The sequence below is a fragment of the Niabella sp. genome (assembly GCF_030150205.1).
Lineage (GTDB): Bacteria > Bacteroidota > Bacteroidia > Chitinophagales > Chitinophagaceae > Niabella.
This window is the reverse complement of sequence record NZ_JASLGT010000015.1, coordinates 57,672-115,342: the sequence shown is the minus strand read 5'-3', so window position 1 is coordinate 115,342 and position 57,671 is coordinate 57,672. Positions and strand designations below refer to the sequence as shown.

Annotated in this window: 46 protein-coding genes (1 of these 46 only partly in view); 30 read left to right on the top strand and 16 right to left on the bottom strand. The window is 47.0% G+C overall.

What is annotated here, in order from left to right; all coding sequences use genetic code 11:
* The 3 genes from Q1V85_RS13050 to Q1V85_RS13040 all read right to left on the bottom strand — a co-directional run.
* On the bottom strand, positions 1–637 hold the 5' portion of the coding sequence (locus Q1V85_RS13050; protein WP_300600605.1) for a dihydrodipicolinate synthase family protein. The gene continues 419 nt to the left of window position 1, outside the view; the window shows 637 of its 1,056 coding nt (coding positions 1–637); its start codon is at positions 635–637; its stop codon lies off the left edge, out of view.
* A gap of 12 nt (positions 638–649) precedes the next feature.
* Positions 650–1,666 carry an NAD(P)-dependent oxidoreductase gene (locus tag Q1V85_RS13045; RefSeq protein ID WP_300600604.1) on the bottom strand — a complete coding sequence of 339 codons (1,017 nt, stop codon included), beginning with the start codon at positions 1,664–1,666 and terminating at the stop codon, positions 650–652.
* A gap of 111 nt (positions 1,667–1,777) precedes the next feature.
* Positions 1,778–3,004: an Nramp family divalent metal transporter gene (locus tag Q1V85_RS13040; protein ID WP_300600602.1), complete on the bottom strand. Its 1,227-nt coding sequence runs from the start codon at positions 3,002–3,004 to the stop codon at positions 1,778–1,780.
* Positions 3,005–3,190: 186 nt separating this feature from the next.
* Between Q1V85_RS13040 and Q1V85_RS13035 the strand changes: the two genes are divergently transcribed.
* From Q1V85_RS13035 to Q1V85_RS12945, 19 genes are all read left to right on the top strand, one after another.
* Positions 3,191–5,071 carry a family 20 glycosylhydrolase gene (locus Q1V85_RS13035; RefSeq protein WP_300600600.1) on the top strand — a complete coding sequence of 627 codons (1,881 nt, stop codon included), beginning with the start codon at positions 3,191–3,193 and terminating at the stop codon, positions 5,069–5,071.
* Between the two features lie 109 nt (positions 5,072–5,180).
* The gene (locus tag Q1V85_RS13030) at positions 5,181–6,008 is read left to right on the top strand and encodes an N-acetylmuramic acid 6-phosphate etherase (RefSeq protein WP_300600598.1); all 828 of its coding nucleotides are present in this window, start codon (positions 5,181–5,183) and stop codon (positions 6,006–6,008) included.
* A 120-nt stretch (positions 6,009–6,128) separates the two neighbouring features.
* Positions 6,129–7,385 carry a sugar MFS transporter gene (locus Q1V85_RS13025; protein ID WP_300600596.1) on the top strand — a complete coding sequence of 419 codons (1,257 nt, stop codon included), beginning with the start codon at positions 6,129–6,131 and terminating at the stop codon, positions 7,383–7,385.
* A gap of 18 nt (positions 7,386–7,403) precedes the next feature.
* A complete protein-coding gene (locus tag Q1V85_RS13020; RefSeq protein WP_300600594.1) occupies positions 7,404–8,756 on the top strand; it encodes a DegT/DnrJ/EryC1/StrS family aminotransferase in 1,353 nt (450 codons plus the stop codon).
* Between the two features lie 20 nt (positions 8,757–8,776).
* Positions 8,777–9,757: an amidohydrolase family protein gene (locus tag Q1V85_RS13015; RefSeq protein WP_300600592.1), complete on the top strand. Its 981-nt coding sequence runs from the start codon at positions 8,777–8,779 to the stop codon at positions 9,755–9,757.
* A 144-nt stretch (positions 9,758–9,901) separates the two neighbouring features.
* Positions 9,902–11,749 (top strand): carbohydrate-binding protein, encoded by a 1,848-nt coding sequence (locus Q1V85_RS13010; protein ID WP_300600591.1) that lies wholly within the window; start codon positions 9,902–9,904, stop codon positions 11,747–11,749.
* Between the two features lie 277 nt (positions 11,750–12,026).
* Positions 12,027–13,568: a hypothetical protein gene (locus Q1V85_RS13005; RefSeq protein WP_300600589.1), complete on the top strand. Its 1,542-nt coding sequence runs from the start codon at positions 12,027–12,029 to the stop codon at positions 13,566–13,568.
* 28 nt (positions 13,569–13,596) lie between these two features.
* The gene (locus Q1V85_RS13000) at positions 13,597–14,520 is read left to right on the top strand and encodes an amidohydrolase family protein (RefSeq protein WP_300600587.1); all 924 of its coding nucleotides are present in this window, start codon (positions 13,597–13,599) and stop codon (positions 14,518–14,520) included.
* Positions 14,510–15,295 carry an amidohydrolase gene (locus Q1V85_RS12995; RefSeq protein ID WP_300600585.1) on the top strand — a complete coding sequence of 262 codons (786 nt, stop codon included), beginning with the start codon at positions 14,510–14,512 and terminating at the stop codon, positions 15,293–15,295. The genes Q1V85_RS13000 and Q1V85_RS12995 overlap by 11 nt, the downstream gene beginning before the upstream one ends.
* A 128-nt stretch (positions 15,296–15,423) precedes the next feature.
* The gene (locus Q1V85_RS12990; RefSeq protein ID WP_300600583.1) at positions 15,424–16,368 is read left to right on the top strand and encodes an amidohydrolase family protein; all 945 of its coding nucleotides are present in this window, start codon (positions 15,424–15,426) and stop codon (positions 16,366–16,368) included.
* Positions 16,358–17,164: an amidohydrolase family protein gene (locus Q1V85_RS12985; protein ID WP_300600582.1), complete on the top strand. Its 807-nt coding sequence runs from the start codon at positions 16,358–16,360 to the stop codon at positions 17,162–17,164. Before Q1V85_RS12990 ends, Q1V85_RS12985 begins: the two co-directional genes overlap by 11 nt.
* Positions 17,165–17,321: 157 nt before the next feature.
* Positions 17,322–20,381, top strand: a complete 3,060-nt coding sequence (locus Q1V85_RS12980) for a heparinase II/III family protein (protein WP_300600580.1) — start codon at positions 17,322–17,324, stop codon at positions 20,379–20,381.
* 224 nt (positions 20,382–20,605) lie between these two features.
* Positions 20,606–20,974, top strand: a complete 369-nt coding sequence (locus Q1V85_RS12975; protein WP_300600578.1) for a transmembrane 220 family protein — start codon at positions 20,606–20,608, stop codon at positions 20,972–20,974.
* Between the two features lie 10 nt (positions 20,975–20,984).
* The gene (locus tag Q1V85_RS12970) at positions 20,985–21,725 is read left to right on the top strand and encodes an EboA domain-containing protein (protein ID WP_300600576.1); all 741 of its coding nucleotides are present in this window, start codon (positions 20,985–20,987) and stop codon (positions 21,723–21,725) included.
* Positions 21,709–22,689 (top strand): TatD family hydrolase, encoded by a 981-nt coding sequence (locus Q1V85_RS12965; RefSeq protein ID WP_300600574.1) that lies wholly within the window; start codon positions 21,709–21,711, stop codon positions 22,687–22,689. Before Q1V85_RS12970 ends, Q1V85_RS12965 begins: the two co-directional genes overlap by 17 nt.
* Before the next feature lie 11 nt (positions 22,690–22,700).
* The gene (gene eboC / locus Q1V85_RS12960) at positions 22,701–23,588 is read left to right on the top strand and encodes a UbiA-like protein EboC (RefSeq protein ID WP_300600572.1); all 888 of its coding nucleotides are present in this window, start codon (positions 22,701–22,703) and stop codon (positions 23,586–23,588) included.
* A gap of 8 nt (positions 23,589–23,596) precedes the next feature.
* Positions 23,597–24,751, top strand: a complete 1,155-nt coding sequence (locus tag Q1V85_RS12955) for a 3-dehydroquinate synthase (RefSeq protein WP_300600570.1) — start codon at positions 23,597–23,599, stop codon at positions 24,749–24,751.
* 6 nt (positions 24,752–24,757) lie between these two features.
* Positions 24,758–25,966 carry a metabolite traffic protein EboE gene (eboE, locus tag Q1V85_RS12950; RefSeq protein WP_300600568.1) on the top strand — a complete coding sequence of 403 codons (1,209 nt, stop codon included), beginning with the start codon at positions 24,758–24,760 and terminating at the stop codon, positions 25,964–25,966.
* Entirely contained in the window at positions 25,939–27,318 is a 1,380-nt protein-coding gene (locus Q1V85_RS12945) for a nucleotide pyrophosphatase/phosphodiesterase family protein (RefSeq protein WP_366914009.1), read from the top strand. Before eboE ends, Q1V85_RS12945 begins: the two co-directional genes overlap by 28 nt.
* Positions 27,319–27,320: 2 nt before the next feature.
* On the opposite strand, the gene Q1V85_RS12940 is transcribed toward Q1V85_RS12945, so the two are convergent.
* The 3 genes from Q1V85_RS12940 to Q1V85_RS12930 all read right to left on the bottom strand — a co-directional run bounded on the left by Q1V85_RS12940 (position 27,321) and on the right by Q1V85_RS12930 (position 31,848).
* Entirely contained in the window at positions 27,321–27,707 is a 387-nt protein-coding gene (locus Q1V85_RS12940; RefSeq protein ID WP_300600564.1) for a high-potential iron-sulfur protein, read from the bottom strand.
* Positions 27,708–27,714: 7 nt separating this feature from the next.
* On the bottom strand, positions 27,715–29,607 hold the full coding sequence (locus tag Q1V85_RS12935) for a hypothetical protein (protein WP_300600563.1): 1,893 nt from the start codon (positions 29,605–29,607) through the stop codon (positions 27,715–27,717).
* 75 nt (positions 29,608–29,682) lie between these two features.
* Entirely contained in the window at positions 29,683–31,848 is a 2,166-nt protein-coding gene (locus Q1V85_RS12930; protein ID WP_300600561.1) for a PVC-type heme-binding CxxCH protein, read from the bottom strand.
* Positions 31,849–32,460: 612 nt separating this feature from the next.
* On the opposite strand from Q1V85_RS12930, the gene Q1V85_RS12925 reads away from it, so the two are divergent.
* Positions 32,461–33,315 (top strand): N-acetylglucosamine kinase, encoded by an 855-nt coding sequence (locus tag Q1V85_RS12925; RefSeq protein ID WP_300600559.1) that lies wholly within the window; start codon positions 32,461–32,463, stop codon positions 33,313–33,315.
* Between the two features lie 196 nt (positions 33,316–33,511).
* Here Q1V85_RS12925 and Q1V85_RS12920 read toward each other — a convergent pair whose 3' ends face one another.
* From Q1V85_RS12920 to Q1V85_RS12905, 4 genes are all read right to left on the bottom strand, one after another.
* A complete protein-coding gene (locus Q1V85_RS12920; RefSeq protein WP_300600558.1) occupies positions 33,512–34,363 on the bottom strand; it encodes a DUF5602 domain-containing protein in 852 nt (283 codons plus the stop codon).
* A gap of 45 nt (positions 34,364–34,408) precedes the next feature.
* Positions 34,409–35,389, bottom strand: a complete 981-nt coding sequence (locus tag Q1V85_RS12915) for a c-type cytochrome (RefSeq protein ID WP_300600556.1) — start codon at positions 35,387–35,389, stop codon at positions 34,409–34,411.
* A gap of 89 nt (positions 35,390–35,478) precedes the next feature.
* On the bottom strand, positions 35,479–36,003 hold the full coding sequence (locus Q1V85_RS12910; protein ID WP_300600554.1) for a hypothetical protein: 525 nt from the start codon (positions 36,001–36,003) through the stop codon (positions 35,479–35,481).
* A gap of 106 nt (positions 36,004–36,109) precedes the next feature.
* Entirely contained in the window at positions 36,110–40,093 is a 3,984-nt protein-coding gene (locus Q1V85_RS12905) for an ATP-binding protein (protein ID WP_300600552.1), read from the bottom strand.
* Between the two features lie 287 nt (positions 40,094–40,380).
* Here Q1V85_RS12905 and Q1V85_RS12900 point away from each other — a divergent pair, with 287 nt between their 5' ends.
* On the top strand, positions 40,381–40,788 hold the full coding sequence (locus Q1V85_RS12900) for a hypothetical protein (protein WP_300600550.1): 408 nt from the start codon (positions 40,381–40,383) through the stop codon (positions 40,786–40,788).
* A gap of 131 nt (positions 40,789–40,919) precedes the next feature.
* On the opposite strand, the gene Q1V85_RS12895 is transcribed toward Q1V85_RS12900, so the two are convergent.
* Positions 40,920–42,218: a spondin domain-containing protein gene (locus Q1V85_RS12895; RefSeq protein WP_300600548.1), complete on the bottom strand. Its 1,299-nt coding sequence runs from the start codon at positions 42,216–42,218 to the stop codon at positions 40,920–40,922.
* A gap of 269 nt (positions 42,219–42,487) precedes the next feature.
* Here Q1V85_RS12895 and Q1V85_RS12890 point away from each other — a divergent pair, with 269 nt between their 5' ends.
* The 6 genes from Q1V85_RS12890 to Q1V85_RS12865 all read left to right on the top strand — a co-directional run bounded on the left by Q1V85_RS12890 (position 42,488) and on the right by Q1V85_RS12865 (position 50,135).
* Complete coding sequence (locus tag Q1V85_RS12890) at positions 42,488–43,192, top strand: response regulator transcription factor (RefSeq protein WP_300600546.1); 705 nt, start codon at positions 42,488–42,490, stop codon at positions 43,190–43,192.
* Positions 43,192–44,661: a HAMP domain-containing sensor histidine kinase gene (locus tag Q1V85_RS12885; RefSeq protein ID WP_300600544.1), complete on the top strand. Its 1,470-nt coding sequence runs from the start codon at positions 43,192–43,194 to the stop codon at positions 44,659–44,661. Before Q1V85_RS12890 ends, Q1V85_RS12885 begins: the two co-directional genes overlap by 1 nt.
* A 119-nt stretch (positions 44,662–44,780) precedes the next feature.
* Positions 44,781–46,625, top strand: coding sequence for a chloride channel protein (locus tag Q1V85_RS12880; RefSeq protein WP_300600542.1), 1,845 nt, complete (start codon positions 44,781–44,783; stop codon positions 46,623–46,625).
* A gap of 98 nt (positions 46,626–46,723) precedes the next feature.
* Positions 46,724–47,086, top strand: coding sequence for a DUF6660 family protein (locus tag Q1V85_RS12875; protein WP_300600540.1), 363 nt, complete (start codon positions 46,724–46,726; stop codon positions 47,084–47,086).
* A gap of 88 nt (positions 47,087–47,174) precedes the next feature.
* Positions 47,175–49,640 (top strand): heavy metal translocating P-type ATPase, encoded by a 2,466-nt coding sequence (locus Q1V85_RS12870; RefSeq protein WP_300600538.1) that lies wholly within the window; start codon positions 47,175–47,177, stop codon positions 49,638–49,640.
* Between the two features lie 174 nt (positions 49,641–49,814).
* Positions 49,815–50,135, top strand: a complete 321-nt coding sequence (locus tag Q1V85_RS12865) for a DUF6122 family protein (RefSeq protein ID WP_300600536.1) — start codon at positions 49,815–49,817, stop codon at positions 50,133–50,135.
* Between the two features lie 81 nt (positions 50,136–50,216).
* On the opposite strand, the gene Q1V85_RS12860 is transcribed toward Q1V85_RS12865, so the two are convergent.
* Positions 50,217–51,758 carry a sulfatase gene (locus Q1V85_RS12860; RefSeq protein WP_300600535.1) on the bottom strand — a complete coding sequence of 514 codons (1,542 nt, stop codon included), beginning with the start codon at positions 51,756–51,758 and terminating at the stop codon, positions 50,217–50,219.
* A 485-nt stretch (positions 51,759–52,243) separates the two neighbouring features.
* Complete coding sequence (locus tag Q1V85_RS12855) at positions 52,244–52,411, bottom strand: hypothetical protein (RefSeq protein WP_300600534.1); 168 nt, start codon at positions 52,409–52,411, stop codon at positions 52,244–52,246.
* 198 nt (positions 52,412–52,609) lie between these two features.
* Between Q1V85_RS12855 and Q1V85_RS12850 the strand changes: the two genes are divergently transcribed.
* The 3 genes from Q1V85_RS12850 (at position 52,610) to Q1V85_RS12840 (ending at position 55,837) form a co-directional block, all read left to right on the top strand.
* Positions 52,610–53,104 carry a DUF6496 domain-containing protein gene (locus Q1V85_RS12850; protein ID WP_300600532.1) on the top strand — a complete coding sequence of 165 codons (495 nt, stop codon included), beginning with the start codon at positions 52,610–52,612 and terminating at the stop codon, positions 53,102–53,104.
* A 255-nt stretch (positions 53,105–53,359) separates the two neighbouring features.
* Entirely contained in the window at positions 53,360–55,147 is a 1,788-nt protein-coding gene (locus Q1V85_RS12845; protein WP_300600530.1) for a cbb3-type cytochrome c oxidase subunit I, read from the top strand.
* A 444-nt stretch (positions 55,148–55,591) separates the two neighbouring features.
* Positions 55,592–55,837, top strand: coding sequence for a hypothetical protein (locus tag Q1V85_RS12840; protein ID WP_300600528.1), 246 nt, complete (start codon positions 55,592–55,594; stop codon positions 55,835–55,837).
* Positions 55,838–55,985: 148 nt separating this feature from the next.
* Here the strand turns inward: Q1V85_RS12840 and Q1V85_RS12835 are convergent, their stop codons facing one another.
* The 3 genes from Q1V85_RS12835 to Q1V85_RS12825 form a co-directional block, all read right to left on the bottom strand.
* Positions 55,986–56,249 carry an Ada metal-binding domain-containing protein gene (locus tag Q1V85_RS12835; RefSeq protein WP_300600526.1) on the bottom strand — a complete coding sequence of 88 codons (264 nt, stop codon included), beginning with the start codon at positions 56,247–56,249 and terminating at the stop codon, positions 55,986–55,988.
* Positions 56,250–56,273: 24 nt separating this feature from the next.
* Positions 56,274–56,435, bottom strand: coding sequence for a 2OG-Fe(II) oxygenase (locus tag Q1V85_RS12830; RefSeq protein ID WP_300600524.1), 162 nt, complete (start codon positions 56,433–56,435; stop codon positions 56,274–56,276).
* Positions 56,436–56,892: 457 nt separating this feature from the next.
* On the bottom strand, positions 56,893–57,342 hold the full coding sequence (locus Q1V85_RS12825) for a hypothetical protein (protein ID WP_300600522.1): 450 nt from the start codon (positions 57,340–57,342) through the stop codon (positions 56,893–56,895).
* Positions 57,343–57,671: the final 329 nt, after the last annotated feature.

Below are 57,671 nucleotides of genomic sequence, written 5' to 3'. Positions count from 1 at the left end.
CGATAATATTATCATCATTTCCGGTGTACAGCGCAATATCATCCGCTCTTTCGGAACTGCAAACAGCCCGCACCGCATCCAGTGTCTGGTAACGGTTAAAGGCAGCAATTTTGATGGCATGAACATTGGGTATGGCTGCAAATTTTTTCCAGAACTCAAAGCTCAGGATCCGGCCACCCACTGCGGGTTGTAAATAAAATCCAAACACCGGAATAATGTCAGCAACGGCCTTTGTACGCTCGATCAATTCGTCTTCCGTCAGTGTATTCAATCCCCCCATACTTAACAACCCCAGATGATACCCGTACTTTTTTGCCAGTTGTGCTTCCCGAACCGCCTGATCCGTTGGGCCGCATATACCGGCAATTCTTACAAAGTGTTCTTTACCGCTCCGTTCAATTTCATCAGCAGTGGTGTACAGCACTTTTTCTAATAAATCAATGTGCGGATCCCGTATTTCAAATTGGGTAGAATGTACCGCTATGGCAATACCGCCCGCGCCACTGGCCAGATAATAGCGGGTTAACCGGCGTTGCGTCCTTTCATCAAAATCTCTTTCTGCTGTAAGTGCCAGCGGGTGCGCCGGTATAGCGATACCCTCCTGCAAAATATTTTTTATGGTAACCGATAAACTCATAACTGATATACATTAAAATTGACCTTGTCTTTCCTGAAAATGGGTGGGTTTGTCTATTTGTTTTCCTTCTAAACTGATCCAATCTGCCACCAGCCGGATCATTTTTCTCAGGCTGACGCGCGGATAGCCAAAAAGGCGATGCGCCTCCGATGCATTGCTCAACAAAGCCGTGTTCTGTACCTGCCCGGTAAAAACAGGCGGCTTTCCAAAGATCGTCCCGAACTGTGTTGCCAGCCAGGTTAAGCTGATCGTTTCCGGCCCGGTTACATTTAAAACTTTTGCCGGGGTGCTGCAATGTAAAAAACTCCGCAACGCGATCTCATTCGCGTCACCCTGCCAGATTACGTTTACAGCTCCGGTTGAAATATTGATGGGCGATCCATTGTAAACAGCTTTGCCTACTTCCAGTAAAACCCCGTAGCGCAGGTCGATGGCATAGTTCAGCCTATAGATCAACACCGGGGTTCCGTGCACATTAGAAAAGTATTGAAAGATGCGTTCACGTCCTAAACAAGACTGTCCATATTCACCCACCGGATCCGGTTTCGTTTCTTCGGAAAAACCGCCCTGATCCAACGTTGAAAAGGGATATACATTGCCGGTAGAAAATGCTACGATCCTTGAATTTTTATACTTCTCTGCAACACGCCCGGGCAAATAAGCATTCATAGCCCATGTAAACGGCTCATTCCCTTTTGTACCAAACTTCGTTCCGGCCAGGTACATCACATTCTTAGCATCGGGCAGGGCCTGCAGCTGCGCTTCATCCAGGAGGTCTGCGGCAATCACCTCCACCCCCAGATCCTCCAGCTCTTTCCGGGCATCGGCATCACTAAATCTTGAAACCGCGATCAGCCGTTTAGAGATATTTGCCTCACGTAATGCGATACTGGCCAGCTTGATCATACCGGGGCCCATCTTACCGCCGGCTCCTAAAAAAATAATATCGCCCTCCAATGCCCGCAGATCATCCAGCAATGCAGCCGATGGCTGATACAATTCGTCTTCTATTAACTGCAATTCATTCATGTGTTTATTTTTTATGGGTTTAGGTCATATCATTCCGGTGGTTACCGGGATACGCATAAGAAATGTTCCGGGTAGGAAAAGGATGGTTTCTGTATGCGGTATTTCATATACTTATTTAAAAAATAATTCTTTAATATTGATTATTGCCAGTACCAGCAACAGCAGGAGGCCGATACCCGCAATCACTTTTGTCAGCGGGGAGTTCACATAACGCCCCATGATCTTACGATCATTGGATATGCTAAACATCGCAATTCCGATAAAGGGTACCACCAATATGGTAACACTTTGTGCCAGCACAATCAGTTCCAGCGGAGCTCCGTTAAACCGTAATGCCACAAAAGCACCAATGATCATTACCATTGCAATCAACAGCCGTACCATATTGGAGCTCAGCTGCCCTTTGTATCCCAATGCATCTCCCAGAAGTGTACCTCCAACAGATGCATTCCCGATAAGCGAAGAAAAGGAGGCACCAAACAAACCAACCAGGAAAAGGTGCGCAGCATAATCACCAAATAAAGGTGCCAATGTTTTGGACATGTCCGTTGCCTTGGTTACCACTACCCCGGCGGGATGCAACACGGAAGCAGCACAGATCAATACGATACTGGCCATAATTCCCAGGATTAAAATACCCGGCAGACTGTCTGAAGGTTTTTGCTGCAGGTTGGGTGATAACCGCCGGCGTTCCTGAACCATGTATGACTGATACAAAGCGCCAACGATCGAAAAAGCAGAAGCAAATAAAGCGATCACCAAACTCAGGGAGCCTTCTGGTAACACCGGAACCAGCCCGTTAATAATGCCGGAGGCAGACGGCTTTGCCAGAAAAAAAGTCACAATAAACGATCCCAGCATAATTACAATTAACAGGATCATTATTTTTTCCAGGATCTTGTAGAACCCTTTAAAGAATAATAATGTAATACCTACCGCATTAGCAAGTAGGATCCATACTTTGGCGCTAATCCCCGTTGTTTCGGCTAATGAGATCCCAACACCGGTCGAATTTCCCGCCTGGAAAGAAGCGGTAACAAAAAAAACGCCAATACCTACCAGTATGGCCACCGGTTTACCCCAGCGCTGTTTGATCAGGGATAAAAAAGACTGATCGGTAGCTAATGCAATCCTGGAAGACATACTGGTAAATACTGCCATAAAAAAAATAGCTGCAACAACGGCCCAAAGCAAATCATAACCATACGCCGCGCCCAGTTTTGAAGTAATCGTCATTTTGCTGGGTCCAAAAACCAATGCAGCAGTAATGATCCCCGGACCTAATACCTGCAACCACCGGCTCCATCTCCCGTGATTTCCTTTTTCAATATTTCCCATAACTTAAATAGATTTCAGCTGTGCTTTACACTTTGCAATCATTAAATACCCTTTCAAAAACGAATATAAAAAATAATTTGACATTATGAGTACTTTTTGCGTATTTTTATTTCACAAAACCGCATACAAAACGCAAATTCGCGCTGCCGTATATAAAATTTGAAAATCTTGAACCTCAAATGGATTATGAACAAGCTATTTTCTGTTGTCCTGCTCTTAGTTTTAGCAATTACCACAAAATCGCAAACCAGCCAATTTTCAGCTATTATTCCTTACCCGGCTTCGGTAACGGCTACTGAGGGACATTTTTCAGTAAATAGTCAAACGGCTCTTATCTATGATTCGGAAGAAGCCAAACGGATGGCGGAGCTTTATCATGCATTCCTCATCCAGGCAAAAGGCCTTAACCTGCCCGTGAAAAAGGGAGGTAATCCGGATCGTGCGCTTCAGAACAGCAATGCCATTATTATTAATAGTCAAACGGAGCCATCAGAAAGTTATGAAATAGCGATCAGCGCCAAAAACATCGTATTAAAGGGCAATGGCGCCGGAATCTTTTATGCCTTACAGAGCCTGATACAGCTATCGAAATTTACCGGCAGTAACGACATCGATATCCCCGCGGGCATTGTTAAAGACACGCCAAGATTCGGATACCGGGGCATGCATATCGACGTAGCCCTGCATATGTTTCCTTTCGAGTTTCTTAAGAAATTTATTGACCTGATGGCGCAATACAAATTGAATACGTTTCACTGGCATTTAACGGAAGACCAGGGCTGGCGTCTTGAAATAAAAAAATATCCCAAACTCACCAAAGAGGGCGCATGGCGTGCACAAACGCTGCTGGGGAGTGCCCAGGATGTTCCGATGGGATACGACAGTATACCGCATGGTGGTTTTTACAGCCAGCAGCAGGTGAAAGCATTGATTCAGTATGCGGCAGACCGGTATATCACCATTATTCCGGAGATAGAGATGCCCGGTCACTGTATATCAGCGCTGGTAGCATATCCTGAACTGGCCTGCGGAGACCATCCCGGTCCGTTTAAAACAATCGAAAGCTGGGGGATTTATGAGGACGTATTTTGTGCCGGCAAGGAATCAACATTCACCTTTCTTGAAAATGTGCTGACCGAAGTCATGGCGCTTTTCCCCTCAAAATACATTCATATTGGTGGTGATGAAGTGCCCAAAACCCGCTGGAAAACCTGCAAATATTGTCAGCAGCGCATTAAAGACCATCATCTCAAAGACGAGCACGAATTGCAAAGCTATTTTATACAGCGCATCGAAAAATTTGTAAACAGCAAGGGGCGCTCCATCATCGGCTGGGATGAGATCCTGGAAGGTGGGCTGGCACCCAATGCCATCGTAATGAGCTGGCGGGGTGAAAAAGGAGGCATTGCCGCAGCACAGCAAAATCACCAGGTGATTATGGCTCCTAATGACTATATTTATTTTGATCATTACCAGGCAAAGCCGGAACAGGAACCGCTTGGGTTTCCGGGCTTTAATCCCTTAAGCAAGGTATACAACTACAACCCCGCTTCCGATGCATTAACTGCTGAACAGAAAAAATACATCATGGGTGCTGAAGCCTGCGTATGGACCGAGTACATGCCCACACCGGCAAAAGTAGAATATATGATCCTGCCCAGGATGCTGGCGTTTGCAGAGGGCTGCTGGACTCCCATGGCTCAAAAACAATACAAACCATTCCTTGAAGACCGCCTGCCGCTGCATTTATGGGCCATTGACCAAAAAAATGATACGCATTTTTTTGTTCCGATGGCCATCGGCGCAGAAGACGACCGTGTATTTCAGGGAAAAAGCTTTACAGTGAGTTTAAAGCCGACTGTAAAAGGAGCGCGTATATTTTATACCCTGGATAATATGGATCCCAGGGAAACCGATTACCAGTACGAAAAGCCCATCATGATAAAAGTTCCGGACGGGGAAAAAAGAATCTTAAAGACGATCGTTGTTACAGCATCTGGCAGGCGGAGCGCTATCAGCAAAACCACCTATATCAATACCCGGCAGTCGCCCCTGGTTCCCCGGTAATTTACCTGAATAAAAACCCGCAAAAAAGAATTCAAATTTAGTATTTGCGTATATTCGCAATAAATTAACGCACAAAAACCGCACACCTCACCCATAAAAACGATTTTTCATGCAGAACAAAATAACAGAACAGCCATCCAACTACAGAGACCTTGAGAAAAAGACAATTGAAGAACTAACCCGATTTATCAATGCGGAAGATAAGAGCGTAGCCCCTGCCATTGAAAAGGAGTTGCCCCGGATTAACACGTTGATAGAAGTGATCGTAGAAAAAATAACCAATGGCGGAAGGCTGTTCTATGTAGGTGCCGGCAGCAGTGGCCGCCTGTCTGTTTTAGATGTGATTGAGCTTCCTACTACTTATGGTGTTGCCCCCGACTTATTCCAGGTGATCCTTGCCGGAGGTGTAGACCGTTTGGTGGAAGCCCGTGAAGAAATGGAAGACGACAAAAATGAGGCCTGGCAAAAACTGACAGAAAAGGGTGTGAACGAACATGACATTGTTGTAGGCATCTCTGCAAGTGGTACCACCCCGTTTGTGCTGGCAGCGCTTACCAAATGCAGAGAAGAAAATATTGATACCGGGTGTATCGTAAGCAATCCGGATAGTCCGATTGCCGCACAGGCCATTTATCCAATTGAAGTGATCACCGGACCGGAATTTATAACGGGCAGCACCCGCATGAAATGTGCTACGGCCCACAAAATGATCTTCGACATGATCAGCACCACCACCATGGTACGCCTGGGCCGTATTATCGATAATCAAATGGTAAACGTAAAACTCATCAATCATAAAATTACCGACAGGGCTACAAAAATGCTCATGCGATTGGGTAATATAGACAGCTATGACACAGCCAAAGCGCTATTATTTCAGAACGGCAGTGTACAGAATGCCCTGAGGTCATTAAACGCTGATAATTATTCCGCTTAATAAATATTTTACCATCCTGAAGATCCGCCATCGAGGCCATAATTGCGCGGTGCTTCTATCCTGAAAAGATCAACAAACACAACCGATAATTTACAAAATATGTCCAGGCAAACGATAACGATGGCTCCAGCTGAACCACAATCGATAAAAAAATCGCTGATCATCATCGGTCTGCTGTTTTCGGTATTCGGCTTTGTAACCTGGCTGAGCTCCGTATTGATCCCCTATTTAAAATTAGCCTGCGAGCTGAACAATTCACAAGCCTATATGGTGGCGTTTGCGCTCTATATCTCCTATTTTGTAATGGCACTTCCCGGCGGATGGATATTAAAAAAGACCGGTTTTAAAAAGGGGATTTCGCTGGGGCTGATCATTATGTCTGTTGGCTCCCTCATTTTTATTCCTGCCGCGTTATCCCGCACCTATTCCGTGTTTTTAACCGGATTATTTGTTCAGGGCGCCGGGCTTTCGATTCTGCAAACTGCATCCAATCCGTATGTAACCATTTTAGGTCCCCAAAAAACGGCAGCTAAACGCATCAGCATTATGGGAATATGCAACGGTGTAGCTGGCATTATAGCACCCATCATCCTGGGTTCAGTGATTCTAAACGACACGGATGCCATCAGCAAAAATATTGAGCAATTAAACCCGGTAGCGAAAATAGCGGAGTTAAATGCGCTGGCCCACCGGGTGATCCTCCCCTATATTATAATGGCCATCATTCTTTTGATACTGGCATTGCTGGTGCATTATTCCGGCCTGCCGGAGGTTGAGGATGAAAAGGAAGCAACCGATAACACAATTGCTGCCAATAAAAAGTCCATCTTCCAGTTTCCCCATCTTTTAATTGGGGCATTCACGCTGTTTCTTTATGTTGGAGTAGAAGTCATTTCGGGTAATACCATCATCGACTACGGTTCTTACCAGGGCATTCCCATGGTAACCGCAAAATTTTTCACCAGTATGACGTTAACGGCCATGCTTATCGGCTATTTAATCGGCATCATCAGCATGCCCAAATTTCTTTCGCAGGAAAAAGCGCTGCAATACTCTGCGTTAGCCGGAATTGTCTTCTTGCTTTGCGCCTTATTTACCTCCGGTTATCTTTCCGTGCTCTTTATTGCATTACTGGGCCTGGCAAATGCGCTGATGTGGCCGGCCATATGGCCATTGGCCATTTCAAACCTGGGGCGGTTTACTAAAATCGGTTCTTCACTGCTTATTATGAGCATTTGCGGCGGGGCCTTATTGCCGCTGGCTTACGGGCATTTTGCAGATATCTCCAACCCTCAAAAAGCCTACTGGATTGTAGCGCCCTGTTATTTAATGATCCTTTACTATTCCCTCCGGGGTTATAAAATACGCACACAATAATATAGAAAACAACTTGCCATGAACAAAAAACAATACTCCCGCAGAAAATTTATTTCTGTATTATCTGCCAGCTCGGCAGCACTGTCCATACCCGCCGTTGTATCGGCCGGGGGATCTGTAAAAAACAGCGCCTCGAAGCTGGCGATCCGCGGCGGAGCACCGGTAAGAACACAGCCCTGGCCGCAGTGGCCCGCCATGATCGTTGACGATAATATGGTGGCCAATATCACCGCCACTACAAAAAGCGGCGCCTGGAGCCGGATCAGTAACCCGGTGAATGGCACCGTGGCCACCTTTGAAAAAAAATACGCGGCGCTTACCGGTGCAAAATACTGCGTGGGAACCGGATCGGGAACACAGGCGCTGGGTGTTTGTGTAGACGCGCTGAATATACAGCCCGGAGATGAGGTCATCACCTCCTCCTATACCGATTTTGGTACCATTTCCGCGATACTGGCGTCCCGGGCTCTTCCAATATTTGCAGACCTTGACTACCGGAGCTACCAGATTGATGCCGCCGCCATTGCGCAAAAGATCACACCAAATACAAAAGCGATCATGCCGGTGCACATAATGGGCTCCGCATGCAATATGGATGCCATCATGGCCGTAGCCAATAAACACAATATCCCCGTAATTGAAGACGCCTGCCAGGCAAACTTCGCCAAATATAAAGGCCGGCAATTAGGCACCATCGGCCAGCTGGGGTGCTTTAGCTTTCAGGGCAGCAAACAAATAGCCGCCGGTGAAGGTGGTGCCGTTATTGGTAATGATGATGCGCTGATGGATAAAGTATATACCATCCAAAATCATGGCACCAATAAAAAAGGGCAGAATACGACCATCGGGCAAAAGTTACGGATGAATGAATTTGAAGGCAGCATTCTCCTGTCGCAACTCGACAAAGCCGTTGAACGCTTTGAAAAACGCAATGAAAACGCGAACTACCTCAGCAGTAAAATAAAAAAGATCCCGGGCCTGACGCCGCAACTCCAGTATGAAGGCACCAATAGTTCCGGCTACTACCTGTATGCATTTACTTACGACAAAAAGTTCTATAACAACCTGGATCGCCAGGTATTTCTAAAAGCCCTGAATGCAGAAGGCATACCGGCAGCCGGCTATATAAAAGGTATGCAGCATGATTTGTGGGCAACCAACATTTTAGAACTAAGCAGTTATAAGAAAAGCTACTCCAAACAGCAGCTACAGCTTTTCAAAGACAGCCTGGTATTGCCGTCCTGCGACCGCGTTACCGAAAGCGTTGTTGTAATCAGCGCCTGCGCTATTTTGCTGGGAACAAAAGCAGACATGGACGATATCATTAATGCGCTGGAAAAAGTATACAACAACAGAAACAGTCTTTCCTGATCCGTTCAATCGCTGCAATTATGGCAAAAGAGAAATCAAACAGAAGGGAATTTATAAAGCGATCATCGGTATTAGGTGCCGGTCTTTTCACCATGGCTTCGGTAAAGGGTGATCTGTGGCAACAGGCCTTTAAAAGCGATGCAGGTGAAAAAATCATAGATATTCATCAACACACCAATTATGCAGACCGGAGCGACGAGGAACTATTGGCCCATCAAAAAACAATGGGCGTCAGCCATACTATCCTCCTTCCCTCCGGCCATCCCGTTAGCATGGGTTCTACGCATTACGGCGTTTCAAATGGTTTGCAGGCAAAGGCCACGCCCAATGAGGCTTGCTATCAACTGGCCCAAAAGTATAAAGGCACCTATTTTTTCGGCGCCAATGAAGTACCCGATGCCCCGGGCGCTGTAAAAGAAATTGAAAAATATTTACAACTGGGTGCCTGTGTCATCGGTGAGCTAAAATTTAATATTGACTGCGATTCAAAGGAGATGCAGGCCATTTACAAATTGGCACAGGAATATGATGTACCCGTATTGATTCACTTTCAATATAAAATGTACAACTGGGGATTTGAGCGGTTACACAATATGCTGCGCAAGTATAAAAAGGTAAACTTTATCGGGCACGCACAAACCTGGTGGGCCAATATTGATAAAAATCATAGCAATCAGAATGTACTCTACCCCACCGGGAAGGTTACGCCCGGTGGGATGACGGATCTGCTGCTTACAAAATATGATAACGTTTATGGTGATCTTTCTGCAGGATCGGGTCTCGCGGCATTAACACGTGATGAAGATTTTGCACGATCGTTTTTAAAACGCCACCAGGATAAACTGCTCTATGGCAGCGATTGTTCCGATACCGCCGGAACCGGAAAAGCCTGTACAGGCTGGCAGGACATCGAGGTTATCAAAAAACTTTCGCCGGATAAAAACGCCGAACGGAAAATGTTTTTTGATAATGCCAATAAATTATTCAAATTAAAATTATAAATGGCCTGATTGGTATCAATAACATATTATAAGTAACCAGCGTACAACATGGCCACAAAAGTGCCGGGCAGTAACAGAATGGCTGTATGCCTGTGGCTTAAAAAGTTTTTATAAAAGATGCAAAATTTATTTAACAACATTCGCATGAGGTCTGCAAGAACCTGTTTTTTTATTTCTAAAAAAGCGCCTGTACTATATACAACGCTCGCATTGGCAGGGATACTATTGTCGGGAACAGCTGCCTTCTCCCAACAGAAAGCCGGTAACCAGGCAACCATCGCTGCGGGTGTGGCCAGTGCCGATATCACCCCGCAAACCCCCATTCGCATGGCGGGTTATGCGGCGCGGCTCAGTACGGATGCCGACAGCGTATTACAACCCATCGCCGCCAAGGCACTTGCCCTGGGCAGTGATGAGCAGCATCCTACCCTGCTGATCACGGTAGACCTGGTAGGCATTCCCTGGCGCATTACAAAAAACGTAACCGATTTCCTGGCAAAGGAAAAAGGAATCAATCCCGCCCAGGTTGCCATTTATGCATCGCATACGCATGGGGGTCCTGAAGTAGGCAACCTGATCAATATCCTCCAATACCGGAACGGGCGCTTTACCGACTCACTGCTGGCCTTAAAACAACTCATCGAGATCACCCAATACACGGAACAGCTTACGCAAAAACTAAAAGACCTCGCGGTAGCTGCACTGAACAACCGTCAACCTTCCCTTGTATCGTGGGGACAGGGACAGGCGCAGTTTGCAAGTAACAGGCGTACAAAGGATGGCCCCGTTGATCTGGCACTTCCCATCCTGAAAATAACAGCGCCCAATGGTGCATTAAAAGCGGTTTTTCTGAATTATGCCTGTCATGGTACCACCCTGGGCGGTGAAGAGCACCAGATCCATGGCGACTGGATCGCGGAGGCGCACCGGGTGATAGAAGCCCGGCATCCGGGCACAACCGCGCTCATTGCATTGGGCTGCGCCGGAGATGCCAACCCTTCACCACGCGGAAGCAGGGAAAATATGCAGCAGCATGGCAAAGAAATTGCGGACAATATCGACAAGCTGTTAACGGCGCAGTTGCAGCCCATTCTTACCCCACCTTCAGGAACCCTGCAATGGATTAAACTTCCCTTCTCGAAAGTGCCTTCCGCAGCCGAACTGGTTGAGTGGACAAAAGATGAATCCGTTAAAGGCTACTATGCGCGCCTGGCCCTTGAACGGCTGGAAAGAGGGGAAACCATTTCCCCCGTGGTTGACTATCCCTTCCAGGTATGGAACTTCGACAACAAAATGGCCATGGTAAACCTCGCAGGTGAAGTAGTGGTCGATTATTCCCTGAGGCTTAAAGACCTTTATGGTGCGGAGCGGCTTTGGGTAAATGCCTACGCCAACGACGTACCTTCCTATATCGCGTCACGCCGTGTTATCGGTGAAGGCGGGTACGAAGCCGAAGGCAGCATGTATTGGTACAACAAGCCCTCGCCCTTTGTTCCCGAAGTAGAAGATATGATCATCAATGCCGTTAGCGCATCAGTCCCCGCTGCGTTTAAAGACAAACGACCCGTTACCAATCACCTTGAGGCTGTTCAAAAAGAGGCCGATGGTTCTTATCGCCTGTCCTCATGGCTGGCCGGTGCCGAAGGCAGCCGTATTAAATATATGCCGGAGTGGAAAGCATTTGGCTGGTTTGATGCAAAAGACAAAGCCACCTGGAAGGTAGACATTACAAAACCGGGAAGATATGATGTGTTGCTCGAATGGTCCGTTTCAGATAGCATTGCGGGCAAATCGTTTGAACTGACAGCAGGGAATAAACAGCTAAGAGGTAAAGTAGATAAAACCGGTTCCTGGTATACCTACCGCACTAAAAAAATAGGCACCCTGCAATTGCCGGCGGGTACCACAACCCTAGTATTAAAATCTGGAGCGGCGGCAGAAACGGGTTCCATGTTTGATGTAAGGGAATTGAGATTGGTACCTGTAAAATAACAGCGCTTATGCCATGAAGAAAATAGCGTTTCATATACCGCGCATCATCGTTATCGGCAACCCGGTTCTTTTTGCACAGCAGGAAGTACCGGGTTAGGTGTTTCAACAACCATATGCAAACCAGCAATCCGGTGCGATTCACAGGGAGCATATCAATGACGTATAGTCATGCAATAGCCGGCAGACCGGCAGCGCGTTTAATCATTTGTTTCCCCATTCAAAACCAAAGAAAAGCTATTCGAAGCTGGTGCAGGTCCAAATGAAGAAAAATGCAAAAATGAATAAATTAATCACTCCCCTTGTTGCGTTCATGCTTTCATTTGCATTTGCGCTGCCGGCGTTATCGCAGCAAGAGGCCGTCTTTTCAAAAAAGGGAGCCATTCATGATCAGGTCATAGAAGCATGGAAAAGCCAGTTCCGCAGCTATTATAATACGGAAATTCAAAAAAGACTGTTTGGAGATGGAGACGTTTACGTTTTATACGATGTACAGATTGGAGGATTACAGGCTTTTGTAGAGATGACACGAAGATGTAAGGATGTAGGGCAGATTGCTGAAATCGCAGACCTTTTAATGCCCGTCTTCTCCGCATTAAAGCCGATACCCGGAAGTAATAATAGCAGCGGCTGGATCTGTTCGGGTGGAAAAATCTGCACAGCCTACGGTTTTATTGGCAAAGAAGTACCGCTTTGCAGTGTACAGTTCCTGGGCCTGTTAGGAGCGCTTGCTACCAGCATATCTGAAAACATCCCTGCCCCCCAGCAAACAACAGAACTGAAAACCTTTGTAAAAGCAGCTTTTAATACCATGGCCGTCCAGCTGGATCGCTGGCTCACATCCGGCTATTTTTCCTCCCTTGACAAGAGACTTCAGGCAACGGTTACTGATGTAAAAGACAAAAAATCGGCCTATTATTTTACAGACCTGGATCTTTGGTACCTGACCGTGCTTTCGGATTTGTCTGAATTACACCAATGGGGAGTTCAGGCCGCCACCGAAGACGGAATAACCGCTTTTGAATCCTTGCAAAATAAAAAAGATACTATTCACAAAATATTCGACCTGTTCTTAGCCCGGAGTTTCCGATCCAAATCGCGCAATGGTACAAGAGCTGAAATAGACAGAGGGTTTTGGAAGTATCATTTTGACAACCGGTATGCCTGCTATACAGACACGCTGCCTCCGGTAAGTTGGGAGCCGGATAACAAAGGAGGATGGCAAATGAAAACAGCCGTTCCCTGGGATAGCGCCTATCTTGCCCGGGATGCAGGATGGGATATTAGTCATGCCAGGAGACTGGTTCCTGCTCTCGAAACATTCGTAAGGAACCAGGGAAATATAAAAAAGGTCTGGGGCTACAGCAATCCTGCTTTTGACCCGGTAGCCATCCGTAAGGCTTATGCCAACCAGATTGTTGAAAAGCTCTGGAATGGTAATCTTCGCTTCCCGTTGTTTTCTAATTTGTGGAGCGGGGATAATGGATGGTACCGCGTAGCGTATGCAAATCAGACAGGAAGGCAATTTGCCGGCTACCCTCCCTATGGGCTAACGTCATCTATACCCGATGGAGGTTACGTCGTTTGGGGAGCCTTCGATCCAACCCTGCATACCATTTTCAGAAATATTTTCGAATTGTCAAATACAAACGAAGCAGAAGCAAAATTGTTCATGGCACAGTATTATTCAGGTCTTTCCTCCGGCACAGCAAAAAAATCCATTAATCGCTTTTCTTTCTTATCGGATATGGTGGAGCTTCCGTTGTTAAGTACCGGCAAACGGCAAAACCTGAATGCGTCAGGAATTGTAACGCACCAATAAATTCATCAATTATTGCTATATATTGAAAATGAATCGCAGAAAATTTGTAACAAATACGGTCACCTCCGGTGCGGGCTTTATGCTCAGCAGCCTCCTGGCGGGCGCCACGCATGAAAAAGAACAACCTTTTGATACCGGCAAACCAAAGCGGAATTTCATGCAGGAAGTGTTGAAATACCGGAAGATTGATGCGCATGCCCATGCCGATGAAAACCAGTACAAAACATCGGTCAATTTAGATTTTGCAGACCGGCTGGGTATTGAAAAACTAATGATCTCCAACTTCCTCCGGCCCTTTAGTGCAGGAACACCCGATGACTTCCGGTCTAAAAATGATTTTATCATCAAATGCATGAAGGAGCATCCCGGCCGGTTTATCGGCACTGTAGCACTGAATCCTGCTTTTCAAAAAGAATCACTTGAAGAGATCGACCGTTGCAGAGACGCAGGCATGACAGGGCTTGGTGAGCTTTACAACCAGGTAAAAATTAATGACCCGCTTTATTACCCGGTCATTGAAAAATGCATCGGCCTGCATTGGAACATTATGATGCACTCCCCCATCGGCCATTCCCGTGTAAAGCTAAATCCAAATGAGCCAAAGAACATTTCTCTTCCCGAAGATTTTGTAAGCATCGCAAAAAGATACCCGGAAGCCCTGTTCCAGTTTGCGCATATCGGTGGCGGTCTCGACTGGGAGTATGCCTGTAAGGCTTTGAAAGAGGTGCCCAATGTATTTATCGAAATATCCGGCAGCAACAATGCCGCCGGTATGGTTGACTTTGCGTTGAAATCTGTGGGGGAAGACCGGCTGGTATTTGGCTGTGATTATAGTTATTACCAGAGTGTAGGCCAGCTCTTTTCTGCCAACCTCACCGATACACAGCGAAGAAAGATCTTTTTTGAAAATATTGCAAACCGGTTAAAAAAAGCAGGGATCCATGTTAATTGACAGCAACGCCTATATCGGCCACTGGCCGTTCCTTAAATTAGAATACAATACGCCTGAAACCCTTCTGGGCAGGATGAAGGAATTTGGCACCGATGTTTCCGTCATCAGCAACCTGAATGGCATCTTTTATAAGAATACCCAGCATGCCAATGAGGAACTGCAGGAGGCCCTTCGCAGTAAAAAAATCTATCAAGACCGGTTCATCCCTTTCGCCGTCATCAACCCGGCATATGCTGGCTGGCGCGATGACTTTAAGGCATGTACCACCACGATGAGCATGAAAGGAGTACGGCTCTATCCCCAGTATCATGGCTATGACATAGCGGCCGACGCCTGTATAGAACTGGTAAAAATGTGCCGGGACAAAGGCATACCCGTTGCCTTTTGTCTCAGGATGGTCGACAGCCGGACCAGTTCCTGGATGGACATTGATAAAGAATGGACATTAAAAGACATCGCCCCCATTATAAAAGCCGTTCCGGATGCAAAATACCTGGTGGTAAACGTAGCAAACAGCACGGCGCTTAATGCGGAGGATACGGATCTTTTCAAAAAGGCCGATCTGCTGCTCGATACCTCCGGAAGGAATATTTCAAACTGGACTGATTTATTTAAACAGTTTGGAACCGGTACATTTTGTTTTGGAACCCACGCTCCCATCCTGGATTACTTTTCCGGCCTGCTGCGCATTGAATCGCTCAGAAAAACGGAAGCGGACGAAAAAACAAAAGAGCAGTTGCGTTCAGGCAATATAAAAAAGTGGTTCGGATGGTAAGCAGCCATTATAAAAAACGCTTAGCGTCCGGACGTTATTTCTTCCCACAGATTGTCCGGGAAGAAACCGAGGCATACTTTATTTCAGTAAACGCTGAAACAACTTTATACGAATTATAACTCATGAACATGAACCGAAGAAATTTTGTTACCCGGGGGGCGGCTGGCATGGCCGGTATGCTGATGAGCAGCCCGTTAGCGGGAAAAGCAGTACAGGAACCGCAGCAGGCAACGCAAACATCTTCATCCGGGCCTCAGCCATACGACCTGATGAAGGACGTAATGAAATACCGGAAAATAGATGTGCATGCCCATATATACTGGACAGACGATAGCCCCGAAACACAGCTCGATTACGGAAGGCGGCTGGGAATTGAAAAACAGGTCATTTCGCGATACCTCGATGTAATGCCGGGCACGCCGGAACAATTCCGGAAATTCAATGATCTTACCATCAAAGCCATTAAAAAATATCCGGATCAACTGCTGGGCGGATTTGTATTAAACCCGGTATACCCAAAAGAATCGCTGGAAGAAATAAAAAGATGTACCGACGCCGGAATGATCGGCCCCGGAGAGCTCTACTACCAGGTAAAGATCAATGATCCAAAGTACTACCCGGTCATCGAAAAGCTGATCGATCTTAAGATGATCATCCATTCCCATGCAGAATGCCAGCTGGGCGTAGGCGGTTACCGGATGAAATACAACGGCTATAAACAACCAAACACATCCATACCCGAAGATTTTGTAGATATAGCCCGGCGTTATCCCGAAGGAATCTTCCAGTATGCGCATATTGGTATGGGTGGCGACTGGGAGTATGAATGTAAACTGTTCAGGGAGTATCCCAATATCTATGTAGACACTTCCGGAAGCAATAATGCCGAAAACATGATTGATTTTGCGGTAGAACACCTGGGCGAAGACCGGTTGTTTTTTGCATCCGACAACTCTTATTACCAGGGTGTGGGAAGGATCCTGTCCGCAAACCTCACCGACCGGCAAAAGCAGAAAATTTTCTTCGACAATTACAATAATCTTTTAAAAAAAGGAGGAAGAGGTGTTCATTGATATTAATGCATATACAGGGCACTGGCCCTTTATGCAACTGCAGTACAACAATTGTGCGGCACTTGCAGAACGGATGAATAAATTTGGAGTAGATATTTCTGTAATCAGCAATCTGAATGGCATTTTTTATAAAAACACACAATCAGCCAACCGGGAATTATACAATGAGCTCAAATCGCTGGGTGCAAACCGCAAACGCTTCATTCCATTTGCCGTTATCAATCCAATCTATGCCGGATGGCAGTATGACCTGGACGAGTGCGTTAAAAAATTTGGCATGAAAGGGATCCGGGTCTATCCGAAATATCATGATTACGAAATTACCGACCCGGGCCTTATCGACCTGGTAAAAAGAGCACGGGATATGGATCTTCCGGTGGCCTTCAATTATAAAATGGTCGACAGCCGCCAGCGTTCCTGGATGGATATCGACTATGTGGCCTACACGCCCAAACCAGAATGGGCCTTAAAAAACATTTTTCCCATCATTAAAGCGGTTCCCGATGCAAAATATATGATCCTGAATGTAACCAATAGCATGCAGCTGGACGCGGCAGACGCCGCTTTATTCAAAAAAGCACAGGTGCTGATGGACACCTCCGGAAGAACGATCAATGATCTGGGAACGCTTTTAAAAACCCAGGGTACTGAACGGTTTGCCTTTGGAACGCATGCGCCCATACTGGATTACCTTACGGGAATGCTGCGGATAGAATCATTAAGAGCGCAGGAAGCGGATGCAACCGTAAAAGAAATGTTGAGATCCGGTAATGCAAAGAAATTTCTGGGATTATAAAGGGCTTGTTTTACCACTCGCCGAACCAGGTAAACATCCTTCCATGGTTCCTCATCACAGAGCACTTAGAACCTGCAAGCGGGACCATATGATTCCGGATGATGCTGCATTACAGGTACGGTACCCTTCATTCACCGGCAATACTAAAAAATGTATAATGGCAAAAATAATACTTCTATTAAAGCTGCTGTTGATCACCGCTGCACTAACTGCGTTTACGCCAGAGGCATATGCCACCCGTATTTTTGGGGGCCAGTATTCAGAAGCGCGCATCAATAATCTCAGGAACAATTGCCGCAAATATGATTGGGCAAGGCAACAATTAACGGTGGCCGTTGAAAAAGCGAAGCCCTGGCTGGCCAAAACGGATGAAATATTGTGGGCCATGGTTCCCGGTCAGGAGTTGCCAAGGACCATCGATGTAGGGTATGATAAATTTGCCTCCGGTCCTAAATTTGTTGGGTGCATTGTTTGCGGTGATAAAATTCTTCAATACGGGAACTATCCTTACGAGCCGGATTTTGAAAAAAAGCCCTGGAAATTAACCTGCCCGGCCTGCGGATCTGTTTTTCCCACCAATAATTTTGGTAAATACTATCAAACTGCACTGGATGAGCACGGGCTGTTTGATCCGGCAAAGGGGGATACCAGTTTGCTGTTTAACACCGGTCACCCGGATCCCAAAGATCCCCTGCATAAATTTGGAGTCGATAATGGGTTCGGTTACGTTCACAATGGCCGGGCCTATAAATACATCGGCTATTATACCTGGAAATACTGGCGTTACATCACCAACGGCTTAACAGTGCTGGCCAATGCCTTTCTTTATACCGGGGATCAGCGTTATGCCCATAAAGCAGCCATTTTGCTGGACCGGATCGCCGATGTATACCCTTCCATGGATTGGAATCCTTATGCCCGGAGGGGCTGGTATCATTCCGATGGTTCAACCGGCCTTGGCAAAATAGAAGGATCGATATGGGAAACGGGCATCGTACAGGCATTTGCAGATGCTTATGATAAAATTTTAAGCGGCACTCAAAATGATCCGGCCCTATACGCATTTCTGAAGCGCCAGGGAGCGCAATACCGGTTGCCGAACCCCAAAGGTACACGGGAGCAGTTTGTTGCGCATGTAGATGAAGGCATTCTGAAAACCACCTTCCAGGCGGTACTTGACCAGCGCATCCGCGGCAACCAGGGGATGTATCAACATACGGTAGCCTTATGCGCACTGGCGTTGAATACAGATCCGTTTACCACACAGTGGCTGGACTGGCTATTTGCACCCGATGGCGGAGCCATTCCCGAATTAATGATCAACCGCTTCGACAGAGACGGCACTTCTGATGAGGGCGCACCGGGATACGCAGTGATCTGGGGCGGACATATTTCACCGCTGGCGGCGCTGCTGCTATCCTACCCCAGGTATACAAACCACAATATTCTCCGGGATTTTCCGCAGTTCAAAAAGGCGTATACCGTTGCTTATCGCATGGGGGTATTAGGCAAGGCCATTCCCAACATCGGGGATGCCGGATCAACCGGCCTTGTAAGCATGTCTACAGCCAGTCCGCAATTTATGGCCGAGGGTTACCTGTACACCCGGGATCCGGAAATTGCCATTGCGGCCTACCGCGCCAATGGTTATTCTGCAAAAGGGCTGGGACTGGATATTTTTTCAGAAGATCCGGAAGCCATCAATAAGGAAATACAAAAATTAGGAGCAGCAGCCGGCCCCCGGCCCATTGGAGGCTATCTTATGAGCGGGTTCGGACTGGCGGTACTGGAATCAGGCAACGGTGCATCCGGTATTGCCCTGGCCAATAACTATGGACGTACCATCCACCACGCCCATAGCGACATGCTTAATTTTGATCTGTTTGCATTTGGACATTGGCTGGCACCGGATCAGGGCTATCCCGAATTTGCTACCAATATCCCAAGCGTTACAGAATGGACCAGGAGCACCATTTCGCACAACCTGGTATTCGTAGATCAGCGACCGCAAAATGGCGTCTGGAGCGGACATACCCGCCTGTTTAAACAATTAAACGGCTTTGGTGTAATGGAACTGGATGGAAAAGCCGCCTATCCCAACTTGAAGGAATACAGCCGTACCATGCTCCTCGTTGGCGGTTCCGGCAACGGGACTACGGATAGTAATGCTTATGTGGTGGACATCTTCAGGGTAAAAGGAGGTCATGACCATGTCTTTAGCTTTCACGGGCCTTCCGGAACCGTTGGCACAGAAGGGCTTCAGCTGCAGCACCAGGAAAAAGGAACCTATGCCGGCGAAAATATCGCCAAAGGCACCAGGGCCGCGGGCTTTCCCAATGGATATTCGTTTTTGTACAATGTAGCCAAAGACAGCCGCCCGCCCGCCCGCTTCATAGCAGATTGGAAAGCGCAGCCAGGATACCGGGGCATTACAGACAAAGACCATGTTCATATCCGGGTACACGCGATGACAACAGCAGACGATGTAGCGCTGGCTGATGGCGATCCTCCGCAAAACAAACCGGGGAACCCGAAAACGCTCCGCTACCTGCTGATGCACCGGGCAGGAACCGATTTGACCAGTAATTTTGTTTCCGTTATTGAGCCCTACCGCAATCAGCCCTTTATCAAATCCGTGCAGCGCCTGGATACCGGAAATGATGAAACGATCTCCATCCGTGTAGAAAAGCTAAACGGCACCATCGATTACCTGGTATACAATCCAATTTCAGAAAACAAGGTGCAGCTGTCTAACGGCATTACGATGAGCGGTACCATCGGTTATATACAAGAAAAAAACAAGCGCACAACAAAGGCTATCCTGGTAAACGGCACATCTCTTAACTACAAGCAAACAGCCCTTACATCTGCAGGGGCCATTGAAGGCCGGGTTGTAAAAATGTACAAGGGGGCCGGCGGGGCAACATGGATATTGGTCGATTCCAAAAAACCGATTGATAAAACGGTGATTGGCGAGCAAATTATGATGGAAACAACAGGCAAACGGGACGCCAGTTACCAGATCCTCGACATTAAAAAAGAAGGCGCATCAACCCGGATATTTTGTGGCCCCGGAACCTTTGTAAGCAGCATAAAAAGCGGGAACAGCGAAAAAAATGGCAGCGACCGGGAACGTACACAGAAATACAGCTACGATTTTGAAGAAGGAGCGGCGTTTAAGATTGCAACCCATGCTTCCTGGAATACAAAGAAGTAACAAAAAGCCAATACCGTCTTACAATTCCTTGAGTTTCCAATTTATGTGCTATAATCGATGGGGCTATAAAAAATAAAAAAATCTTCTATATATCGCACAACCGGTTCAATAACAAACCAGCGCAGAATCCGTTAAACGGCAATAGAAACCACCCTTAAAATAAAGGGCCGTTCTTTTGGAAACTGCACCGTCAAACCTTATCTTGTATACGTAATTCTATAACGATGTTTTTACTGATTTTTAATATTCTTTCCTGCATTGCTTTTATCGGTTTTGCCTGGGTAAATTTAAACGACAATGACGCCTGGTTATGGGTTAGTATTTACGGAATTCCCGCAGCACTTTGCGGGCTGGCGGTATTCAATCATTTTTTCCCGCTGATATACCTGGCAATAGCCCTGCTTTGTTTTGGTTATGCGGTCAGCATCTTCTTTGCAAAAGATGGTGTCAAAGACTGGATTCAAAAATACAATGCTCCCAGCCTGGTAGAATCGATGCAAGCGACCAAACCGTATATCGAAAAAGCGAGAGAATTTTTTGGTTTGTTAATTGTGGTGGCAGTAGTGCTCGTAAACTATTTTGTAACACGTTAACCGGATCCTGATGTTTGCTTTTAATATTGCTTTATTACGGACCATGCTGTCTGAGTTCCTGCAAAAGGACAGCAGCCCTGAAAATTTCAGCTGGCTGCTCACCCAAAGCATCACGCCGGAAAATATAAACCGGAACTTTTCGTTGGCCGGCCGCAAATTCTGCAAAAACAAACCCAATAGCGGTCCCGAGCAGTTTATTTATATAACCGGGAACTTTCCCCAAACCAACTGGAACAACTGGACCGTGCTGGATATGGCCCGGCTATACCAGTTATTACAACTGGAAGCATACAGCCAACAGGAATACATCCGGCTGGTAGAGGCCCTGTTCCTCCAGGCAGACCTGGGTGAACTGACCCTTTTATACAAATCCCTACCCTTTTATGCATATCCGGAAGCATGGACAGCACGTTGTGCAGAAGGTATCCGGAGCAATATGGGTACCGTATTAGAAGCCATTATGCAGGAGAACAGCTATCCTGCCGAACAACTGCCGGAAGCGGCCTGGAATCAAATGGTATTAAAAGCCGTTTTCACCGGCAAAGACCTCGCTTTAATCTATGGGCTGCAAAAAAGAAAAAATAAGGCGCTCGCCGCTTCGCTGTTAGATTACGCAGAAGAACGGCTGGCTGCCGGAAGGGATATCGATACCGGGATATGGGCGTTGACCGCGACCCATTTCCAGGAAGAAACAGAAATTTTAAAATCAAAATTCTTACAACAAACAAACGGATATGTGTTGCGGAAATAATGAAACCGAAAAGCGCACGGAACTTCCCGATGCAGTGGATATGGAACTGATAAAAGATATGTATTTTTTTGATCCGCATGTGCATATGACCTCCCGTACAACAGATGATTACCAGGCAATGGCCGACAGTGGAATCATTGCGCTGATTGAGCCTTCTTTCTGGCTGGGTCAGCCACGCACCCATGTGGGCACTTTTAACGACTATTACAGCTCACTGCTTGGATGGGAGCGTTTTCGATCGGGCCAGTTTGGCATTAAGCATTATTGCACCATCGGGCTCAACTCCCGCGAAGCCAACAATGAGGCTCTGGCAGAAGCGGTGATGGCATTGTTGCCCAATTTCATCTACAAAGAAGGCGTTGTGGGCATTGGCGAAATCGGTTTTGATGATCAAACAGCGCTGGAAGAAAAGTACTACCGCTTACAACTGGAGCTGGCCAAAGAAGCCGCATTACCGGTACAGGTACACACGCCCCATCGCGACAAAAAGAGCGGCACACAGCGAAGTATGGATATTGCGCTGGAGCACCAGCTGGATCCATCGATGGTCATCATTGATCATAACAATGAAGAAACCGTGGAAGAAGTGCTCAACCGCGGCTTTTGGGCCGCCTTCACCATTTACCCGTTTACAAAAATGGGAAATGAGCGGATGGTAGAAATCGTAAAACGATACGGCTCCGAACGCATCATGATCAATTCTGCTGCAGACTGGGGGATCAGTGATCCGCTGGCGGTTCCCAAAACGGCCATGCTCATGAAAAAAAGAGGCATCGATGCAGCAACCATTAAGGCCGTTACCTATAGTAATGCCATTGCGGCATTTGGCCAAAGCGGACAAATAGATCCAAATGATTTTATTAATGGCATGGCCATCAACCAGTCGGAAAAATTTGAGAACAATTCTATTTTACGGGGCGGTCAGCAACCCCGTATCGACAAAAGCTCCATCATCATTCAATAACAAGCAATAAGGTGAACCGGCTGTTTTATTATATAACCCTGTGCAGACCCGCCAATGTGATTACTGCAATGGCAGATGTGCTGGCGGGTATTAGTATTGCCCTGTTTTACAGCAACAACGCCGTACCGGGCAATTTTTATCTTCAAACAACATTACTGCTTATTACAACAGCTGCACTTTACGCAGGAGGCATTGTATTTAATGATCTTTTCGACGCCGAAACAGATCGCATTGAACGCCCCGAACGGATGATCCCCAGCGGTATTATTTCTAAAAAAGCGGCATCGATATTCGGAACGGTTTTATTTATCATCGCGTTGGTCTGCAGCGCTATGGTCCATACTACCGCCTTTCTGATCGCCGGCGCCATTGCCTTATCGGCGTTGCTTTATGATTATAAAAGTAAACAGCATGCCATTGCCGGCCCATTAAATATGGGGATTTGCAGGGGATTCAACTTACTGTTGGGCATTTCACTGATTCCCGGCCTGCCAACACCCTATTTTTACCTGGGGCTGGTACCGGTGATTTATATTTTTGCAGTAACCACTATCAGCCGGGACGAGGTGCACGGCGGTAAAAGGAAAAACCTGGCGGTTGCTTTTATGTTATACCTGCTCGTATTGATCATTTTGTGCATCATTAGCAATTACACAAAAGTATATGCAGGACTTTGGCTGCTATTGCCGTTTTTCACCAGTATTATGTGGCCCCTGTATAAGGCATGGCAAGATCCCCAGTCTAAAAACATCATCCGTGCCGTAAAAGCAGGCGTACTGAGCATCCTGTTTTTAGATGCCACCTGGGCGGCCATTCATCATCAGTTCTTTATTTGCAGCATCATTCTTTGCCTGCTGCCGCTTTCGATCTTATTAGGAAAATATTTTGCGGTTACATAACTTTAGTCATGATTATTGAACAACGATTTACGATAAGCTATCATTACAATATCCATTTTATCACCGATGTTTTTAATGTACAGAACGCCACATTCGGAGATATCCTGCAAAAGCATTCCAACAGCAGCTTCGCTCCCTCCCTGTTGTTTGTCATAGACAGTAACGTAGGCATCCGGCATCCGCAGCTGCAGACAGCGATCACCAGTTACCTGCATAAAAATACACCGGGCAATTGCACCGCGCATTTTTTAGTGATCCCGGGCGGGGAAAAAGCCAAGGAAAATGATACGGCCTACCAGGTCATACTCAATGCCATTCATCAGTTCAATATCGACCGGCATTCTTTTGTGGTCGCCATCGGAGGCGGTGCCGTTTGTGATGTAACCGGGTTTGCTGCAACCGTGGCTCATCGGGGCATCCGGCTGATCCGCATCCCCACAACTACGTTAGGACAAAATGATGCTGCCATCGGTGTAAAAAACGGCATTAATGCCTACGGCAAGAAAAACTTTTTAGGCACTTTTGCAACGCCGGTTGCGGTGATCAACGACAGCGCATTTTTAAAAACACTTTCACAAAGAACCTGGATATCCGGGGTCTCAGAAGCAATAAAAGTAGCATTGATTAAAGATGCAGGATTCTTTGAGCGGATTGAGCAATTAGCCCCCGCCCTGCGCGAAAGAAACGAGGAGGCGATGCAGGAAACCATTATAGCATGCGCCCGGCTGCATTTACAACATATTGCAAACGGCGATCCGTTTGAAACAGGATCGTCGCGGCCGCTGGATTTCGGACATTGGAGCGCCCATAAGCTGGAGCGGATGTCTGATTATAAATTATTACACGGAGAGGCGGTTGCCATCGGTATAGCACTGGATTGCACGTATGCCAATATGATGGGATATTTAAGTATGGACGAACTCAACCGCATACTGGATCTGTTATCCGCGCTGAACCTGCCCGTTGCCCATCCCCTGCTGCATCATACGGAAGCATTGCTACAGGGCTTGCAGGAATTCAGGGAGCATTTGGGAGGAGTGTTAACCATCCCGTTGTTAACCGCTATCGGTAATGCCCGCAATGCAACCACGATCAACGAACAGGTAATGCAGGATGCCGCCAAAAGATTAATCACCATTTCCCAACCCACTTCGCTTGTTTAAACGATCATGAAAACTAATTACGGGCATCTTACCTATTGCAGCAATATTCACCCGGGAGAAACATGGACCGACCATTTTTACCAGCTGCAGCAATATTTTCCTGAAATTAAAAAAAAATGCAGTCCCCGTGCCTCGATGGGCATCGGCTTAAGACTATCGGCCATTGCAGCCCGGACACTTTCGAAGAAAAAAGAATTACACGCATTTAAAAACTGGCTGGGCGAACAGGAAGCCTACCTGTTTACCATGAACGGGTTTCCTTATGGCGGCTTTCACAAAACCATTGTAAAAGACCAGGTACATACGCCCGACTGGACCACTGCAAAACGTGTTGCTTATACCAAACAGCTCGCCGGAATATTAGCAGCCTTATTGCCCGACAAGATGGAGGGAAGCATATCCACATCTCCCTTAAGCTACCGTCACTGGCATAAAAATGAAGCAGCAACCACCGTTGCCATTAATAAATCCACAACCAACCTGGTTTCAGTCGTTGAACATTTAATACTGCTGGAAAAAGAATCCGGGAAAACCATTTTTATTGCCATTGAGCCCGAACCCGATGGCATATTAACCGATACGCCGTCGTTTATTCATTGGTATCAGCAGGTATTACTGCAAACAGGGGCCGGTTTGCTCAGTCAAAAACTGGGAGTCTCCACTTCGAAGGCAGTCAGCCTTTTAAGAAAACATATCCGGCTATGCTATGATGTATGTCATGCAGCGGTTAATTATGAAGATCATGCTTTTCAAATCAAACAGCTGCAACAATTACGGATCAGGATCGGAAAGATACAAATCAGTGCCGCGTTAAAGGCACGATTTAGTCAAAAAGACGAAAACAACCAATTGCTCATCAAAGCCGTTACAAACTTCCTGGAACCAACATACCTGCACCAGGTTATCAGCCGGGATCGTGATGTATATACCGTATATCCCGACCTTCCGGAAGCACTGAAAAGCGTTCAAACAGCTCCGGCCAAAGAATGGCGCATTCATTATCATGTGCCCATCTTTACAAAAAACATACGCCCGTTATCGACTACGCAGGAAGATATCGTAACGGTTTTACAGCTTCACAAAGAAGCTCCCCTTACACAACACCTGGAAATTGAAACCTATACCTGGGAGGTTTTACCCCCCAACCTGAAAAAAGACATTGTAGGATCTGTTTCCCGGGAAATGAAATGGGTGATTCAACAACTGAACAAATAATCATGCAAAAAACGGTTGTCATAAATATCGTGGGGTTATCAAAATCGATCCTCCATTTAATGCCATTTGTTAACCATTATGCCGCACAGCACCAGCTGAATACGATAGAGCCGATGCTGCCAGCCGTAACTACCGCTGTGCAATCGACCTACCTCACCGGGAAATGGCCGTCGGAAACCGGCATTGTCGGCAATGGATGGTACGACCACAGAGACAGTGAAATAAAGTTCTGGAAGCAATCGAACCACCTGGTGCAATCCAAAAAAATATGGGAAGCTGCAAAAGAGGCCGATGCCTCCTTTACGGCCAGCAATATGTTTTGGTGGTACAACATGTACTCATCTGTTGATTACAGCGCCACACCGCGCCCCAACTATCTCGCAGACGGAAGGAAAATGCCAGACTGCTACACCCATCCTGCATCATTAAGAGATACGCTGCAACAGGAGCTGGGACCATTCCCGCTGTTTCAATTCTGGGGGCCGGGCGCCAGTATTAAATCCTCGCAGTGGATCGCACATGCATCCATAAAAACCGACCGGTTATACCACCCCACCTTAACCCTTATTTATTTGCCGCATTTAGATTATTGTCTGCAAAAATTCGGGCCCGATGCGGCATCCATAAAAGATGAATGCCTCCAAATGGACCAGGTAGTACAACAGCTGGTGCAGTATTACCAGGAACAAAATGCCCAGCTCATTTTACTTTCTGAATATGGTATTGCACCGGTTGCCAACCCCATTCATGTAAACCGGATCCTCCGTAACAAGGGTTATATAGCCATAAGAGAAGAACGGGGACTGGAATTACTGGATGCCGGTGCTTCAAAGGCCTTCGCCGTAGCGGATCATCAAATCGCCCATATTTATATTGAAGACAAGCAGCTGATCCCTGAAATAAAAGCCCTGTTTGAAAACACCGACGGGATCGCCGGTGTATTGGATAAGGCAGGTCAGGTTAACAGTCATATTCATCATGAACGTTCCGGCGACCTGGTATTAATAGCAGCCGATGATCGCTGGTTTACGTATTATTTCTGGAACGATGACAAAATAGCCCCGGATTATGCGCGCTGTGTAGATATCCATAAAAAGCCCGGTTATGACCCTGCCGAGCTATTTATGACCTCAAAATTAAGAGCAGCCTACAAACTGCTTAAAAAGAAACTGGGGATGCGCTATGTAATGGATGTGATTCCGCTGGATGCATCGCTGGTCAAAGGCTCGCATGGGAGCCCGTTCATTGCCGACCAATACAAGCCCCTGCTCATTACCAAAAGCGATCCGGCAAAGCCGCAGGTATTGCCCACGGATGTTTATGATATCATCTGGCAGCACCTGTTCCCTTAGAATCAGCCCTGCTTTGCCGCCCAGTAGGGACAATAACCATCGGGCGATATAGGCCCCCGCAATAACTGGCAACCACCGTATTTTTTGTTCTCGCCTTCCGGTTTCAGGTAAAGCGCGCAGTTCTCACACCGGTTCTCTTCCATCGGTGATTTTTCTACATAGCCCAGATTTTTTCTTTTATCAAAATCTTCCTGTGTCATTTGAGAACTATCAATGATCGCAGGGCCCTGCGCTTCGGGAGCAGCGGCCGGTTTATCGGTTTTTTCCGCTGCCGCAGTTTTTTCTTTTGCAGGCTCATTGCCGCCACATCCCTGTAACCATACAGCTCCGACGGTAGCGCTGGTTGCCGAAAAAAATATTCCCTTCAAAAATTTACGCCTGTCTTGCATACGACTTTTAATTTAACTGATAACTACACAAATGAGAGTCACTTATAAAATATATTTTGTTCCTGTAAAAAGCCCCTCCTGCTTCAATCATCACCGGAGACAGCGCAACGGTTTCCAGCTTATAAGACGACCGGTTCACTTTTAAAATCCCATTCCTGCAAATCAGGTAACAATCACTGGTGGAAGGATTTTTTACAAATACCCGCGGAGACTGCACGGTTACCACCGGGCCCAGGGCCTCCGGTATGGTTTCCTTATAAATAACACTCCGCTTAACAGGATCAAAAACAAAAAAAAGTTTACTATCTGCAATCCCAAAAATATAATTTCCATCGTTATACAGATCGCTATAGGATTGCGTACCCGGTATGGCATTTTCCCGCCAGACGGGCTTCAGATTTTTTGCATCAAAAAGATACAGGGTGGCTTCTGTTGCTTTTTTTAAACCACCGGTACCCGGCGCGGTGGTCGTACCGCAAAGCACCCGGGTATTATCCAGGGCCGTCATGCTCATGGCAGACTGATCCGGGATCAGCGCACTGTCGCTAAGGGTTTGTATAAGGCCACCCTTATAATTATAAATCAGCATTCCGCCCCCGGTGTATCCGTATTCGGGCGTGCCGGTTAATAACACTTTGCCCAGCGCATCCATCACCAATACCCGGTGTGGACGGTGTACATGCTGTTTATCCTGGCCCAGTACGATAGGGTTTGCAGCTTTAGGTTCGGTGCTTACGGCCTGAGCTGCATTGTATCTTAACAGTGCGCCATAAGGATAGGCCGCAAAGTACACATAATTTTTAAATGCTACAGAAGCATTGAACTGCCCGTAGGCATTATAATTTTTAAATTTATTGGTACCAGGATCAAATTCAAAGAACCGCATAGGAAAGGTGGTGCCGCCAATCAGCTTTCCGGCGGATGTTACATCTACGCCCATTACCAAACTGCCTTCGCTGGTATACGTAAAATGCAGGTTCTTTTCTCCTGCAGGAGATTGAATGACCAGTTCATGAAGCCGGAAATCGATGCGCTGAATCTGCGACCCATCCGGAAACTTTTTATGAAACAAGGACTGGGAGCCGGTGATCGACGGCTTTTCGTTGATCACTTTAAATGCCTCCCCGGTAAAGGTTGCAGCGCCGTTAAAAAGCTGTATGCGTTTCCCGGCCTCTTCAGTTGACGCCGTTCCATATACTTTACCATCCAAGGCCCTGTACAGCACAGGCCAGCCCTTCAATCGCTGATCTCCCTGCAGCAGCTTTCTTGTCTCCTTTGTTTTGGCGTTAACCGCAATGATCTGTGTTTCGGTAGATCCAACACCAACATATACCCATCCGTTTGCATCTGCAGCAATAGCGCGCGGATATTGCATCCAGGCCTCTTTGTTTATAAAACCATAATCGACCAGTTGACGGGTTTTGGGATCATAAGAAACCAGTCCGCAATTGGGATAGCTAGCCGCCCATATAACCCCATTATCATCCTCTGTAAATGACATAGCCGTAAGATCAAAGGCTTTCTGGGAAAAAGTGAATTCATTTTTTACCGGGTCGAATTCAGCAAAATTATGATTGAAATAGCCATAGAATTTATTACCGGAAGACAAGATGGATGCATAAGGCGCATCACCCGGAGAAAAGGGAAGATCAACCTGGCGTGTAGCTCCCGAATGTGCGTCAATGGATAATAATCCATAGCCCCCCCGGTGATCAAACAGCCAGGCCAGTACCACATTTTTACCTTCCGCCCCGGTGGTGGCTACCACACCCCTATCGCTGCTTTCCGGGCATGCCACACCATAGTCATAAAAACCATTTCCCAGGTGTTGCGCAAGGCCGCTATTACCGCCCGCAAGACCCATAAAAAGCAAACAAACAAACCGGAGATATCGGCACATGTTTAATGAATTAAGATCAATATTTACCCAGCATGACAGCACCTGTTTTTAGCCGGTTCAACAAACCGGTACCGCTTATTTCTTCTCCTCCTTTATCTTCACATATTTGGCAACCGTATCCGCAATATCTTTTACAGGACCGGCCTTCAGTTTTTCAACCTCCGCCAGGGTGGCCGGGCTTATCTTTATCTTCCCGGTACTGTATACTTTACCCAGTCCTTTTATAATAGCGTATTTCCATTCCGGATTGCTGTTCAATGGCGCCACATCCATCTGTTTCAAAAGCGCCGTTACTTCCGTTGGGTTATTACGCGCGGCAATAATGCTTGCATAATCTTCTACGAACGCCCCTTTATTCGAAACATATTCATTAAAGAATGTCTTACGATCGATCAGCGATTTAAAGAACCCGGTAGCACTGCCCTCGGGACTGCTCAATATGGCCGTTTTATACCAGGTATTATTACCCGCATATTTTTCAGCAACCTGCAACAATACATCCTTCACAAGCTGCTTGTTCTTCGAGTTGCCGATACTCAGCGTTGCCTGTAAGGAAACCCTTGTAGAAGGGTCATTCAGGGCCATCTTTCCAATTTCCGCAGCCAGCTCCGGGTAGCGCTCTGCCAATACCAGGCCATGCTCCCGTACACCCGGGGTGGCATCTGCCAACGCGGTTTTAACCGAAGCTGCGTCCAATGCATTTAATCCATCCAGGGTGTAGATCGCATGTAACCGTTCCAAAGGATTCGCTGTTGTTTTTACCAGCTGTTTTAAGGTATCCACTACCGTTTTATCCTGTTTGGCGATCAGCAACCGCTGGGCCTGCAACCGGTACCACTGGTTACCATTACCCAGGTACGGCAACAACTGTGCAGCCGTCATTGCTGATAACTTAGCATAGTCCGTAACCGCTTTTTTACCCTTGGGAACAATCCGGTAGATCCTTCCCATATCGCTGCCCCGCATAAAGTCCATATCCTTTTTAAGACTGTCGGGAATAGACATCGGCGTTTCGATATGCTGCCGGTAATAGTCAATCACATATAAATATCCGTCTGGTCCTACGGTAAAGCCCACAGGTCTGAACCAGGAATCAGTCGTGGCCATAAACTCCTTATCTTTTTCACCAGCGGCCCGTTTGGCGGTATATACCGGGCTCTGCATATCCAGGTTCAATACATCCCGGTGCACCAGGCTTCCGGCAACATCCCCGGTAAATACATTGCCATAAAATTCTTTGGGAAACGCATCGGCATCATACACCGTTCCGCCGGAAGAACCGGTAAAATGGTCGCGGGCATATTCGATCTGTTTTGATCCCTGCTTTTTAAAGTTTGCATTGCGGGCATCGGTACGGGCCTGGCGCCAGTAGGGCGTTTCGGTTCGTTGATACATGATGGGATCGTGATCGGAGATATTAATGATCGCCCTTGGATTTTTTAAATACTCAATGCGGTGTGTATATCTCCAGGGGATCACCGACTCCTGGATATGGATGGAATTTTCGGTAAAGAAACGGTGGCCCCAGTCATTAATGGTTTGACCAAACTGCCCCGGCCCTGTTTCCTGCTCAAACTTTTTCTGATCCAGCCGGAACCTGAAATCTGCCCCCTGCATATTGATCGGCGATACATTCGGCTCTTCCGGAGCACTTACTTCTCCGGCCTGTCCGCGGTTGTTCGCATAGATCCAGTTGTCAACCGAATAGCGCAGGCTGGTGATCTGTGCCTCAGAATTTGCCTTGTAAAAACCGGTATACAATACTTCTTTTATATCCGCTCTATAATCATTATTGGTATCTTTCAAAAACAGGATATCCGGCGCTGCCGTTACAATCAACCCCCCATTCCAGGGCAATATACTGGTAGCTTCCGAAAGCTTATCTGCAAATACAACGGAAGAATCAATTCGCCCGTCTTTATTCAGGTCCAGCAGTACTCTTATATTACCTTTTTCTTCTCCCGGTTTGGGCGGAAAAGGATAATCGGGCATACCCACAGCATACGCCACCCCGTTTTCGTCAAAAGCCAGGTCTACCGGATCCGTGATATAAGGTTCCGCCGCAAATACCTGCACCTCAAAATTGGGATCCAGTTCAAATTTCTTCAATGCCTCTTCTGCAGTCAGCGGTTCAGCGTAAAGCGGCTTTTGTCCCTGCTTTCCACCCTGATCCTTACAGGAGAAAAATGCAGGCAAACAAAGTGCGCATACAACTGATAATAAACTAAGCTTTCTTTTCATAAATCATTAGATTGAGTATAATTTTTTAAACAAGAGCATGGGCTATGATCAGCGAAGCTCCTCTTCTTTCCACTTTTGCACCATCTGCCGTTTTGAGAACCAACGCTGCTGTACAGGTTCAACGGCGGCATAAGTATAAGAACAGGATTTCAGCGGTGATATTGGCAATCATTCTATCTTGCAGTATTTTAGCCCTTTACTAAAATGATACGCAATATAGCTGCAAAAGGTAGAAAAAACAATTATTTTGCGGACTTTTTGCGGATTTTTATTTTATTTTACGCAAACAAACCGATTAAATAATATCCTGTCATCAGAAAAATATCAACAAAAACAATAACAATTAATTAAATATCAATAATTTAATCAAAGTGCAACAAGCAATCGTCTGAAAATAAATTTTGCGGTTTTTAAACAGGTAGTAATAAATCCTGCATTTAAGAAATATGCCGGGCGCAACCAGTGCATTTTTCAACCAGCAAAACGCCGTTTATTCCCCAAAAGGCATGACAGGGATCGATTATTTCTTTAACATATACATCAGCAACACAAATAGAAAACCGGAATAGCATTCGTTTTTTTAATCAATTTCATCTTAAAATACACGCCATAATGATCCTGATTGCAGACGGCGGGGCCACAAGGACCTCCTGGAGTTTCATCAATGACCAATCTGTTTATAACTTTGAAACGGAAGGTTACCACCCCTTCTTTGTAGATGCCGGGTACATCGCGGCATCCCTGCAAAAAGCACTGCCGGATACCCTGGCCCGGCACAGCCGTCATATAAAAGAGATCTGTTTTTACAGCGCCGGCTCCGGGTACTCAAAAGAAGCCGATGCGGTATTGGAACAAGGGATCGCAGCCGTGTTTCACAATGCCGAAATTGCGCTGGAAACCGATTTGCTGGCAGCCGCACGGGCCCTCCTGCAACAGGAAGCAGGCTTTGCTGCAATACTGGGAACGGGTAGCAATAGCGGGATGTATGATGGGTCGGTTATCACCCATAATATTGAATCCGGCGGGTTCCTGTTGGGCGATGAAGGAAGCGGCTCCTATCTTGGAAAGATGATCATTGCCGGCTATATCAGGGGCGATATGCCGGAGGCGCTGAAAACCCACTTTGAAGACCGGTACGCACTAACACCAGAGCAACTGATCCACGAAGTATACACTTCAAAAACACCCAACCAGTATTGTGCCCGGTTTGCGGCGTTTGCCGGCGATCATATCCAGGATCCCTATTGCCGGGAGCTGGCCACCGGCAACTTTGATGATTTCTTTAAAAAGATCATTACCCGCTATCCGGACTATCAGCGTTATTCCATCAATACTGTAGGGTCTGTAGCCTACTATCTGAAAGATATTTTTGCAGCCGTGGCCACCCGGTACGGAATCCGGGTTGGCAATATCTTCCCTTCTGCCATTGAGGGACTTACCCGGTATCACCGGCCCAATCATCTTTGAATAAAAACATTCAGACCCGGGGCAACCGTAATTTAAAGGAACGGTCGTATCTCAATTAATGAATTGTGATGCGACCGTTGCGGGTTATCTGGGTGGGACATGTTTATTGTTTCACAAAACGGTTTAGGTTGTTGCCTATTCTTTTTACGGTTTGTAAATAGCTGGAAACAGCCCGGAGACCGGAACGGTCCGTACGCTAACTCGCGTCCCTGTATACAAAATCTTCAAGTATGATTAAGTACCCTTCGCCGGTCGTCTCCAATCGCAGGGAGGTGGGGTAATACCCGCTTACCGCAAACTTCTCAGGCTGTGGGATGGAGCGCTGAAAGCTAGGGTTTGCCTCAATAAATGCTTTAGTAATCATCGGTTCCCAAAAAGTAACCTTGCCATCATACGTACCAAAAATAAATGTTTGTCCAAAACCCTGTGGCGTAAACTCCGCAGACGTAACGTCTACCCAATGACAGCCCATTTTTGGTACTCCGCCACCAGGGTTTATATAATGTTCAGGCAGGTAATCGGGAGCCGGCCAGTTATCAAACTTTGAGGGATCCGCTTCATAGGAAGGAATGGCATCTATGTAGGCCACACTCATATTATAAAAATGAAAGTCAAAATGCGGCTTATCGTATACACCGGCCGGTTCATGACCATGGGGATTCCAGTCCAGCTCAGCATGATTAAAGATCTGCGCATCCACTTTGGGATGAAACCTGAGGACCACCGTATTAGGAGGCTCATTATTGCTATTTCCGGGAGCAGGCATGTTCAGGCTGCCCCAGGCTGCATGATCAATACGAATCGCCAAACCCACCGGGCGTTCCATTTGATCTACTTCGTACAAGGTTGTGACCTTTCCCTTTTTAAAGGACACCTCTGGTCCTTTATAGATCTTGTTGCCGGGTTTTCCATTTTCTTTTGCGGCACGCTGCATAAGACCTGCAGCCGCATCGGCCGAAACTCCGGCATCGTTTAGTTGCCTGGCATCTTTAACGCAGGAACTTAGCAAAAGACCGGCCCCCATTGTTGTTAAAAGCAATTTTCTCATAACCTTTTTTTTATGTGTTAAGTTTATTTCCCTGGTTATCGTTCACTACTCTTTTGCGAACCGGATTATTTTATTGTTTATCTTTTTTACGGTTCTTAAATAGCTAAAAATGGCCCGGAGATCGGAGCTATCCATACCCGTGAACATCAGCCAGGGCATGGGCGTATTAAAGTCATTAGCTCCCAGTTTTTGCGGATGATAGGAGGAATCGGAAAAGCGTTTAAACTTTTGTACAAAAAGATCGCTCGTCCAGCTGCCGATGCCGGTTTCATCATCCGCAGTAATATTAGGAGCCGTCACCACCATTCCGTTAGGAAAATGAAAGGAACGTCCCCCGCCAAACTCCGACCCTTCAACCGGGTTGCCCTGCTTATCTATGCGGCTATGACAGTCGGAGCATTTAGCCATGGCTACCAGGTATTTTCCATATGCCACTTCATCCGTTCTTGCAGGTTTCGGCGATAAAGAGGCCTTTGCGGGAATGGTATTGACGATAAAATTCAAAGGAAAGTCAAGCGATCTTTCGGGCACATCGTTCGCAATGGGCTGCAGGGTACGCAGGTACGCAATAACGCTGTAGATATCTTCCTGGTCCATTTTACCGTAGCTCAAATATCCCATCAGCGGAAATAAGGCCTTGCCCTTTTTGTTTTGCCCTGTAGTAATGGCTCTGAAAATTTCTCCGTCGGTCCAGCTGCCAAGTGCGTAGGGTGTAATATTGGCCGAATAAATGGTACCCGGGAACAACATTTCTTTACCAAACCGTTCGCCGCCGCCGCCAAAGGAGCCATCTTTAACGGGCCCGCCATATACCGTCCAGTCCCGCTGGCTATGACAATCCATACACACCATTACATGGTTGGCCAGGTATCGGCCTCTTTCTACCCGTTCTTTTGTAAGGGCGATCTTAATGTCAGGAGCAGCCCCAACATTGGGCAGCACATTTTTTACATACACCATAACCATTGCAATACCGGCAGCAACCACCAGCAATAAAATAAGCAGTACTTTGAAGAGCTTTCTCATTTTTTATTTCGGTTTTATATTCCAGTCAGTCCGGTTCCCCGGAGCAAACGGATAACGCCGCTGCCCCGGTATCATTCACAGCGCTGCCGCTATTTCTTTACCGTTTGTATTTCCTCTACTCCATCCGGGGTATGTTTCAGTGTAACAAACCCGGAAGCATTTTCCACAATTGCCTGGTACGCTGTTTGTCCGTGCGCCGTTATTTCCGTTGCCCGTACCAATTGACAGGTCTTATATTGTTTCCGGAGTTGTTTGCTGAAATCTTTTGGCAGATCTTCCATCCGGCATTCGATAAAGGCATAACTCAGTGCACCTTCCGGAGAAAAACAAGCAGTCCCCTTCCGGCCCCTGTCTAAAAAATAGACGAACCGGTGCGCTTCCCTTTCAATCCATCGCTGCCCGGTGGCATTGGGAAATAAGGTCAAAAAATGAGCAGTCATGGCGGAACTGGACGCCGTAAAGCTTTCGGTACTATCCTCCTGTTTGGCAGCCGCAGTGGTACCATGAACTATTTTTATGGTATTTCCGGCATACATATTTTGTCCAAAAGACAGGATCGAAGTACCCAGCATAAAGAATAAAGTAGCAGCTACGGTTTGGGCATACGGTTTCATTTTAATTCGTTTAAATTATTATGAACAACTGTTTTACATGCATAAAAATAGCCCTCGGCGCTGCCGGAGGGCTATAAGAATTGGTTCAAAAGCTATCAATTTTGGGTCAATGGAGCGTTGAAACCCAATCTGTTGGCGATAATCCGTACTGTTCCCTGAAACACTGGCTGAAATAAGAAGGACTGCTAAACCCCGTTTGGTAAGCAGCTGCCGCAATATCCGAACCGGAGGCTATAAGACCGGAGGCCTTCTGCAGCCGGTATTGCCGGATGAGATCGTTGGCCGAAATATTGAGTACCGACTTTAATTTACGATTGAGGGTACTGCGGCTCATCGCCATCACCTTACATAAATAGTCAACGCCCAATACGGCATCATCCAGCTTCGCATCCATTTCTGCATATAGCTTTACCAGGAAGGGGTCGGTAATTTCGGGCACCGGATCGGCCGGGGCCAGGTGCGCAACCTGTGCCTGCAACCACTCCCGCTGCCGTTGCTGCAGCCGGTACAGATTGGCCGTCCGCAACTCCAGTTCGGATAAGCTGAAAGGTTTGGTCAGATAATCATCCGCGCCGGCATCCAGCCCTTTTAACCGGGCCTCATGCGCCGCTTTGGAGGTTAATAAAATAAATCCGATATGTGCTGTACGGCTATCCGTTTTACATCGGCGGCACAAATCAAACCCATCCAGCCCCGGCATCATTACATCGCTAATCACCAGGTCCGGTAACTCCTGTACTATCAGCTCCCAGGCTTTTAGTCCGTCTGCAGCCTCCTGCACCCGGTAATTGCGGCAGAGCGTCGTCACCAAAAACGAGCGCAATTCATCGTTATCTTCCGCAACCAGCAGCAAGGGTGCATCTGCCGGCAGGACATGCGTTACTTGTTCCGGAAGGCCGGTGGTTTCGGTCAATGACAGCGCATGTTCCTGTACCACTTTTTTTACAGGAACCGTAACCACAAAACGGGTGTATGCTCCCGACCGGCTTTCCAGTGCAACGCTGCCGCCCATTAATACCGTTAGCTCTTTTACCAATGACAAACCGATACCCGTACCGCCATAACTGCGTACAGAGGAATCATCTACCTGGTAAAACCGGGTAAACACATATTGCTGCTGATCTTCCGGTATACCCGGGCCATTATCATATACGGTTAATTGCAGTTCACTTTCCGTTACAGCTGAAAGCGTTACCACAACGATCCCCTTTTCCGGGGTAAATTTGAGCGCATTGCCAACAAGGTTGGTAACGATCTTCTCCCATTTCTCTTCATCAAACAGGTAATAACCGGCTACATTTTCCAGTTCAAAACGGAGTGTAATATGTTTTTCTCCGGCAGCCGGTTCAAAGCCCTGCACACAATCTGCAGTAAAAATGCCGATTGCGCCCGCCGCCGTTTTTAACCGGAGTTGCCCATGATCCAGTTTTGCGAAATCGAGAAATTCATTTACCAGCCGCAGCAGCTGCGTTGCATTCCGTTGCGCTGTTTTTACGCTGCCAACAGCCGCTGCAGAAAGTGATGGGTCCTGCCTTAGCTTTTCAAGTGGCGTCATGATGAGGGTTAGCGGCGTTCTGAACTCATGGGTGATATTGCTGAAGAACCGGTCTTTTAACTCATCCACCTCTTTCAAACGAAGCGCCTCTCTTCTTTCAAACACCAGGTTTTGTTGTATCCGTAATCTTTTCTCTCTAAATAAAAAGTACCACCGTGTTAATGCCAGTGCAATGCATACATACAGAAGCCAGGCCCACCAGGTACGCCAAAAAGGAGGCCGGATATTCACTTTTATGGAAGTAACGGCATTGCTCCACAAACCATTATCATCAGTAGCATTGATCCGGAACGTGTAGTTACCCGGTGGCAGGGCCGCATAAAAAGCGCTGTTGGAAGAACCGTTTTCAATCCAGCTCCGGTCAATCCCTTCCAGCTGATACCGGTATTTTACTTTTTGCGGCTGGTTGTATAAAAGCGCGGCAAACTCAAAACGCAAATAGTTTTTATCATATGGCAAATCAACAACAGACAGGGTGCTCAGCGACTGTTTGACGATGCTTTTGGGTAAGTTGATATCCTGCGGTTCATTATTAACCAGCAAACCGGTTAACAATACGGGTACAGAAGCGGCTTTATTTATCTTTTCAAAATCTGCCGGGTTAAAGATGCAGTATCCGTCCAGCCCGCCAAATAACAATCGCCCATCGGGCAACACAAACTTATGCGCCCGGTTAAATTCATTGCCGGGCAGGCCATCCGTTTTTTCAAAAGCGATCAGGTGACCGGTTTTAGGATCAAGCCTGAAAATGCCCTTATTCGTACTGCACCAGAGCTTTCCTGTTTTATCGGGCAATATGCAATAAATGGTGTTATTGGGCAGCCCGTCGTCTACCGTATAAATGCGCTGCAGTCCCTTACGGGCGTCCCACAACAGCAGCCCTCCGCCACGTGAACCGATCCAGAATTTATTTTTATCTGCAGGATCCACACAAATTTCTGTGAGCGTGCCGGGCACCCTGTAGTTACCCAATGGTCCCGCATACTTTGCCACCACCTTTTCTCCGTCAAACTGAAATAACCCATTGGAAGCAGTAGCCATCCAGATATAGCCTCCAACATACCGGGCGTCTGTAAGTTCCACATCCTTAAAGTTCGCTGCGTCTGGTTGGCGCTTTTCAGGAACGGCATCGGGGTTGCGCCAGGTATACCATACGGATTCCGACTGATCAAAGGCCCAGATCGCGTCGCCGGGCATTGCCACAACAGCTGTAAAAATCTTCTGCCCTGGTACATGTGCAAAACGGCGGAACCCCTGCTTTGTAAACTGGAAAACGGCCGACCGTTCATACCAGTTATTGCAGGAATAAAGATGCCCCTTGCTATCCCATGCCTGCCGGAAATAATAGCCGGCATCCGGATTTTTCCATTCCCCCGGCAATAACAACGCATTGCTTCCCAACAGCCGCACAACGTTTTCAATAAAATTGCCTTCATTTTTATAGGATTCAAAATGGAGTGCCTGAAGATCTATTTTTAGTACACCCTGAGCATTTAAACTCACCCATAATACATCCGACCGGTCTATGAAAAATGCACTGATGCGCGCCGGGGCACCCGTATGTTCCCAAAGCAATTCCAGCGAATCATCATCCTTCAGGCGGTATATACGTCCGTAATATTCAAAATAAACGGTACCATGCGCGTCCAGCTGCAAACCATTTTCACCCCTTATAGCACCGGGCAGCGGGGCTGGCAATTCAATAACCCGGCTTGTTTTGTGGTTTACATCCAGCAATGTAAGAACGTTCTTCTCCAGCGTAGCCAGCCGGTTGCCGGGATAACTGATAATGGAAAATTTTTCTCCAAATATATTCCAGTCCGGGTTGGGTGGCTGCTGCTTTATATGGGTATCAAAACTGAACCAGTCAAATTTTGTTCGGGCCGTATTACTTATATGCACGCCCCTTTCACTAACAACGTATATTTTCCCATCCGCTGATTGCGTAATGGCGGATATGGTATCATGCTGTAACAGCCCATTGGCCTTGCTAGCATAATGAATAGCACCGGTAACACCATCTAACCAGCCCATTCCTTTATGATTGTTAACGGTAAAAAACCAATTGGTGGTAGTAAAACCAAACCGGTACGATTGCCACCGGATACCCGGTATTGTGGCCAGCCGCTGACGGATGTGATTCCGCGTTACCTTAAACGAGCGCAGATCAAATTCATCCGCCTGGGTTGGACTGTAATAAATGGTAACAACATTGTTTACCAGCTTTCCCAGGGCATCCAATGTATTCGCGGCCAAACCGGCGCTGTCTTTGGGATTATACCGGAATGTACGGAATCCCCTGCCGTCGTAACGGCAAAACCCATCCAGTGTGCCCAGCCAGATAAAACCGTCTTCATCCTGCACAATACCCGTAATATAACTTTGCGGAAGCCCGTCGTCTACCCCAAAATGCTGCTGATTGGTAAATAACCGTTGTTGTCCGGATGCTGCCGGCACTATTGCACATAAACCCGCTACAAGGAATAATCGTATCCCCCTGGTAACTTTAAATAAATAAGCAGTCCTGGTTGTCACCCTTTATGCGTTTACGAAGATCATAAAGATCGAAGATCAAATCCGCAGCGTTCGTTGTTCCTTTAAATAAAGATACTACAATTTGCGGCATTCAATCCCGCAATAGCCAATGCAGTTTAATGCACCGAAATTTAAATGACCGGCGAACGCGCCTTATTCCGAAGCATCATATTTTGCGTATCTTCATAACAGCTCCTAAAAGCAAGATGTAACGGATGCTGGACAAACGGGGGTTGCAGCGCACCGTTTATCCAAACCGCCCCTTAGGTAATGATTAAAACACATCCATGAAAATAAATATCGAAGACAAATTACTGGAAGCATCTCTCCGGGGTATAAAGCCCCGGATAACAGATGATATGGTCGAATATTACCGGCAATACCCGGGCGAATTGGATCAGCTCATTAACAAAGGACGGTTCAGCTCAAGATTCCTGGCCTTCTTCTTTGTACTGGGCTTGTTGCTTACCATTTCCGTACGGGTGTTAAAGTTCTTTTTTGAAGGAGCCTGGGGCGCATTTATTGACCAGGTGCTACTGGATGTTATTTCCGAAATTGGCATCGCTGTATTTGGCGGCGCTTTAACGGTTGATTTCCTTGAGCATTTACAAAAAAAACAATACCAGGAAAGCATCCGGTTCCGGAAGGAAATAAAATTACGGATACAGCAACTGGAAAAAAACAAAACACAATAAGCATTTTATCGTTTCCGATGCCGTTGATCACTGGCCAAAGAAAGGACGCACGCATAGACCTCGCCTGCATCTGTGAATGCGTCCTTATTAAAACCAGCTAATGATAGACTTGTAACCTTGCCCGGATTCTTTTACTGCAACGTCACTTTGATCATCTTTGTAACAGGCGGCAGGGTATTATACGCATTTGGATTGGGCACCATTTCGATGGCCTTGTTTTCTACCAAAGGGGTACCCGCCAAATTGGCCTGAGTTACCCCCGCTCCGGGATATTGACTCAATGCGGTGCCATTATCAAACAAACCGATTGATGCCGAAACATCGCCCTTCTGCGTCCCGTCAATATCATTGCCGGTGGTAGCAAAAAACCAGTCGTTGGAAAAACCATACATCGTTGCAATAGCGATCCGGTCACCATTCTGTAAAGACAATTCCTGGGAAACTTTGCCTCCGGCCGCGCCATTGATCATGGGTAGTAATATGGTATTCGCAACGTCTTTCAGTACATATACGTTTCTTACACCGGGTCTGGTCTTCAATGCAGCTGCCAGTATATCAGCATTCCCTTTTTGGGCAAGCTCTTTTAACCCCTCTCCCCGGTCGTACTCCCCGGCTTTATAAAAGGGATTCGCCCCGCCGCTGTATACCACCACCAGCACCGGTGACAGGGGCGTAAAAATGCCGGTTTGCTGAGTCAGGTAATTACTTAAAGATGTAATATCACCCATTTCAGCAATATTTGTAAGGCCGTTCATTGAAGGTTTGCCTGCAGTGTAAACGGGTTCCGGCAACAAGAGGTTTCCTCCTGCAATATAGGAAACAGCCCACACTCCCGGGCTAAACGGTGTTTCATTGGCGGTTCCGCCGGAATTGTTCTTAAGCGTAAGCGTAAACTGGGAGTTCCCGTTATAGCTCAATGAAGCCTGCATCAACTGAGATGCCGGAAGGTAACTATTACCATAGTCATCCATTCCTTTTACTTCCTTAATATTCTTTGGAGTTGTTTCGGCTACGCCGGGATGTACTACGGCAGCGCCCGGAGCCTGATTTACCCGGGTACCGTTATCCCAAAGTTTTACTTGTGCGGAAACATCGCCGGTGATAGCACTACCATCATCGTTATAGAGTTTAATGCCTGGATTCTCGGGGGCAAAGAAGAGATCATTGCTCCACCCGTACATAGAAGCAAAGGTGAGTCGCTGACCTTTGGCAGCATAAAATGAAAACGAAACAGATTGCCCGGGCAGCACTACCGGCGGCGTGCCGTTCCCTTTAAACATTCCGGATTCAACCAGGGGTTTGCTGTCCAGTACATTTTCTACAGTAATGGTAGTTGTGTGCAATTGCGGCATTTCAGGATCTCTATTGCAGGATGCAATAAATACCACGATAAACGCAGCGGAAATGGATCGGATAATGTTCTTTTTCATGACAGATTTTTTTAGACTACAAAAGAACCCAAACCAAATCCCAAACAGATAACGGAGTTATAACAAAAGTATCACAGTGTTTTTTTCACCGGCTTTTTCCTGAAATTTGCAGTTAACAATACGGGTACACAACATTTTTTTGTATCATGGCCAGGAAACGCGTTCCGGACCATTGTAACCATAAGGCGGCATCCTGTTTCTAACTTCCTGCTATTCCTTTGCCGCATATGCGTTGCTTCTTAATGTTATGTAACCGGCAACATCGCAATATGCAAAAAGTACTTATCCTTGAAGACGACCCCGAGTTGGTAGAACTGCTCGAAATTCATTTAAAAGATCTGGGTTGCGATACAACCGCGGTTAACGACGGTCAGGAAGGCTTACGTACCGCAAAGGACCGCCGCTTTGATCTGATTATCCTGGACATCATGCTGCCGGGCCTGAACGGCATGGAAGTATGCAGAAAGCTCCGGCAAACCGACCGGCATACCCCCATCCTGATGTTGACCGCCCTGTCGGAAGAGATCGACAAGATCATGGGGCTGGAAACCGGCGCCGATGATTATCTCACCAAACCTTTCAGCATACGGGAATTCATCGCCCGTGTAAAAGTAATTTTCAGGCGCAATGAAGAATACCCGGCACCGGACGCATTTAATGCTCCATCGGCAGTGATCCGGTTTGACGGACTCGAAATTGACCTGGACAAACGAAAGGTCACCCAAAATGAGCTCCGGGTAGATCTTTCTCCAAAAGAGTTTGACCTGCTGGTATTGCTGGCTTCTAACCCGGGCAAAAGCTATAGCCGCAAACGGTTGCTGAACCTGGTATGGGGCTACGATTTTGAGGGCTATGAACATACGGTAAACAGCCATATCAACCGCCTGCGGGGTAAAATAGAAGCCGATCTTTCAGCACCCAAATATATTTTAACCACCTGGGGCGTGGGCTACCGGTTTAATGAGGAATTATAATGGCAAAAGAAACATCTATAAAAGGCAATTGGTTATTCTGGAAAATTGCCACCGTATTCACCGTCGTACTGGTCCTGCTTGGTCTTGTGTTCGTGTTTATTGCTTCCCGCTTTTCCAGCGCTTACTATACCGCGGCACATCAACAGTTATATGGCGACATTGCGCAACACCTGGCCACGTTTACGCAGCCGATCAAAAATGGCAAGCCAGATACCGCCGTTACGCACGACATTATCCACTCCACCATGGTGGCCAATCCCAGTGTTGAGGTTTACCTGCTGGACACCGCCGGTAACATTACCGATTTTGTAGTACCCGATACCACGGTACAGATCCGCCGGGTGCATATGGTCCCCGTTAAAAAATGGCTGGCCTCCAAAAAAGGTGAACGGCCCATGGGCGACAATCCCAAACAACCCGGGGAACCCGCCATTTTTTCCGTGGCTCCTATCACTGAAAACGGACAACTATCCGGGTATGTATATGCAGTACTGGCCAGCGAAAAACAACGGGAGGTACTGGCAGCACTCAATAACCATTTATACCTCCGCCTGAGTACTTCGATCTTTTTTGCAGCCCTGGTTGTAGCGTTGATTGTAGGATTGATTACCTTCTTTCTTATAACAGAAAGTATACGAAAAACAGCTGCTGTAGTACAACGTTTTAAAGAGGGCGACTATTCCGCCCGTATTGAAGGAAATGCCAGGGGTGAACTGGGCATGCTAACGTCAACCTTTAATGAAATGGCAGACGTAATTGTAAATAATATTGACAAAATAACGGCTACAGATAAATTCAGGCAAGAACTCATCGCCAACATATCGCATGATTTACGTACCCCGCTGTCGATCATGCAGGGGTATATCGAAACCTTAACAATGAAGCAGAAAACGCTCCCGGGTGCAGATAAAGAACGGTACCTGTCTGTGATTCATGCCAGCGCCAAAAAGCTGTCGGCACTGGTAGAGCAACTCTTTCAATATGCCAAACTGGAGGCCAATCTTGTAACACCGGAAAAGGAGCCCTTCTTTATTAACGAACTGGCATCGGATATTTTGATGGCCTACCAGCTGAAGGCAGCCGCACGTTCGATCCACTTAGGTCTCGAATCTGCGCCTAACCTGCCACGAGTATTTGCCGACATCTCGCTTACGGAACGGGTATTTCAAAACCTGTTAGACAATGCGTTCAAATATACTCCCGACGGTGGTTCGATCCGGATCATTTTAACGGAAGCCAACGCCGGCGTAACTGTACAGGTTGTCGACAATGGTATCGGAATTGCCCCCGAAGACCAGGCTTATGTGTTTGAGCGGTATAAGCAATTAGGAAAAGAAACCGCACCTAAAAAAGGGATGGGCATCGGCCTGGCTATCGTAAAAAAAATACTGGAACTACACCACACTGCAATTGATATGGTAAGCGCTCCGGGAAAGGGCACCACGTTCCGGTTTACGATGCCTGCCTGACAACCGCCGTTCAGCCTTTTTTGCAAACCATTTATACGACAAAGTGCTACCTTGCGGAGCCTGGCAGGTCCCACCGCTTTGTATATCTTTGTGGCGGAGCCCGGAATAATTAATTACAGATGAAAAAAAACTACTTAAGAAAATATCATAGTTTTTTAAGATTCAAAAGAAACTTTACCCGGTACAGCATCCGCAAGGTCAAAAGTTATGAAGTCATTTTATACTGGCTGAAAAGCCGGATGAGCCGGACACAGTTTCTTATTCTTTCGGGCATCCTGGTAGGCATTACATCTGGGTTGGCCGGTGTTGCCCTAAAGTCGCTGGTACATCACATTCACTACTTCATCGCCAACAAAATTCATTTTGAATACCAGCTCTTTTTTTACATCATTTTCCCGTTTTTAGGTATTGTACTCACTACCGCAATCGTTATCACTTTTTTCAAAGGCCAGTCCCGTAAAGGGATCGGGGCCATCCTGTACGAGATTGCACAGAACGCCAGCATTGTTTCACCCGTTAAAATGTACTCGCAGGTCATTCAAAGCGCCGTTACTGTAGGGCTGGGCGGTTCTGCCGGTCTCGAAAGCCCGATCGCCGTTACCGGTGCAGCTATCGGATCTAATTTTGCCCAAACTTATAAGCTCCATTATAAAGAGCGTACATTGCTATTGGCAGCGGGAGCCACGGCAGGTATCGCATCGGCCTTTAATGCGCCGATCGCCGGTATCATGTTTGCGTTTGAAATATTACTGACCGGCGTGGTATTCACCGACTTTATCCCATTGGTTGTTGCAGCCGTTTGTGGCAGCCTGGTATCAAAGGTCATTTTACAGGAGGATGCCTTATTCCGGTTTCATGCCCGGGAAGCTTTTAATTACCTCAACACCCTGTATTACCTGGCATTGGGATTACTTACAGCGTTCTATGCCCGGTATTTTCTTCTGATCAGTCAGCAGGTGGAGCATTGGTTCCAAAGGCTGAAGCTTTCAAAAATGCAACGGGCCGTGTTAGGCGGCGCACTGCTCTCTATTTTATGTACTTTATTGCCCCCATTGTTTGGCGAGGGATACGATGCAGTAAAAGCCTTTACCAACGGCCATACGTCTACCTTGCTGCATAATAGTTTTTTTCGCTATTTTAATACGACGGAATGGACGGTGATTCTTTTCCTGGGACTGATCTGCATCCTCAAAGCTTTTGCAACACCTTTTACCTTATTCGGCGGCGGGAACGGGGGAAATTTTGCCCCCTCCTTATTTGCAGGCGGTACGCTGGGCTACCTGTTTGCGTTGCTTTGTAAATTATCCGGGTTTGAGAACGTTCCGGAAACCAACCTGGTGCTGGCAGGAATGGCCGGTGTTATGAGCGGCGTGTTATATGCACCGCTTACCGCCATATTCCTTATCGCAGAATCCAGCTCGGGATACGATCTGTTTATTCCGCTGATGATCGTATCCGTTATTTCCTACCTGGTCGCAAAGCGCTTCTCACCCATCTCTCCCGATCTTAAACAACTCGCCGACGAAGGAAAGATCTTTACCAGGGCGCACGACAAAAACCTGCTGTCGCTGCTTCATATCACCGACATGATCGACAAACAGTCACAACGCCTTTCGCCCGATGCATCATTAAGCACCTTGCTTGAACTGATTAAGACCGGGAATAAAAATATTTTCGCAGTAGTAGATAAGGCCGGACATCTTTCCGGTGTTCTTACACTGGATGATATCCGGCAGGTACTGTTTGCTCCGGATCCCGGATCTATAAAGATCCTTTCGTTTATGAAACCGCCCCCGGCACTTATTTCTATAGATGATACCATGCCACAGGCTGTAAAAGTGTTCGACGAAACGGGCGCCTGGCAGCTACCCGTAGTTGATAAAGAAGAGAAATTTATCGGGTTTATTTCTAAATCAAATATACTCCTCAGTTATCGCAAACTGATGCAGGCCTATTCCGAATAACCGCCCGTGCATAATCATATCATGAGCCGGCCGCTTTTGCACCTTGGTTTCATTATTTTTATTGCGCTGGTTAAAAGAGTTAAATACCTTTGCAGGTAATGAAATCCTGGGCATTCCTGTACGGCTTTTATATACTGGCCATATCCATGTGGCCCTGCAATGATGCCTATGCCCGAAGCACCGGTTCTAAGTTGGCAGTAGTTGCATCCGGTACACATCACCACAAAGCAGCCGCCAACGATGTCTGCAGTCCGCTTTGCAGCTGCCATTGTTGCAATACGGCCGCATCTCCCGCTTTTCAATGTGTAAAGTTCAGTACAGCCACTCCCCTGGTTAAAATAAATAAATTTCCGGTGTGGCAGTTTGCTGCTGCAGCCGGTTATTATGGAACCATCTGGCAGCCGCCCCGGTTGCTGCCAGGCATTTATACCATTGCACCCAAAGCAGCAGCCCTGCAGTAATTAACTGAAGCGATACACATAAGTTATTTGCAGATGGGCTTCATCCATACAACCCGCAATCATTTCCTATTCGCAAAAGCAAGTCAACATGGAAAAAACCAGCATCAATTTAGATCTGCTCCTGCCGGAAATTCCGGATGAGCGGGACCGCTGCGTGGCCCGGATCATCAGCGATCTTCAATATAAAAGAGGCATCGACAAAATACACGTTATTCCCGCCGGGGAAAATCAGAAGGCACAACTTTGTTTTCATTATAACCCTGCACAAATTTCGCTGAATGAAGTAGAACAGATTGCAGAAAAGGCCGGCGCAGCAATGACCGAACGTTACGGGCATTTGCTCATCAATACCACCGGGGTTCGCCACCCGCGCCATGCCCGCATCATTGAAGCCTCACTTAAAAGGCAAAAGGGCGTACAATATATTTCAGTAGCCGGTACCGGATTTATACAACTGGAATATAATAAAGAAACAACAACGGCTAAGCACCTGCTTCAGCAGATCAGAAAAGAAGGGCTCAGCATCCGGAGTGTAGAGGATTTTCATACCCACGCCAAAAAATCCGGGAAGGAAACGCATCAACATCATGATCATGAGGCCGGAGCACATGAGCACCAGCACGGTGGCGTTTTTGGCGAAAAAACAGAGTTGATCTTCGCTCTCATTTGCGGAGCCCTGCTGGGGGCCGGTTTTGGCTTATCTTTTGTAAACGGCATGCCTGCGGTTATTCCTGTTGGCTGTTATGTTGCGGCTTACTTCTTTGGAGGTTTTTACACCACCAGGGAGGCCATTGAGGGCATCAGCAAGGGCGCCTTTGAGATCGACTTTCTCATGCTGGTAGCCGCCATTGGTGCTGCGGCATTAGGGCAATGGGCAGAAGGAGCCCTATTGCTTTTCTTATTCAGCCTGGGACATTCCCTGGAACATTATGCGATGGAAAAAGCAAAAAAATCCATTGCAGCCCTGGCCAGCCTGGCGCCCAAAACGGCATTATTAAAAACGGGTGATACCATTAAAGAAGTAACCATTGAGGCGTTAAAACAAGGCGACATCATTGTGGTGAAGCCCAATTCAAAAATTGCCGCCGATGGAATAGTGATCAAAGGCAGCAGCAGTGTAAACCAGGCGCCCATTACCGGCGAAAGCATTCCGGTGGATAAGGTACCGGTACCCGATCCGGGTATTGCCCCCGGACAGGCCGGTAAGCTGGAGCCACAATACAAGGTATTTGCGGGTTCTATCAATGGCAGCGCAACGCTTGAAGTAAAGGTAACCCGGATTGCCGCAGACAGTACCATTGCGCGCCTGGTAAAGCTGGTAAATGAAGCCCAGACACAAAAATCGCCCACGCAGAATTTCACCGATAAGCTGGAAAAATATTACGTTCCGGCAGTGCTCATTTTGGTAGTGCTCCTGCTGTTCGCCTTCCTGGTCATCAACGAACCCTTTAGCGCCAGTTTTTACCGGGCGATGGCTGTACTGGTAGCCGCAAGTCCCTGTGCCCTGGCGATAGCAACACCCAGCGCTGTGTTAAGCGGTGTGGCAAGAGCGGCAAGAGGCGGCGTATTGATCAAGGGCGGCAAGCCATTGGAAGAACTGGGAGCACTTTCGGCTATTGCGTTTGATAAAACCGGTACCCTTACCGAAGGCCGGCCAACACTCACCGGTGTATATCCGCTTAACGGCATCACGGCGGAGCAGCTCCTGGAAATTGTCATCGCAGTAGAAAAACTAAGCGATCATCCCCTGGCCGCAGCCATTGTAAAAGGCGGCACCGAACGGTTGAAAAGAGACGTAGCTGCAGCAGCAAATGTTACAGCCATCCAGGGCAGAGGCATTCAGGCCGATCATAATGGCAGCGTGATCCATATAGGTAATAAAGAATTGTTCATTGAAAAAAACAAGCAGCTTCCGGATGATATAAAAACAACGGCAGAAGAACTGGAGGGAAAGGGCCATACAACGATGCTCGTACAACAGGATAACCGGTACATTGGCATGATCACCCTGATGGATGTAGCCCGGAATGATGCCAAAGAAACCCTTGCACAACTCACACAGTCGGGCATCCGGAAAATGATCATGTTAACCGGAGATAATCAAAAAGTAGCCGAAGCCATTGCAAAGGAAATTGGCATTACCGAAGCCTGGGGCAACCTGCTGCCGGAACAAAAAGTAGCGGCCATCGAAAAATTACGGACCACCGAAAAAAGTATTGCTATGGTAGGCGACGGCGTAAACGATGCCCCGGCCATGGCAAAAAGCACGGTGGGTATTGCTATGGGTGCCGCCGGCAGTGATGTAGCCCTGGAAACCGCAGATATTGCCCTGATGGCTGATAAACTGGGCAACCTTCCGTTTGCGATCGGCTTAAGCAGAAAGGCCCGTGGCATCATCCGGCAGAACCTGGTCTTAAGCCTGGGCATGGTGGTCATACTCATTCCGCTTACCATCCTGGGCATTGCGGATATCGGGCCCGCGGTTATCGGGCACGAAGGATCTACCCTTGTAGTGGTGTTTAATGCGCTGCGTTTACTGGGCTATAAAAAATAATATATAAGTTCTGTGTAAAATCCGCTGGAAATACAGCACAGATTGCACGGAGATGCAGCTATGTCTGTAGCGGCTATTCCGCAGCCCCATGAAGGTTTTACGCAGATGGCGTGAACGATCAGCGAAGACCCGCGGAAAAATTTCTATGTTCATATTTAAGTACCTTCCGGCCCTATGCAGTCGTTGATCCATTATTTTTTGCACTTTATTTTTCCCGGTATCCTTGCTTTTACCTGTTTCCGGAAAAACTGGCTTAAGATTTATCTGCTCCTGGTATTAACCATGCTGGTAGACCTGGATCACCTGCTGGCAACACCCGTGTTTGACGCCTGCCGTTGCAGTATCAATTTCCATCCGCTTCACCGTTACTGGGCCATCGGCGTGTATGTGCTGCTGCTGCTCTTTCGCAGCACCCGGATCATTGCACTGGGCCTTCTGTTACATATGGGAGCGGATGCACTGGATTGCATTTTAAGCCGGCTCCATTGTGGTTAACCTTGCTCTTTGCATCATCGCATGCATACTCAGATCACACGGCCACGGCACGCGCATTGTCCCCTGCCAAAGCCGCAGCATCTATTGTATTTTTTCATCGGGAAAGGGCACGGCCTTACCTGTTAATTTTTCAACCGGCATTTGCGCGGAACGTTCTTTTAGTATTTGACCAAAGATCCGCGCCAGCTTTTTTACCTGCTCTTTTTCCACGCCCACCAGATCCCGGGCCTCCCGGATATCGTTCGAAAGATCATACAGTTCAAAAGCCTGGGTACGCATCCGGTAAACCAGCTTCCAGTTGCCGTAACGCATCGCCGTATAATAATTGATGCCCAGGGTTGCTTCTTCATCCGGACCGATATGGATCCATTTATTGGGATAGTGAAAAACCAGGGGCCGCGGAGGTACGGCCTGCTGCGCCGTTTTCAAAAGCGGTACAAAACTGCGGCCATCCACCGGCTGAACAATACGCCCCTTGCCAGCCTGCGCAATTTCCAGGATGGAAGGAAAGAAATCTTCAATAATCACCGGAGTTGCATTTACCGTACCCGGCCGAACCACACCCGGCCATTTAACGATCATCGGCTCCCGGATGCCGCCTTCATAAACCGATCCCTTTCCGGAGCGAAGCGGATAATTATGCGTATTCGCCGCACCTCCACGCTGATGATGATCCAGCCCTCCGTTATCGCTCATAAAAATGACCACCGTATTGCCGGCCACACCTTTTTGTTGCAGATAATTCATCAGGTCGCCCAAACTCTTATCCATACCTTCCAGCAAGCTGGCATAAGCCGCTTCTGTACTATCTAATCCAGCATCATAATATTTCTGAACAAAGCGTGGATCGGCCATAATGGGTGTGTGCACCGCATACTGGCACATATTTAAATAAAAGGGTTCTTTCCTGCGGATCGGAGTTTCCAGGGCCTTTATAGCTTCGCGGGTTAGTGCTTCCGTTAAAAAAGTGTTGGTATCATAATATTCTTCCAGGTCCGGAACCGCCTGCAGTTGCGCTTTCCCGGGCATATTACCATAATGCTGTTCCGATAAATAACTTTGGGGATGCCCACCAGCATGCCCTGCAATATTCACCATAAAGCCCAGGTTATAAGGGTTGGCACCGGGTGTACCGGCCGCGCCCCAATGCGCCTTGCCTACCTGGATGGTATAATACCCGGCCTCTTTTAGCAATTGTGGAAAGGTGGTGGCATAAACCGCATGCGCTGTGCCCGGTACATTGCTTAAACCATTCCGGTTCCAGTTTAACGGGCTAAACAGCGCATCACCCGCATCCGAATCAACATTCTTATTGGGCGATGTCCAGTTGGTAACCCGGGTACGTGCCGCGTTCATACCCGTCAGCATACTGGTACGCGATGGGGTGCAAACCGGCTGCGCATACGCATTGGTAAACTTTACCCCTTCAGCCGCAAGCCGCTTCATATTGGGCGTATGGTACCGTTGATTCAATGGCATAACACTATCAGCAAAAGGAACCGATGTATCCATCCATCCCATATCATCTACCAAAAACACAATAATATTAGGACGGGCACTCTTTTGTGCGATACTATTTACCCCCGGCAAAGCCATCAAAAGCAGCAGGATGATCCTTTTCATTTGCATATTGTTTGTTGTGATGTCAACCGGATATCCACCCAGGCAGGCTGGTACTGTTTTTCCGGAGATCAAGATACGATCTGCCGCTGAATTGTACCCGCTTATTTTTAACCGGCCTCCGGTGCAGGATGGTCCCGCTCCTAAAAAATCCACCGGCATCAAAACCGCTGCAAAAATCCGGAACAAAAAATACCCGGACCTTCATCTTGTCCGGGTATTATTGCAGGCCGTTTTCTATATCCCCGTTCCAGGCAGGATCTCAACGTCGTTTTATCGACATTAGCTTACAGCTGGGCTAAAGAAAACGGTCATTCATCGAATACCTTCACAAACCACGCACCGTACCATTTGAGCGTACTATTTTTGTTATGGTTTAGAGGGCTAAGAGTGGGTTACGTAATCTTTCCAGACCATCGTATTCCCCTCTTTTTTTATTTTCCGGCAGCTGCTATTTATTGCAGGCCTTCTTCTTCAGGAACCGGAACTCATTTTTTCTTTTTTGTTTTCTGAGGTTCCGACACATCAAATACTTTTTCCAGTTCGCGGGTAGGTGTTGATACAGGTCCTTTCATTTCTTCCTGTGGATCCGTCTTGTGCAAGGTTTCCGGATCCGGCTTAATGTCCGGTTTTTTTTCGGTCTTTTTCTTTGCCATAATAATTGTTTTAACATGGTGCTGAAAAAATAAAACAAATTACCGGCCAGCTTTTCATACCAGTCATCCGTACCAATTTATAAACAGGTCATCCTTCATACAACATCCTTCACACTTCATTCTGGTATACAAATTGTTGCAGCTTTCTGGTATAAACCATTATCCGGCCTCATTTTTCACCCTTTAAATTGAAATTCCATGCCGCTGAAAAAAACGATCCGCAAAGCAAGAAAAGATAAGCGGGAAGGCAAATCGCCCTCCACACAGGCCGGCGAATTTGTACATGCTGAAATTGAAAAGATCCGCAGGCATGAGCATGGCGCCCGTTCTGCCAGGCAGGCGATTGCCATCGGTTTATCTGAGGCAAGACGGGCAGGTGTAGACCTGAAGCCCCCGAAAAAAGGAACGGTATCAGAAAAAACAAGAAAAAGTGCTGCAAGCGCTTATAAGAAAGGACAGGCACATGAGCCGGTATCAGCCGTGCGCTCCGCTGCAAGAAAAAAAGCTTTGAAAAAAGAAAGCACGGCAGCGGCATCCTCAAAGGCACTGTCGCAGCAAGCCAGTACCGCCGCCCGGAAACGCTCCGCCACGGCACGTTCGGCCGCAGCAAAAAAGGCAGCGGAAACAAAAGGACCGGAGGAACGTTCCAGGGCGGCCCGGAAAGCTGCACGAACAAGGGCCCGGCAACATTAAATGATTGAACCGGAAAAAATCCGAACCGGTATTGGAACAACGCAGGGCATAAGGGGAAACAGGACCTCAAAATGGGAAATTTTTACCCACAAAAAGGCAGATCAACGGCCTGGCAACTGTTTCATCGGATGCAGGGATGTTATAACCCTTAACACATAAATCTCCTAAGTTATTTGTTTTAAAAAAAGCAAATCCGGATCGCGGTAAACGCCTCCATCCGGTGCTCCGCCATTCTTCCCTAAACCGTTTCTATTCATGAGCGATACCATCCATAGCCTCAGCGCAACAGGTATTTATCCGCCTCAAAAAAGCGCTCACAAGGAAACCTTTATCACGAAATACATTTTCAGCCAGGATCATAAAATGATCTCCAAACAATTTCTTATCACCGGCATTATATGGGCCATAATCGGCGGAGCTTTTTCCGTACTATTCCGTTTACAACTCGGCTTCCCTAACCAAAGCTTTCCCGTTCTTGAAACCTTATTCGGACACTGGGCTAAAGGTGGTATTATAAAACCCGAATTCTATTATGCATTGATCACTATGCATGGCACCGTGCTCATCTTCTTTGTATTAACGGCGGGTTTAAGCGGTACATTTGCCAACCTGCTTATCCCGTTGCAAATAGGCGCCCGTGATATGGCTTCTCCCCTGCTGAACATGCTTTCCTACTGGGCCTTTTTTACGGCAAGCGTTATCATGGCCTGCTCCCTGTTTCTTCAAACGGGTCCTGCCTCCGGCGGGTGGACCACCTATCCGCCCTTAAGCGCCCTGGGTGCGGCGTCCCTTGGTTCTAAGTCCGGAATGGATTACTGGATCATTGCTATGATCTTCTTTGTAGCCTCCTCCCTTTTAGGGGGCCTTAATTATATCTCCACTATTTTAAATATGCGCACCAAAGGAATGCAAATGGTACGACTGCCGCTTACCATCTGGGGATTGTTATTTACCGCCATCCTCAGTGTTTTATCGTTTCCGGTTTTGCTATCCGCGCTGATATTGCTGTTGTTTGACCGGCACTTAAATACCAGCTTCTACCTGAGCGCGATTTATATAGCCGGTCACCCCCTTTCAAACGAGGGCGGAAATGCGGTGCTTTTCCAGCATCTATTCTGGTTTCTGGGGCATCCGGAGGTATACGTCATCATTTTGCCGGTGATGGGTATTGCATCGGAAGTGATTGCTGTGCATGCACGAAAACCGGTCTTTGGGTATACCGCAATGGTGGCCTCCCTGGCCGCCATTTGTATATTATCCTTCCTTGTTTGGGCACACCATATGTTTGTTACCGGGTTAAATCCGTTTATCGGTTCTGTATTTGTTTTGTTTACATTGCTCATTGCCCTGCCTTCCGCCATAAAAGTATTTAACTGGCTTACCACACTCTGGCGGGGTAATATCCGTTTCACACCCGCCATGTTATTTGCGATTGGTTTTGTAAGTTTATTTATTTCCGGGGGATTAACCGGCATCTTCCTGGGAAATTCCACCATCGATATTTATTTGCACGACACCTTGTTTTTGGTAGCCCATTTTCACCTTGTAATGGGTGTTTCCGCTTTTTTTGGAATGTTCGCCGGCATTTATCACTGGTTTCCTAAAATGTATGGCCGGTTTATGAATAATACCCTGGGTTATATTCATTTTTGGATAACGCTGGCAGGCGCTTATCTTATTTTCTGGCCCATGCATTACCAGGGCCTCGCAGGCGTGCCCCGCCGCTACCTCGATAAAAGCAGCTGGGTTAGTTTTAACCAGTTTCATGGTGTGGAAATGATGATCACCGTTGTAACCATTATCGTGTTCTCCATCCAGCTGATGTTTGTGTTCAATTTCTTTTACTCTGTTTATAAAGGAAGACCTGTTCGTACATTAAACCCCTGGAATGCCACTACACTGGAGTGGACAACCCCTATACGGCCGGTACATGGTAACTGGGAAGATGAAATACCGGAAGTTTATCGCTGGCCTTATGATTATGGAAAGGATGGGATCGACTTTATTCCGCAAACAAGCCCGGGAGATGATACGGAGCCGTAAACGAAAAACGAACCGGATCGGTGATAGCTGCTGCTGTATTTTTCCTGCAGATAGGCTGTATTCCTTTATCTCAGTGAAATCTGTGCCTGTATTCCCGCGGATTGCCGCTGATAACTTCGCAGATTCTCCGCTGATAAGATCCGATGCTTGATCCCGCGTCATCTATAGGAACTTTTGCACGCTTATTAACACAGATCAATTGTGTTCCCCCGGTAAAAAAATAGACCCCTGTGGAAACAGGGGTCGCAACCAAAACTAACTGCTTATGAGAAAATTTAAATTCTTATTTTAATATTCCATTAAATTAAACCTTGTCTCCTATAAACGCCTGTGTAAATCGATTATTGTGCTGTGTGGGAAATTTTTAGATTTTTTTTGCATGGAAACATAAATTTCTGATGCATATAAGCAGAAAAATCCGGAATTTCGCGACCGATTATTGATATGGAGCATTTTTTTGAATTACCGGTGCAGTACAAAAGTGAGGAATTGCTATTGAAGGGCCGGCTTGTGACATTTGCTTATTCCTACAAATTTTATGTAGTTGTTAACGGGCATGAGCTCACTTTTGAACGGGATGACGAGCAGGAGTTCCGCGTGCTCAATGAATACACCGATGGCCATCCGCAAATTGACCCGGAGCTGGTGGCACAGATCCTTGCCGTGCTTCAAAAATTACAATCAGTATAGGCCGGTATTTTTCTTTCCTTTCTTCGAAGCGAAAACTCCAGGTATATGAAAGCGTTACTGCTTCCGGGGCTTGTATGATGACGTAAAGATTTCTCCGCTGCGGTGCCAAATGACAACACCTTGTCACCCTGACAAATAATGACGGAGGCTACCTTTGCGCTGCCTTCCATTTTTTATACGGCTCCCGCATACAATGCCCACAGGGACGATAGCCCAGGGCCAGCGCCTCTGCTTCATCTGTAAAAAAGACCCGGTGTTCCAATTTCATTTTCTTACCGGAAGCGCAGCTCAGCAATCCATAGACCCGGGCCTTTTTATAACCGGCGAATTGAATATGACCGCTGCGGATCAATTTCCGGGTTTGTCTGTTGCGTTCCTCCGGGTGCTTTCCCAGATCTTTATGATACAGCATGGCTGGTTTTTCTCAACTATTTGTTTAGCTAAGTCCGTCGTGGAAGATGATTCCCAGGCTATACCGGCTACCTCCGTGCAGCGGGCTTACACCATGCTTCATAGGTACCCGGTAGTATCCTTTGCTTCCTTTTACAGGGCGAAAATTGGTGGTAAAAAGAACCATATCACCCAGGCTGGGCCTCATTCATTTTTTGTCAATACCTCCCTGACAATCACAAAGCCTTTATCGTGTAACACCGCCGTGATCGACGGCCAGTCGCGTTTCAATAGCTTCCATAATCCTGTTATTTATGCAGGTAAAGATCGCCCGGAGGGCAAACCTGTCCAACCCGAAACTTGCGTTCTTTAAAAAACCGGGAAGGACCGGATTGCGAACCACCCTCATCTTTAATCAACAGCCGGCACCATGTTTGGGATTTATAAAAGATGCAACGCCGCTATTAGCAAACCGGTTCATTCAACCAGCCTGTTCAATCCTGCTCGAGGTAACTTCGAAGACGTTAGGGTATTAAAATACGTGAAGCGGTCATTTGCAGAAAAAGCCGCCACGCAGTAGTTGGTGCTGTATATCTTTCTTATAACTCCGCCCTTGTTTCCGCAAAAACACCGGGGTTTTATAGTGCTTCAGCTGCTGAAATTATTCAGTCTTTAGGATCGGCTGCGTCCCCATTCCCCTTCAATAATTCGGCACGACGCGCTTCCACTGCTGCGAGAAACTGTACTGCCGCTTCCAGTTCAGCCGTTACCACCTCCAGCTGCATCTCCTTTGTAAGCAGTGCCACCGGGTTGTAATAATCCAGGCGCCGTTCCAGCTGCAGCATCCGTAATTGCATTTTCGCTATTTTATAGCGGTACTTGTCAGCCTGGGAGCCGTCGCCGGTTACAGACAAGCGTACATGGAATACCGCCAGTTCCTGTTCCAGGTTACTAAGAGCCTCTGTGGCTTTGGAAACTGCGCGGGAATGCACTTCCAACCGGTGTTCCAACCGGAGCTTTTTATACTTCTGGCGTTCGGCTTTTGCCGATATACTGTTGAAGACAACATCACATTCGGTGACCGTTGACAGCAGCATTAGTATATCCATGGCCATAACGATTCATTTAAGGTTAAACATTATAATAAATATACAATTATTTAACACTGAAAACAAATAAATATTGGCTACACTAAGGAGTATTTATCGAAAGATAGTGCAAGCCTGTTCTTATCTTTTTAACCGTTTATAAACGGCTACGCACAGAGCTATGAAGACCGTCAGGCAAAATACTGACCAGGCAAGGTAAGAAAGAGCAGGTGTAAGCGCCATTGTTGATTCCTTTCTGCTAAATTAAGGAATCATTCAATAGCAATAAAGAACGCCGGAGTACGGCTATTTAATGCAGAACCTGTTCAAGGATCCGGCCGGAAGATAAAAAACGC

Bases quoted from the DNA above. Each gene is read 5' to 3' on its own strand.
- Q1V85_RS12865 (WP_300600536.1), top strand. From the start codon at position 49,815: ATGCAGTCGTTGATCCATTATTTTTTGCACTTTATTTTTCCCGGTATC.
- eboE (WP_300600568.1), top strand. From the start codon at position 24,758: ATGAAAACTAATTACGGGCATCTTACCTATTGCAGCAATATTCACCCG.
- Q1V85_RS12825 (WP_300600522.1), bottom strand. From the start codon at position 57,342: ATGGCCATGGATATACTAATGCTGCTGTCAACGGTCACCGAATGTGAT.
- Q1V85_RS12995 (WP_300600585.1), top strand. From the start codon at position 14,510: ATGTTAATTGACAGCAACGCCTATATCGGCCACTGGCCGTTCCTTAAA.
- Q1V85_RS12915 (WP_300600556.1), bottom strand. From the start codon at position 35,389: ATGAGAAAGCTCTTCAAAGTACTGCTTATTTTATTGCTGGTGGTTGCT.
- Q1V85_RS12895 (WP_300600548.1), bottom strand. From the start codon at position 42,218: ATGAAAAAGAACATTATCCGATCCATTTCCGCTGCGTTTATCGTGGTA.
- Q1V85_RS12845 (WP_300600530.1), top strand. From the start codon at position 53,360: ATGAGCGATACCATCCATAGCCTCAGCGCAACAGGTATTTATCCGCCT.
- Q1V85_RS13015 (WP_300600592.1), top strand. From the start codon at position 8,777: ATGGCAAAAGAGAAATCAAACAGAAGGGAATTTATAAAGCGATCATCG.
- Q1V85_RS13045 (WP_300600604.1), bottom strand. From the start codon at position 1,666: ATGAATGAATTGCAGTTAATAGAAGACGAATTGTATCAGCCATCGGCT.
- Q1V85_RS12975 (WP_300600578.1), top strand. From the start codon at position 20,606: ATGTTTTTACTGATTTTTAATATTCTTTCCTGCATTGCTTTTATCGGT.
- Q1V85_RS12880 (WP_300600542.1), top strand. From the start codon at position 44,781: ATGAAAAAAAACTACTTAAGAAAATATCATAGTTTTTTAAGATTCAAA.
- Q1V85_RS12965 (WP_300600574.1), top strand. From the start codon at position 21,709: ATGTGTTGCGGAAATAATGAAACCGAAAAGCGCACGGAACTTCCCGAT.
- Q1V85_RS12885 (WP_300600544.1), top strand. From the start codon at position 43,192: ATGGCAAAAGAAACATCTATAAAAGGCAATTGGTTATTCTGGAAAATT.
- Q1V85_RS13010 (WP_300600591.1), top strand. From the start codon at position 9,902: ATGAGGTCTGCAAGAACCTGTTTTTTTATTTCTAAAAAAGCGCCTGTA.
- Q1V85_RS12925 (WP_300600559.1), top strand. From the start codon at position 32,461: ATGATCCTGATTGCAGACGGCGGGGCCACAAGGACCTCCTGGAGTTTC.
- Q1V85_RS12855 (WP_300600534.1), bottom strand. From the start codon at position 52,411: ATGGCAAAGAAAAAGACCGAAAAAAAACCGGACATTAAGCCGGATCCG.
- Q1V85_RS13000 (WP_300600587.1), top strand. From the start codon at position 13,597: ATGAATCGCAGAAAATTTGTAACAAATACGGTCACCTCCGGTGCGGGC.
- Q1V85_RS12935 (WP_300600563.1), bottom strand. From the start codon at position 29,607: ATGTGCCGATATCTCCGGTTTGTTTGTTTGCTTTTTATGGGTCTTGCG.
- Q1V85_RS12955 (WP_300600570.1), top strand. From the start codon at position 23,597: ATGATTATTGAACAACGATTTACGATAAGCTATCATTACAATATCCAT.
- Q1V85_RS12900 (WP_300600550.1), top strand. From the start codon at position 40,381: ATGAAAATAAATATCGAAGACAAATTACTGGAAGCATCTCTCCGGGGT.
- Q1V85_RS12970 (WP_300600576.1), top strand. From the start codon at position 20,985: ATGTTTGCTTTTAATATTGCTTTATTACGGACCATGCTGTCTGAGTTC.
- Q1V85_RS12870 (WP_300600538.1), top strand. From the start codon at position 47,175: ATGGAAAAAACCAGCATCAATTTAGATCTGCTCCTGCCGGAAATTCCG.
- Q1V85_RS12990 (WP_300600583.1), top strand. From the start codon at position 15,424: ATGAACCGAAGAAATTTTGTTACCCGGGGGGCGGCTGGCATGGCCGGT.
- Q1V85_RS12860 (WP_300600535.1), bottom strand. From the start codon at position 51,758: ATGAAAAGGATCATCCTGCTGCTTTTGATGGCTTTGCCGGGGGTAAAT.
- Q1V85_RS12890 (WP_300600546.1), top strand. From the start codon at position 42,488: ATGCAAAAAGTACTTATCCTTGAAGACGACCCCGAGTTGGTAGAACTG.
- Q1V85_RS12910 (WP_300600554.1), bottom strand. From the start codon at position 36,003: ATGAAACCGTATGCCCAAACCGTAGCTGCTACTTTATTCTTTATGCTG.
- Q1V85_RS12920 (WP_300600558.1), bottom strand. From the start codon at position 34,363: ATGAGAAAATTGCTTTTAACAACAATGGGGGCCGGTCTTTTGCTAAGT.
- Q1V85_RS13035 (WP_300600600.1), top strand. From the start codon at position 3,191: ATGAACAAGCTATTTTCTGTTGTCCTGCTCTTAGTTTTAGCAATTACC.
- Q1V85_RS12850 (WP_300600532.1), top strand. From the start codon at position 52,610: ATGCCGCTGAAAAAAACGATCCGCAAAGCAAGAAAAGATAAGCGGGAA.
- Q1V85_RS12830 (WP_300600524.1), bottom strand. From the start codon at position 56,435: ATGAGGCCCAGCCTGGGTGATATGGTTCTTTTTACCACCAATTTTCGC.
- Q1V85_RS12930 (WP_300600561.1), bottom strand. From the start codon at position 31,848: ATGAAAAGAAAGCTTAGTTTATTATCAGTTGTATGCGCACTTTGTTTG.
- Q1V85_RS12835 (WP_300600526.1), bottom strand. From the start codon at position 56,249: ATGCTGTATCATAAAGATCTGGGAAAGCACCCGGAGGAACGCAACAGA.
- Q1V85_RS13020 (WP_300600594.1), top strand. From the start codon at position 7,404: ATGAACAAAAAACAATACTCCCGCAGAAAATTTATTTCTGTATTATCT.
- Q1V85_RS13025 (WP_300600596.1), top strand. From the start codon at position 6,129: ATGGCTCCAGCTGAACCACAATCGATAAAAAAATCGCTGATCATCATC.
- Q1V85_RS13005 (WP_300600589.1), top strand. From the start codon at position 12,027: ATGAATAAATTAATCACTCCCCTTGTTGCGTTCATGCTTTCATTTGCA.
- Q1V85_RS12940 (WP_300600564.1), bottom strand. From the start codon at position 27,707: ATGCAAGACAGGCGTAAATTTTTGAAGGGAATATTTTTTTCGGCAACC.
- Q1V85_RS13040 (WP_300600602.1), bottom strand. From the start codon at position 3,004: ATGGGAAATATTGAAAAAGGAAATCACGGGAGATGGAGCCGGTGGTTG.
- Q1V85_RS13030 (WP_300600598.1), top strand. From the start codon at position 5,181: ATGCAGAACAAAATAACAGAACAGCCATCCAACTACAGAGACCTTGAG.
- Q1V85_RS12980 (WP_300600580.1), top strand. From the start codon at position 17,322: ATGGCAAAAATAATACTTCTATTAAAGCTGCTGTTGATCACCGCTGCA.
- Q1V85_RS12875 (WP_300600540.1), top strand. From the start codon at position 46,724: ATGAAATCCTGGGCATTCCTGTACGGCTTTTATATACTGGCCATATCC.
- Q1V85_RS12945 (WP_366914009.1), top strand. From the start codon at position 25,939: ATGGGTGATTCAACAACTGAACAAATAATCATGCAAAAAACGGTTGTC.
- Q1V85_RS12840 (WP_300600528.1), top strand. From the start codon at position 55,592: ATGGAGCATTTTTTTGAATTACCGGTGCAGTACAAAAGTGAGGAATTG.